Below are 57,671 nucleotides of genomic sequence, written 5' to 3' on the forward strand. Positions count from 1 at the left end.
TGATTTATTACAATTACTATAGATATCAGTGGAACTTAAAAAAGATGACCCCTGTTCAATACAGAGATCATCTTCTTAAAACTGCCTAGGCTTTTTTTAAATGTCCTTTACAAAGGGTACACTTTATATAGGGTTTAGGCTTTTTTATTAAAATTTAGTCCCTTATTTTCGCACCCCTTCCTACACAGAAAAAATAAACATGGATAATTTGCAAGGAGTACAATCTGGAAAATTAGCGTTTGAGTTAAACAAAATGGCTTTAAATGTCCTTTTTTTGAGGAGATTTTAAAGAATTATAGGTTCATTACAAAATGTCTTTCAATAACTAATTGATAAAATTCAATAATAATTTATTGTAAAACAATAAATTATATGTTAAATTCAGTTTGTAAATTCATTTGGTGAGGTGTTTTAAATGAAACGAGGATCTACGTCCTTTTTAAAATTAGCTGTTTTTCTGTTAGGAATTCCAATTTTAGCTGTAGGGATTTTTGGTTTAACTTGGTTACCCACACATGCTGCAAATCCAGATTATGTGGAAGTTTTATATCCCATTGTTACAATCATGTATGCATCAGCAGCCCCTTATTTCTATGCGTTGTATCAGGCTTACAGACTTTTAAACTATATTGATAAGAACACCGCATTCTCGGAAGACTCTGTGAATGCGTTAAAGTGGATAAAATTAAGTGCAATTGTCATTAGTTGCTTATATGTATTTATGCTTCCATTTGTTTTTGTAGTAGCACAGCTAGACGATGCTCCAGGATTAGTTCTTATTGGCATGGTTCCTGTTTTTGCTTCCATCGTTATTGCGGTGTTTGCTGCTGTCCTTCAAAAGCTTCTGAAGGACGCAATTGAACTAAAAGACGAAAATGAGCATACGATATGAGGTGGAAAATATGGCGATTGTAATTAATATAGATGTGATGCTAGCAAAACGAAAAATGAGTGTGACAGAGCTTTCGGAGCAGGTCGGTATTACTATGGCAAACCTCTCCATTCTAAAAAACGGGAAAGCAAAAGCGGTGCGATTAGCTACATTGGATGCAATTTGCAAGGCATTAGATTGCCAGCCTGGCGACATTTTAGAGTATCGGCAAGATGATAATTAACTTATTTTATAAAGAGGTGATAGTATGAAGGTTTTCGAGAAAACATGTGGGTTTTATAGTAATGATAATCATGCAAATCTTCCGCTAGGTTTGGCCATCATCTTAGATGGATGTAGATACACTATATTTAGTGTGGATGAAGAAAATGATGTAATTACCTGTGTGTCACGAACACATGGATTTACCTATTTGAAGTTTGAGGAGCTAGAAGCGTTTTTAGAGGGAGGCAGAGCATTTCTGGTAATAGATTAATATAGTCCATTGCAATGTAGTGTCTCCAAAAAAATAAGTTGTATAATTATATCAAAAAGTATAGTGTTTTTTTAGGAGTCCGCTTTGTTCATTTACATTCTTTGAATAAGAGGAAGTGAGAGGAAGATATTTTGTATCTGTGTTTAACAAAATGGGGGTTTTTCTGGTGCTCGCTTAGAGATTGGGACCATTTTTGTAGTGATCGAGTTAGCGAAAAAGGTTTTACTTGGGATTATAATCACAAGGGTTATACAACGATTGATATAGATGAAGACTATTATTTTCAACATAGTTATGGCAATTGATTGTGAATGCAGGTGATGCAGTTGATTCATCTGCAGCGTTTATGCAGGGGACAAGTTTGCTTACAATCAATGAAAAAAAGACAGGATTACCTGTCTTAAGATGAATCAATGGGCCGTTTACATAAAGATTCTATGTATTTAATAGCTTTATAACTTGCTCGCAAAAAACCGCTTGCATTTCTTAAATAATCACACCCAACAGCAACACACACAAAAGCCCTGTAACAGAAATTACTGTTGTCAGCACACTCCATGTCTGAAATGTTTCCTTCATGCTTAAACCAAAATACTCTTTTACCATCCAAAATCCTGCATCATTAACATGACAAAATATCACACTGCCTGCTCCTGTTGCTAAAACGACAAGCGCTGGGTTTACTGTGCTTAATGCCAGTAAAGGGGTGACGAGACCTGCTGTTGTCAGTGCAGCCACTGTTGCAGATCCTAAGCAAAGACGCAAAATTGCTGCAATCATCCACGCAACTAAAATAGGGGACATATTCGTTTCACTGAATAATGTTGCCACATAATCACCGACACCACCGTCTACAAGTACTTGTTTAAAGGCACCGCCGCCTCCGATGATTAACAGCATCATGGCGATTTGTGCAATAGATTCAGAGAGTGTACTGCCAATCTCTTTCATTGGAATCTTTCTTGCATATCCCATCGTATAAATGGCGATTAAAAGCGATAACAGCATGGCTGTACCAGGTGCCCCAATTAATTCAATAACTTCCTTCACTTTAGATTCGCCAGGCATTAGCAAGGAGAATATCGTTGCAAGCCCCATAAATATAACAGGAAATAATGATGTTAATACACTGATGCCAAAACCAGGTGTGTCCTTTAATGCAAATTCCTTTTGAGGACCTAATGCAGCTAAGTTGCCGCTCTTATTATAAGCAGTTGGAAATACCTTCATTGCGAACTTATTAAATAGCGGACCTGCGACAATCGTTGTCGGAATTGCAATAAGTGTACCTAATAATAATACTTGACCAATGTCTGCACCATAAGCAGCTGTAATCGCAGTTGGTGCTGGATGAGGAGGCAAGAAGCCGTGTGTAACGTTTAATGCCGCTGCCATTGGTATTCCTAAATATAGAAAAGGCAATTTTACTTCCTTCGCTATTGCATAAATAATTGGAATTAATAGTACAAGTCCAACTTCAAAAAACAAGGCAATCCCGATAATAAAGGAAGCAACAACAACAGCCAGCTGTATTCGCTTCTTGCCGAATTTATTAATAAGGGTAATGGCAATTCTATGTCCGCCACCTGCATCAGATACTAATCTTCCAAGCATTGCGCCAAGTCCAAAAACCAAAGCTAAATGCCCCAATTGGCTGCCGATACCAGCTTCTATTGTCTTTACAATTTCTGTTAATTCCATTTCAAGCCCAACAGCAACTAAAAACGAGACAATCACCAGTGAAACAAAAGTGTTTAGCTTCATTTTCATAATAAGGAATAATAAAATAAGGACACCAATAGCAACTATTAAAATAGGCATAGTATAACCTCCAGGAAATGGGATAGTCAATCATGATAAAACGCTTACATAAATGCGTGATTTTACCCTGCTTAGAAGACAAGCAAGGCATCATTTGATAAATACTATAGGACCCTTTTTAATGGGCTTATTTAGATAAATCATTATCTTTTCCTGCAATTGTTGCTAATTTATCAAAACCGAGAAAGACCTTATTGTAGAAATCTAGCCATAATTTAACGGCCCAACCAGCCTCCATCTACTGCCAATAAATGCCCATGTATATAATTGGAAGCCTCTGATGCCAAAAAGACAATTGTTCCGCTGAAATCTTCGGCAGTTCCCCAGCGGCCAGCAGGTATGCGCTCAAGAATTTGTTTATTGCGTGTTTCATCTCCAATTAACGCTTCATTCATATCTGTAGCAATATAGCCAGGCACAATCGCATTAACATTAATATTTTCCTTTGCCCACTCATTAGCTAATGCTTTAGTCAACTGAGCCACTCCGCCTTTAGCAGCAGCATAGGCAGGAACAGTTAATCCTCCTTGGAAGGATAGTAGGGATGCCATATTAATTATTTTTCCTTGTCTTTGCGGAATCATATATTTACCTGCTTCCTGACATAGCAGCCAAACAGTTTTCAGATTCACATTGATGACATCATCCCAGTCATCTTCAGTAAAGGCTATTGAAGGGGAACGACGTTGAATGCCTGCATTATTGACAAGAATATCAATGCTGCCTAGCAGCTCTACAACTGTTGGTATGGCCCGCTTTACTTGCGCTTGATTTTCTAAATCACAGGGCACAATAACCGCCTTTTGGCCAATTGCTTCAATTTCCTTTTGAACGCTGTCATCCTCGATATTCCTCTGCAGCAACGCAATGGTCGCTCCTGCTTCCGCTAAAGCTAGGGCCATTTGTTTTCCTATGCCTCTTGTCGCACCTGTTATTGCAGCAACTTTTCCATCTAATCGAAACATCGTAGCATTTCCTCCTTCATAAAGTTGATAATCAATGATAAAGAGAAACCGTTATCATTTTGTTGTTAAACACCATTTTTCATTTTCTCAACACCTCTTCATATTAAGATTATATATAACTATTAACATTATATATAATCTTAAAGGGCGTGTCGATATATATTATATATAATTTTAATTTATATATATAATAATCAACACTCTATCTTTATACTATTGAGCACAAAAGACTTACAGAACCATTTTCATAATATGCTGCCTAAATACTTCCTTGGATCTTTGAATATCCTTTTGCTTTAATACTTCTACTAGCTCTAAATGGTATGTATGCACTTCTTCAGGCAGTATTCTGATTTCAGGATTTAGAATGGTAATATAACGCTGAATATGACTATTCAGCATGGACCATATTCTATCGAAAGTTGCTATTTCTGCCCAAGCAATAATGGTGCGGTGAAATTCCATATCCAATTTAGCCTGAAGCAAATAATCCGGCTTTTCATTCTTCATTTGCTCGACAATATCATACAGCGCTCCAAGCTTTTGATTTGTCAGATTTGGCGTGATTATTTCAATTGCCTCTGTCTCAATAGATGCTCGCAATGAAAAAATGTGATACATTTCAGTCTTATTTATCTCTGTTACAAAGGCACCTTTATACTTAACTGTGCGAATAAGTCCTTCTTCCTCTAAGCCTCTTAGGGCCTCCCGAACAGGAACTTGGCTAATCCCAAGTCTTTTGGCAACCTCCGTTTCTACGATCCGTTCACCTGGTTTTAATTTATTCATAATAATTTCGTCACGAATAATTTTCTTCACTTGATCTTTTAACGATATTGACGAATCTTCTTTTAATCTATCCATATTTATACCGTTCCTTTTCAAATAATAGGTTATATTAGTCGTATGTAGCGAGTAAAACATGTTTATTACTTTATTATATATAAACTTAACTGAAATTGTCTTTAATCAGTGGGAGTTTTCATTAAATTATCTATATTTGGAACTGACAGGTTTATTATTAGAAAGAGTATATGAAATGATAAATTTAATGGAGATATACCTCCTTAATATACGAAAAGTGAAGTGGCCTTAATCCTAAGGAGAGCCTTAAGCTTTTTTTTGAAATATAATTGCAGTTAGCTTAATACACACTTATTATAAAATAAGTTTAAAAAATAATGAGTAGAGGTTTCTATCATGAATAAGAAAGAATTGCTGGATTTAATCAATGAAATGGATGGAGAGGACACTATTTATAAGGAAGAGGATGGAACTTACACAAATGAGGGAGCTCCTTCTTGGAATGCCTATGAAAAGGTTTGGGAATTGACAGACACAACCTATATCTCTTATCTAATTGACATGTTGAAAACAAGCAAAAAAGAATCGCTCAAAAGCAATATTTATTTTGCTTTAGGAAAAATTGGAGTAAATACAGGTGATAAACGTGTAGTTGAAATTCTTTTAAAACAGATTGATAAAGAAACAAATAAACATACGTTAGAAAGAATACTCATGAGTATTGAAGAACAAGCGGTTATACCAGACGCTTCTTCCATTATTAAGTGTTTAGATGATGACAGATGGGTAGTAAGACATTCGGCGATTTCAGCACTGGGAAGATGTAAAAGTTCAGACGTAGAAGATGCTCTTATAGAAGTGATTAGAAAATCGCAAGATGAATATGATCTTTTTTATGCACTTGGTTCTCTTAGTAATATTGGTTCCGCAAAATCCATTCCGTATATCCTGCCATTATTCACGAATACAAAAGGAGAAGTAAGACGTTCTGCTGTTTCTGCACTCGATAGTTTAGGAGGGGCAGCATACCTTCCACTATATATAGAGGCTTTAGGTGACCGTTCCCCTCATGTAAAAAGCTATGCTCTGTTAGCAATTAAAAATCATGGTGATAAAACGGCTATAGATGCTGTCTATAAACGAGTAAAAACAGTTTTAAATAAAAAGCGAAAGATAGATAGTGACGAGTTAGTACCAGCTTTTGAATTCCTAAATCAGTAAAAAAATGCTGACCTTAAAGTCCAAAATTTATTAAATTGGGTTAAATTAAAAAAGTGGGATTTTCTTTCAGAGACGGAAAAGGAAGGTTTTAAGAAGGGCGCTAATTAAAGAATTTATTTCTAAGGGTTACAGAAATAAATCATAAAATATTATGTTTGAATATAGAGTAAAATGAATCCAAAAATAATTCCGCTGCTTTTTAGGCAGCGGAATTTTATGCTTCTAAGAAAAGAATAAACCATTTGTTTTTGTTATAATATGGATAAAAAGGGGATGAGATACAATAATTAATAAAAGAAGCTTCATCTTTATTATTTTATTTCTTGTACTTCCGATAACATTTATGCTTAGTTCATTTAGTTGGCGATATGTATTTTTGCATAGAGAATTATTAATAATTGCTACAGATTGCTTTTCAATTTTAGGTATTTATTATGTGATTGTGAGTCTTATCTTTTCTTTTAGTTTAAAAAAAGAGAATTCGCGTATGTGACAGAAATTTAATCGTAATGTAGGTTCTTCGTATATGTTTAAGCGAACCAATTTAACAATAGAGGTGATGTAATGTATTTAAAAATAATAATTGTAGGTATTGTATCTCTAATATGGTTATCGGCGTGCAGTAACGGGGAACGTAATGTGGCTTCAGATTTGAACACCGATAATGATGCAGTGGAGAACCAAGAAACAAAGGCTGAAAATGATGCATTGGAAAATAAAGAACAAGAAACGAACGATAATAACGGTGTTGGAGAAAATCAGGAAACAGCAACAAATGATAAAAATGATGAATCAGAAGGACTTTATAAGGAAAACAGCTTCACTTCAAAACAGTATACTAAAGGCAATATTAAAGTAAGTTATCCGCAATTAGCTAATGAAGATTCGGATAAGGCAAATAAAATCAATAGTGTAATAACAAAGGCTGCGAGTTATTATTTTGAAAACGATTATTATGAAGGCTATACAGGAGAAATCAAGTACTACATTCCATTTGTAAATGATGAGTTTGTTAGTATAGCATATGAAGGGTTACTTACGAGTCCAAGCAACAGCTATCCGATAAACTTATCTTATTCAACACTTGTAAATATGCAAACAGGTGAAAAAGTAAGTTTAAGTGATTTAGTCAATCTTGATGATTCGTTTGTTCAAGCGTTTAAACAGGGGGGAATTGTCACAGATCAATCCTCTGAATATAAACAGGAAATCAAAAAATATATCGCAAGCTTAGATAATCAAGACCTACTTAAGAAATTTTTAGAAGCAGATAAAATGAACTCTCCTGAGGTATTTGTTTATGTAACGGAGGATTCAATTGTTGTCACAATAGCTGTAGTCCATGCATTAGGTGACTTTATAAGTGTGCAAATATCAAAGGACAATGTGAGCTTTCAATAATTTGTTCACTAACCAAGTGAAAGCTAATAGGAATATCCATTCGTTATGGATATTCCTATTTGTACTATATTTAATCCACCTTAAACATTTTAATATTCTCTCGATAATAAGCAATAATAAAGTCTTTAAAGCTTTTTTCTGATGAGGACAGCAATTTATTTCTCATCCATGAAAGACTGACTGAATAGGAGGGAGAAATGTCTGCGATTTTCACATAATTTAGCTTTAATTGCCTACAGACCGAAATGGGAAGTAGTGCAACCCCTTGATTTACTTTAATTATTTCTAAAAGTAAGTAGGAATCTACCTCAAAAATGTTATTCGGAACAAATCCATGTTTTTTACAAAGATTTGTAGTGAATTCGCTGTATTCCTCATTATCTGCCAAAGCAATAAAAGGCTCAGTTGCAACCTCACTTAATGATAGTTCCGTTATGCCTCTATAGTTATCGGTGTGCGGCAAAACAAGCACAATATCTTCTTCTACTAATAAACAACTCTCTAATTCGTCGTCTTCGATCGGGTGACCAGATATCCCTAAATCAACGTCCCCCTTTTTTAAGCTTGAAATAATGTCACTTTTGGCTTTTATTCCTTGATGAATCGTTGATTCAGGAGAGGTATTAATATACTCACTGATTAGTCCTGCAAGAAATCTTGGGTTGGAGATAGCGATTCTTATCGTATGAGACATTTTATCTTCTTCTGCTTGAATTTCCTTTTGTGCATTTTCAAGCTCTATAAAAATCCTATCTACGTGCTTCAAAAAAATTCTTCCGAAGGAATTCAATTGAATATTTCTCCCATTCCTATTAAAAAGCGCAGTTCCTAATTCATCCTCAAGTCGTTTAATAGTCAAGCTTAAAGAGGGCTGGGCAATATTTAACTGGTTAGCTGCATTTGAAATATGCTCTGTATAAGCAACTGTCTGAAAGTATTTAAGTTGAAGTAATTCCATTAATTTAAACTCCTTTATTTACTGTGATAAATATATATATACCTTAATATGTATTAGATTAAATGTAAATGCAGATGTAAGATAATTACATCGTTTAGAAAAAAGTAATAGATAGTACTTAGGAGAGGTGACATATTAAATGAAAATAGACGTAAACAATATAGCAAAAAATCTCAATACACCGTTAACTGCACCAGCTTATCCTATGCCGCCATATAAGTTTGTGAATCGCGAATATCTAAATATTATTTATCGCACAGATGAAAAAGCCTTACGGGCGGCAGTGCCAGAACCTCTTCAAATTACGGAACCATTAGTGAAGTTCGAAGTTATGTGGATGCCCGATGTTTCTGGACTTGGTGCTTATACGGAGGCTGGACAAGTAATTCCTGTCCATTTTAATGGGGAGGAAGGGGATTATGTGCATTCAATGTATGTAGACAACTTCCCAGCAATCGCAAGTGGACGTGAGCTAACTGCCTATCCGAAGAAATTAGGGGCACCTAAGTTATATACAGATTCTGATACGCTAGTTGGAACATTGGATTACGGATCCCTTCGAATAGCAACCGCAACTATGGGGTATAAGCATGCCGAAATGGACAAGGATAAAGCTAAAAGCGAAATTTGCCGTCCTAATTTTATGGTGAAAATTGCAACCGATTATACGGGAGAATGGAGGATTTGTGATTTAATACGAACACAAATAACGGATATAAAAGTAAAAGAGGCATGGACGGGTCCTGCGCGCTTACAATTATTCGAACATGCATTGGCACCTCTGGCAGACTTACCTGTATTAGAAGTCGTTTCAGCATCCCATATTGTTACGGATTTAACTTTAAATGCTGCACAGCCAGTATATAACTATCTAGAGGAAAAATAAGGAGGAATTTATGATGAGAATTGCTGTTTTAGGAGCAGGTTCTTTAGGAACTATTGTGGGAGCATATCTTAGTGCAGGTGGAATGGATGTTGAATTAATTGATACATACGAGGCACATGTTGATGCATTAAATCAAACAGGTGCTAAAGTGATTGGTACACATGAGTTCCAAGCAAAGGTGAAAGCTATTACCCCAGAAAATAAATCTGGCAAATATGACTTAGTTTTACTGCTGACGAAACAATTATATAATGACTCTGTTCTTAGTGAGCTACTGCCGTTTTTAGATAAGGATAGTGTAGTTTGTTCCTTACAGAATGGTATACCGGAGAATAATGTTGCATCCATTGTTGGTGCAGAGCGTGTAATTGCAGGTTCTGTTGAGTTTGGCGCAACGTTTATTGAACCTGGAGTATCCAGCTTAACAACCGAATATACTCAATTTAAAAAGTATGCCTTTCAGATCGGTGAATTAAATGGCGAAACAACAGATAGAATCAAGCAAATTAAAGCTGTTTTAGACCTTGTGGGCGGAACACATATATCAGACAACTTAGTTGGAACGAAATGGTCAAAACTACTTATCAATAATGCGTTCAGTGGTTTATCCGCAGCATTGAATGGCGAATATGGTGACATACTGGATAATGAATATGGCATCATTAGTGCCGTTCATATTGCAGATGAAACGATTAAGGTTGGTCACGCTATTGGGATTTCATTCGCTAAGATGAATGGTTTCGATATCGCTTCATTAGAAGTAACAAACGAACAAGATGTTCCTACACGAGTTCAAACCTTTAGGGCAGTAATGGAGCCTTCAAGGCTTTTAAAGGCAAGTATGCTACAGGATCTTGAAAAAAAGCGCAAAACTGAAATTGATTTTATCAATGGAGTTGTTCCCAAAATGGCAGAAGGCACAAGTATACCAACGCCATTTAATGACATGGTTGTTAAAATGGTTAAGTCTGCGGAAGAATCTCAAACTGTACCTGATTTTAATACCAATATAAAAAGCTTTGAAGAGCTGATAAAAAAACACAAGATGTAACCAGATGAAGGGATTGCTATGGCAATCCTTTTTTTCTGCAAAGCTGTTAAATGCTATAAAGCGTTCCGGTAATTAATTCATTCCACAGCTGTTAGGATTTTTTTAAAAAAACTTTTAAAGTAAGCGCTATAGCTAGTATTACTGTCCTTAATAGTTCAGTGTTTTAACCGATATATATGAAAGATATAAAGAAAGGGGCAAAAATCATTGCATAATTCATTACAAACTTTAGTTGATTTAGGACCTATAATTAAAGAAACAACAGGTAAAACTACTGCGATTATGATTACAGACTTACAAAATATCATTTATTTCTCACCTTCAACAAGTCTTCCCTTAAATATAAAAGTTGGCGATCCTGCTTTTGTACCAGGAAATGAACTATTAATTCGTTCGTTGAAGGAAGCGAAAAAAGTAGAAGAATATGTCCCAAAAGAAAGTCTAGGTATTCCCTTTTTCTCCACTGTAACACCAATTAAAGATAAAGAAACAAAAGAAGTTGTCGGTTTATTCTCTATAAGCAAAACATTAGAAGTGGAAGAAAAAATGGATCGAGAATTAAGTTCATTAAATGCAATAATCAGCACACTTCATGAAAAAATCCAAATTGTCGCTGCACAATCAGAAGAATTATCTGCGACAAGTAATGAAATTACTTCTCAAGCCATTAAAGCAAATGATAATACACAGCAAATCGGAAATTTAGTGAAAATCATTGAAGGAATCTCTACACAAACAAATTTATTAGGTTTAAACGCGGCAATTGAAGCAGCAAGATCTGGAGAGGCTGGAAAAGGCTTCGGAGTGGTTGCAACAGAAATAAGAAAACTTTCAGAGAATACAAAACAAGCAGTTGGAACAATTGGCGGATCTTTAGCTGAAATAAAAAATAGCATTGAAAGTTTAAAAATCAGTATCGAGGAAGTAAGTGCATCATCTGAAGAACAATCCACTGTAATGGTAGATTTCTTAGAGGAAATGCAAAAATTAGAAAAACAAAGCAAAGAGGTTTTTGCTTATATGAAAGAATTAGTTTAATTAAGGTGTAGTTATCTTGTAACCTGCATTCAGAAAAATGGTATGACACTAATTAATATCTTTATTTCAAAATATTGCATGTTAGTGTTAATTTTGTAATTGTTTGGTGATTTGAAATAAACCAACTATAAGTATGAAGAGAGGCTGGGACATAAGTATGTGAACCAGCGTAAAGACCGAACTACTTAATCTATTATTGATTAGATAGTTCGGTTTTTTTTGACCTGAAGTAAAACTTTATGGTTAGAGCTAACGCTTTGAATTCGAAGGGAGTATGCAGTTAGGTGGTAAGAAATTAATCAGTTTCATGTCATTTACTTCTCGATTATTCGCCTATATTTCTTCCAACCTTTTAATGGATAAATAAAAATTATCTTGATAAATAGAAGAAATGCTCTTATCATAAATATAATTAATTAGTTTAGTAAACGAATTAATTATATTTGTGAGAACTTTTTAACAGTAGAATCAATTTACTAGAAAGGGGGAGATAAATGAGGACGCTATCAGTAATGAAGTTAATTAGAAATTTAATCTGAAGCTAACGGATTCAAGAAAACTTCTATCATACTCACGTCATGGGTACTTCCGAATAATCCTTTGTCATTTACTAGACACTTGGATAGTTGAATGAAAAGGAAAGTTTCAAATGACAAGGAGCTACTCTAAAAGACGTGATGAATATTTGTAATTCAACGCAAAACGGTACTTTGATAGTGGAACAAATTATAAAGAAGAGGAGAATCGTTATGTCAAAACAACAAATTGGTGTAGTTGGTTTAGCTGTAATGGGAAAGAATTTAGCTTTAAATATGGAAAGCAGGGGGTATGCTGTTTCTGTATTTAACCGTTCATCAGAAAAAACGGAAGCATTTATGCAGACCGAAGCAAAAGGTAAAAATTTTGTTGGAACTTATAGTATGGAAGAATTTATCAACTCTTTAGAAAAGCCACGCAAAATTTTATTGATGGTTAAAGCGGGTACAGCAACAGATGCCACAATCGAATCATTAAAGCCTCATCTTGAAAAAGGGGATATTTTAATTGATGGAGGAAATACATACTTTAAGGACACAATTCGTCGTAATCAGGAATTAGACGAGAGTGGTATCCACTTTATTGGAACTGGGGTTTCTGGGGGGGAAGAGGGAGCACTAAAAGGACCGTCTATTATGCCTGGTGGTCAAAAGGAGGCATATGATCTTGTTGAGCCTATTTTAAAAGCAATCGCTGCCAAAGTGGGAGATGATGCTTGTACCACTTATATTGGCCCAAATGGTGCAGGGCATTATGTGAAAATGGTCCATAATGGGATAGAATATGGCGACATGCAGTTAATATCAGAAGCGTATTTTCTTCTGAAAAACCTTCTAGGATTAGGTGCTGAAGAACTACACAATATTTTCTCTGAATGGAATAAGGGAGAGTTAGACAGCTATTTAATCGAAATTACAGCAGACATCTTTACAAAAGTTGATGAAGAAACTGGTAAACCGATTATTGACGTTATATTAGACACTGCTGGTCAAAAGGGAACTGGTAAATGGACTAGTCAAGATGCACTTGATTTAGGAGTTCCACTTCCAATCATTACAGAGTCTGTTTTTGCTCGGTTTATTTCCGCAATGAAGGAGGAACGTGTGCAGGCTAGCAAAATTTTAGCTGGTCCAAATGTAAGTGTTTTCGATGGTAACAAAGAAGAGCTTATTGAAGCAGTAAGAAAAGCATTGTATATGAGTAAAATAGTATCTTATGCTCAAGGCTTTGCACAGATGCGTGCAGCCTCTGAAGAGCATGCATGGAACCTGCAGTATGGAGAGATTGCCATGATTTTCCGAGGAGGATGTATCATTCGCGCGCAATTCCTGCAAAAGATTAAAGAAGCCTACGATCGTGAACCAAACCTGGCAAACTTATTGTTAGACAGCTATTTTAAAGGAATTGTAGAAAGCTATCAAGCCTCTTTACGGGAAGTAATCAAAAGGGCGATTGATACTGGTATTCCAGTACCAGCTTTCGCAAGCGCAATTGCTTATTATGATAGCTATCGCACAAAGAGTTTACCAGCAAATTTAATCCAAGCACAGCGTGATTACTTTGGTGCACACACCTATCAACGTGTCGATAAAGAAGGAACCTTTCATACAAACTGGATGGAACAGCTTTGAGTGGTATCTTCCAAACATCACTAGAACAGGTGCAGAGGTTTGCAAATTAATATCAATCAACTTCATTACTAAATTTGGCGGTTTAGAATTTAAGCGTGGTTTGTATGAATAAAAATGAATCCATTAAAAATGAGAAGGCTTTGGCTAGCAACCAAAGCCTTTTCCAAATAATTCATTTCAGATAAGGGGAAGAGTTTATGGAAACAGAGTTGGTCATTGGACTTGATATTGGTACTACAAGTGTAAAAGCAGTTTTGTTTGATAGGAAGGGAAATGTAGTAGCTGAAGCAGAAAAACTAATTACTTCTTATTATCCAGAAAAAAATTGGGTGGAACAAGATCCAATTGAAATTGAACGTCAGTCCATTGCTGCCTTACAAGCCGTTTTAAAGAAAGCACCGCATGAGAATATATTGGCGGTGGGAATATCTGCTGCCATGCATTCTTTAATTTGTGTGAATGAAAAGGATGAACCTCTTTCTAATGTGCTAATTTGGGCTGATGGCAGAAGCAGTGTGCAAGCAAAAAAGCTAAATGATACGATTGGTGCTGAGATTTACAAAAAAACAGGCACACCTATCCATCCGATGTCACCATTGCTGAAATTGTTGTGGATGAAGGAAGTTAATTACGAGCCATATATAAGGGCAAGCTTTTTTATGTCCATGAAAGAATTTTTAATAAATAAATGGTTTGGAAAAAGAGTGACAGACTATTCTATGGCATCTGCTTCAGGATTGATGAATGTGAAAGATCTTGTATGGGAGCCTGCTGCACTTGAGCTAGTCGGAGTTCAAGCAAATCAACTAGCAACAATTGTTCCACCAACAGAAATCCTTACTGGCTTAGATGAACATATTGCCAAAAAGATTGGTTTAAAAACAGATTTACCTTTTGTAATCGGTGCAGCTGACGGACAGTTAGCTAACCTTGGCAATGGTGCAATAAATCCAGGTGAAGTAGCTGTGTCTGTTGGAACAAGTGGAGCAATTCGGCAATTTACAGCAGGTGCACCTATCAGTAATAAGCAGGAAACTTTTACGTATGCCTTTACGGAGAGTAGTTCCATTATTGGTGGACCAACGAATAATGGTGGCATAGTTCTCCAATGGCTGAAAGACTTGTTGGAATTTGAAGGAAGTCATGATGACTTTCTCACTGGTGTTGAAAGCATTGCAGTTGGAGCCGAAGGAATTTTATTTCTGCCATACGTGAATGGTGAACGTGCACCACTATGGAACCAAAATGCAAAAGGTAACTTCTTTGGCTTAGGCATTGGCCATAAAAAAGAACATTTAGCTCGTGCTGTGTTGGAAGGGATTACCTTTAACCTTTACCAGATTGGACAATCATTAGAAGAAATTGCAGGTAAGCCAAAGAAAATAAGTGTAAACGGAGGATTATCTAAATCATCTGTTTGGGTGCAAATCATGGCAGACGTGTTTGGACAAGATATACATCTCTCAGACACGCATCATAATGCAGCATGGGGTGCTGCATGGATTGCATTAGTAGGTCTAGGCAAGGCTGAGTCACTTGAAGCAATCAAGGACAACATTCCTGCAGGTAAAGTGGTTCAAACAAATCTGGCTAATCATAAAAAATATGTAGTTCTTTATCAAAAATATGAAAAATTAGTGAAGGATTTAGCCTTTCATTTCCAAGATTAGCTGATTAAAAGGGAGAAATAGTATGGAAGCTATCAAAAGCCTTTCTGTGATCAGAGTTCTTTTCAATAGAAGGAACTTCATAGCGTGAGAATAGATAATTAAAAGAATCAGACTATATTATGAAAAAAGCTCAGATATTTATCCTGAGCTTTTTTCGGCATTTCTATTAGAATCAAGAGAAAAAATTAGGTAAACTCTGAAAGCTTTAATTATTGTTATTAATTTTTTGGAGGTTTTTAGGAGAGATATTATATTCCTTTTTGAACAGTCGATAAAAACTGGAATAATCCTGAAAACCGCAAATTTTGGCTATTTCTTCAATGGAAATGTTATTTTGCTTAATCATTGTAACCGCAATAGCAAGGCGCTTTATTAATACATATCGATAGAAGGATACCTTCATATTGTTTTTAAAGTAATGCGAAAAGTAATATTTGTTTAAATGAAAGTGGTTTGAAACATTGTCTAGGTTCAAATCTGGATTAGTCAAATTAGTTTCAATATAGTTAATTATTGTCAATAATCTTTGATCATTTTCACTGTTATCCTTGGATGCGGGCACACTGCTAGAAGGGTTTAAAATAACCTGAATTGCTTGAAATAATAAGTATTGCACTGCAAAGGTGTGATGTTCTTTATCCTTTAATTTTCGTGCACTTACATCTTTAAGAAGAGAGCTGATTTCATGCAATTGATCGAAATGTATATGAATTATATGGGAGCTTGTAGCTTTATGCTGATTGAGACTTTCCTGCATAGCAGGTGATACGGATAAATAGTCAGCCAATAGTTGCTCGCTTATGTTCAATACTATACGCTCGTATGTTTCAAAGTCTTTGACATTAGCTTTATGAATCGCATAAGGAGGTATAAATACTACATCACCAGGAATAAGATTATAGGTTTTTCCCTCACATATATACTCACATTCTCCACCTAAAAATATAAGAAACTCCGTCGCGTCGTGGCTATGTAATCGAAACAGCGGCTCTATTTCAGAGTAATTTTCTGCTGATTCATCAGGCTTTAGACCAGCTTTGCTTGATTGATACGTTTTAGTCCAATAATGAATTTCGAAATTCTCATTCATTACTGGCATAAAGATAGATTCCTTCATAATCATCCCTCATTACAGCAAGATATACAATATAGATAGCAAAAATTACAATTTATTTTATGTTTCTCTTTGCTATTATACTACTATGGTTAGTGAAAATCACAAAATTTAAAAATGTAAGCCTTATCTTTGAAGTGGTGTTTTTAGTTTAAGTGGTCAACTTAATGTGTTCAATGAATAGTCTTTTAGTCTATTCAACTAATAATTAGTACTTGGAGGATATCGTATGCAGCAGACGGAGAGGATAGAGAACTCAATCAAAGACGAATCAATAGTAAATAAAATTTTAGGTGCAATTAGTGGAAGCTTTATCCCAATATTAGGAGTACTTGCAGGATCTGGATTAATTTCTGCCTTATTATCTGTATTAAAAACGGTTGGGTGGATATCGCCTGATAGTGGAACATATGCGATTCTTTCCGCAGCAGGACATGCGATTTTTTACTTCTTTCCGATTTTCCTTGGCATAACAATGGCAAACAAATTGGGTGCGAATGGATTTGTCGGTGGAGCGATAGGTGCCGCACTTTTAGAGCCACATTATACAGGGTTAATATCAGGGCAGGCTCAGGATATAACTTTTTTAGGGATACCAGTAGTATTAGCAACCTATTCCTCTACAGTGTTTCCAATATTAATGGCTGCAAGCATTTATGCCATATTAGACAAAGCTTTAAGAAAAGTGATTTATAAAGAATTGCAAATGTTCATTAATCCAATGCTTTCCATATTAGTAATTGTTCCACTAACCATCTTAATTTTTGGACCATTTGGTACATATGTTGGTGAAGGACTTTCCACTGTCATTCAGTTATTAAGCGACAAAAGTGGTGTATTAACAGGAATAGTTATGGGGGGCGCTTGGTCCTTTCTTACAATCTTAGGCCTGCATTGGGCAGTTATTCCATTATTTCTGGCTAATCTCGCTGCAACGGGAGCAGACCCGATAAGTGCGATGGTAGCTGCAGCTCCTTTTGCGCAAATTGGAATGGGGCTTGGTGTTTTCTTAAAGACAACAGATCGTAAATTAAAAACACTTGCTGGTTCAGGACTCCTGCCAAGTGCTTTAGCAGGTACAACAGAAATTATTACGTATGGTCTCCTAGTGCGCTATAAACGAACGATGCTCATTGTCGGTATATCAGGTGCGATTGGGGGTGGCATTAATGGAGCTATTGGTGTAACAGGCACTGCCTTTGCACTGCCGAGTTTCTTATCAATTCCAGTATTTGCTCCAACCGGCCTGTATATAATCGGTGTGTTTACTTCCTTACTCCTGGCAATGATTTTGATCCTTGTTTTTGGATATGAAGGAAAAAAAGACTTATCAAATATTGAAAGCGCAAACAAGGAGTTTGGCTTTGCTACAGTCAAAGCTGAAACAATTGTCAGTCCATTATCTGGGAAAATTGTTTCATTAAACGAAATTGCTGATCCGCTGTTTTCAAAGGAGATGGTGGGAAAAGGAATTGCGATTGAACCGACGAGTGGAGATATTATCTCGCCAGTAGATGGTGTTGTTACAACGTTATTTCCTAGTAAGCATGCGATTGGCATTACCTCTGATGATGGTGCTGAAATTCTAATTTATATCGGAAATGAAACAATTAAATTAAATGGTGAATTTATCAATGCTTATGTTAAAGAATGGGAAAGAGTCAATAAAGGTGATTTGCTGATACATGTAGATTTAGAAAATATTAAAGCTGCAGGCTATGACATTAAAACGCCAATTGTTATTACAAATACCGAAAAATATGGACAGATAAAACCTATAAAAGCTGGTGAAATTATAGCAAGCCAAGCGTTACTTCATCTAACAGTATAGAAATTCATTTGAGAAGCAAATTTCAAAATTTACATAAGGAGTGAGGTTCATGCAAAAGCAACCTGAATTACAAGTTAGAAAGAAGAATATCATTGAAAAAGATGGATTGAAGTTTAAAGATTTAAATAATAATGGGCAGCTTGATCCGTATGAGGACTGGCGTTTAAGTCCTAAAGAACGTGCGGAGAATCTTGTTTCTTTAATGAATATCAATGAGAAAATCGGCATGATGCTAATTAATTCGAGAAGAATGGGTCTTTCACAAGCTGACAAAAGCAAAACGAGTCATGATGGAATATTGGACGAAGGAATTATGGAAAAAGGAGAAAATATTTTTGCCACGAGCAAGGTGTATGGAACAACACATACGATTGAAAATAGGCATTTAAGACATTTCATTCTAAGAGATAACTATAGTCCAGCTGAAATAGCAGAGTGGATTAATAAGTTAAATGAAGTAGCAGAGGGAACCCGGCTTGGTATTCCGGTTCTAATCACCTCAAATTCACGTAATGAAAATGCAGAATCTGTTTTCGGAATGAATGATGCAGCCGGTATTTTCTCCACCTGGCCAGGAACACTAGGCCTTGCTGCTGCTGCAAAAGGCGATATTAAAAATGGTAAAGATGCATCTTTAATAAGTGAGTTTGCGAGAATTGCAAGGAAAGAATGGGATGCAACAGGTATAAGAAAAGGCTATATGTATATGGCAGACATTGTTACAGATCCAAGATGGCAGCGCGCCTATGGGACGTTTGGTGAGGACCCGGCATTTGTCGCGGATGCAATTGGCCGTATTATTGATGAGTTTCAAGGTGAGCAATTAGGAGCACATAGTATTGCCCTGACAACAAAGCACTTCCCTGGGGGTGGAGCAAGAGAAAACGGTTTTGACCCACATTATAAGGAAGGGAAATGGAATTTATACCCAACACCAGGCAGCTTAGAAAAATATCATCTGCCACCATTTAGAGCAGCTGTTGAACATGGAACTTCTTCCATCATGCCATATTACTCGATTCCAAGTATCAAGAAAAGTGTTATTCAGGAATTTGAAGGAGAAGAAATTCCATTTGAAGAGGTTGGTTATACATTTAATCATTATTTTTTACATCATATACTACGTGAAAAACTTGGGTTTAAAGGCTACGTAAATAGTGACAGTGGAATTATAAATAATATGTGCTGGGGCATGGAGGATAGTAGTGAAGCAGAGCGTTTTGCGAAAGCCATTAATGCTGGTACAGATATGGTTGCAGATACCAATGATATAGAAAATCTTAAAATGGCTATAAGCAAAGGATGGATTAGTGAGAAACGAATCGATGAAGCAAACATACGACTTTTAACAGAAATGTTTACATTAGGGTTATTTGATGACCGTACGTACAATTCACCAGAACAAGCTGAAGAGGTTGTTAGCACAAAGGAGCATTGGGATGCGGCAGCTGAGGCACATAAAAAGTCAGTTACTATCCTGAAAAATACACAGTCTACACTACCATTAACAAAGCATAAGCTCAAAGGTAAGAAGGTATATGTGCAGGTTTTTCATAAAGATCTTCAAAAAGCTGCTTCCTACACAGAAAAAGCAAATAATGAAGCGAGTAAACTTGGCTTATTTACATTGACAGATAACTATAAGGAAGCAGATACTGCCATTCTATTCTTACATCCAAAGTCAGGCTCGTATTTTAATGCAACACTTGGTTTACTAGAATTAGAAATTTGCGAAAATAAAGTAGTGTCAGGCTTGAATGGCTCTTTGTATAATGAAACAACATTAACAGGTATGGAAAAGCTAAAGGAAATAGCAGAAGATATTCAGAAACGTGGCGGTAAAGTTGTAATAAGTGTAAATATTATTCTCCCATGGATTTTAGGGAATGTGGAGCCATTGGCAGATGCTCTAGTCGCTGGCTACGATACATTCTTTAATGCACAGTTTGAGGTTATGACAGGAAATCATCAAGCAACTGGGGTGTTACCATTAACATTACCAGCAAGTGAAGAAGTTATTGGCGTTTATCAAAATGGTGAGTGCATATCAAGAAATGACGTCCCTGGCTTCGATAAAGATAAATACATGCCAAAGGGAATGAGTTATGCCTATAAAGATAGTGATGGTAATATTTATAAGCTTGGGCATGGGTTAACTTATTAATATAAAGGTTACTTGTTTTGCAAGCTAACTAATAAACTATTAAATGGTGCTTTTCTCGAATAGAGGAAAGCTCTTTGATTTCAAAGGGATAAAATAGGCGTCTGTTCGTTAAGGGCTTGATAAGGAATAGGTGTATTTGGTTAAAAGCATATAAAGTTTAACAAACCAGTCATTTTTGCTAAATTATTAATGTTAAAATGATAGTAATGCAGCAACTTTCTTCAGAGGTGATTTCATGCTAGGGATAAAAAGCTACAATCCTAAACTTTACACAGAACTATCTCAAATAATAAAGGACCAGAAAATTAGACTACAGGGGCTTAAAGGTAAAAAGATAAAGGATATCTGGGTTGCATGGGAAAAAAATAGTGATGAGTGGTTTAATGATTTACCCGTGATAATTAGGTTTGAAGATTGCCAGTTGGAATTATGTGCATATAAGAGTGGCGAATACGCTATAACATTTAATCAAATCGATTTAACGGAGGAAATTGATTACTATGGTACCGATTTCTTGCTTAGTTGGGAACAGAATAAGTTAATGCAACTTGCTGAATCTATTAACAAACGAATAGATAAGGTAGAAATGATTGAATACTTAGAACAATTAAATGGAGTCAGTTTACACCTAGGAGAAGGCTATTTGGCTGTTTGTAATGGGTTGGATGAAAATGTGATATATAATAATAGAGTCGAAGGAGCACAATATAAATTTACGGACTTGTGAAGTAATATTTAAATCAATTAGCCTTTCATTATGAAGGTGATCCTGTTTTATTTTTAATCCTTAAAGATATTCTAGAAAAGTATGAAGGAACTAGCTTGTTTTTTGTTTGAGAACTATTATTTGGGGTAAAGTAAAAGGTCAATCTATTATAAGAGAGGGAGTTCGTATGAATAAAAGCCTTATCCTCCTTGATATACAAACATTAAATAATGAATTATCTAATAATAGAAAACGTAGTATAAAAATCATAAAAAGGCTGCAGCAGGAACCAACAAATCTTATGCTCAAAAGAAGACTGAAGAAAATAAAGTTAGATAATGAAAATATAAGCAAAAAACAGCATGAATTGTGGAAGCTTTATAAAGAAAAATGATTGTTATATACATAAGCAATGATTGCATTTTGCAGAAAACCTTCGTATTTTTGTAGATTTGGGGAGATATTCTAATCTTCAAACATAATTTAAATATAGTAAAACATAAAACTGCCTATGGGGAGTTTTTTTTTGTTTGAAATACAACTATATAGTGCCTCTAATTCCTTTTTTAAAAATACATATTTATCCATATGGTAATTTGTAGTAAACTCATAATATATTTCCTTTTATAAAATGGAGGACGAGATGAACGAAAAAACTCATACAAAAACGAAAAAACAACAAAAGGTACAAGGGATATATAGAGAAATAAAAAGACAGCAGCAAGAGAAAGTGGCAGAAGCAGATAGTACATATGGAAAAATTATTGTAAACATTTGTATGGTTATCATTCTATTTTTTTTTGTTATGAGTACACTATTTGATTTTGGTGTTCAGGTTCCAAGATTTTTTGGATATTAAATTTTATCGAGAGTCATTACAGGTTCTCTACTTAAGAATATCTTTAAACAAGCCCTATTAATAAGTATTTTCATGAGCCATGTATAATAGGCTCTTTTTTATTTAAAAAAAATCGAACGAAATTTCAAATTGTTACCAATATATAGTGTAAGAGATAAGGGAGGTGAATAAGGTTGAGTGTTGATAATGAATTTATTAAATTAATTAACCTTATTGGAGCTGGAAACAGAGAGGCATGCGGTGAACTTTACGAAAAAACAATCCAAGATGTATTTAAAACAGTTCACTTTTTAGTGGAGGAAAAAACAGATGTAGATGATTTGGTACAAGACATTTACATACAGGTGTTTAAGTCTATAAAAAAATTCGATTTTGAACGGAAGTTTAATCCTTGGTTAATGGGAATTACGTTAAAACAAATTAAAGCTTATCGAAGAAAAAAGTGGATGATTTTTAGAACTGTTAAGAAGGTTGAAGAATTTAAAGAGGAAAAAGAATTAGATTTCTCAACCGAAGTTATTGAAAAAATAACAAATAAACAGCTAGTCAAATTAGTGGATGAATTACCATACAAACTGAAACAGGTAGTTATTCTTCGTTATTTAAACGATTATACCCAAGACGAGATTTCAGCGATTTTAAAGGTTCCTATTGGAACTGTTAAGTCAAGAATAAATGCAGCTTTAACAAAATTACGTACAAAAGGAAAAAATAAAAAAATTCTTGAAGAAGTGAGGAAGGTTTATGAATATTGAGACTAAACTTAGAGAGTCCTTACAAGAGATTGGAAAAGAAATTACTCCTCCGCCAGGACTAAGAATGAATGTTATGACTAGTATCCATCTCGGAAAGTCAAAAACGAAAAAAAGAATTATTACAGGTGTTTTAGCTGCTGCATTGCTAATACCGACAGGGGCATTTGCCACAAAATCTCTCATAGCTGATGGACTATACGGCTCTTTTGATAATTTGAAAAAGCATATTACAAGTGCAACAATGGAAGGTTATCTACGGTTGGATGCAAAAATTGCCCAAGCACAAGGCCAGATAGAACCCGCAGAATATAAAGAGTTTATCGGACTTGTGAAAATAATGACTGATGCTAAGCTTGAATTTGGTGACAAATATGGAGGGATTAACTATGCTGCACTCACACAAGAAAAACAAACAGAGCTTGCAAAAGTATATTTAGAAATACAGCCATACTATGATCAATTAAATGGTCTGGAATCTAGTAAGGAGTTGTTAACGGAAGAGGAATACAAGCAGTATATTAAATCTCTTATGGTTTATGAAGAAATCATTTCAAAGAGTCAGATAAATCCGGACCATTATATAGAAACAAAGGAAATACCAACAGATTTGCAAGGTCCATTTGAAGAAGCAAGGGTATTTATTGACTATGTTAATGAAAAACAAATGGAGTAAAAGAACTAATTTAAGGAGGATTTCTGTCCCTTATTGCAGAAATAGTTGCTATTATAAAAACATTCTATTAAATGCAGGTGATAAAATGCTGCCAACTAAAAGTATTCTAGCCACTTGGGGCAAGTTTAACGACTTTCCTATGGAGACGTTAACTAAAATATGGCAATATCACAATGGACATGGGAAAAAGCAGCGTGATGTTTCTATCATGCGTGAGCATAGGGAGCAATTTGGAATAACCGGTAACTGTTTTGACCTTGCGATATGGCTGTTAGATGAATTTAAAAAGGATGGGATTAAGGCATATCCTATCGGTCATAGTTTAAAAACAGAAAATGCCCATGTAGCTGTAGTGGCAATAAGTGAAAATGGAAACCGATTTTTGTGTGATTTAGGAGATCAATGGTTAACACCAATACTAATAGATTCACACAGCGAGGATTTTGTTCATGAACAATTGAGTGGATTTTTTCCAGCCGCAAATGTACAAGTAAAAGAGAATGAAAATAGTACAGAAATACTTTATTACAGACCGAATGGAAAGATATCGAGACAAAATTATTGTAAACAACCAATCGAGATGGAAGCTTTAATGGATGCGGCAGAGCATTCACAAAACTTAATTAAAAAAGTACCTTTATTAGAATGTAGAACACCTTACAAAAATGAGATTGCTCATTGGGAATTTGGTAATTGGGAATGCACATTAAGTACAAGTGAAGGCATTCTCACACAACCAAAATACAATGGTTTAGAAGAATTGGCAGAGTTAATCTACCAAAAAACAAAATATAATAAAGATTTGTTGTTAAGTATATTAGAAAAATACAAATCTCTACAAAAATAACTATAAGAGAATAGCTGGAATTTCTAAAATGGATAGGTAACATATATATCTGAATAGAAATTTATACTGGGGTCATTTTATATAATAAAAAACCGACTATAAAATAAAAAATGAGGCTGGGACAAAACAAAAGATAAGCTTACTAAACACGAATAATAGAATTACAACTAAATTAGAAAAAGAAGGTTGTGTCTAAATAGAATGTTGAGTTAAAGTTAGTTCGTTTCATTGCGCGCTCGTCCTCGCGCTTTCCGCGGGGTCTCATCCTTTCCTCTATTTCCCGCAGGAGTCGAGTGACCTCCGCTCCATTCCACTAAAATTTCTAATTTTTTGTATTTAAACTAAAAACAAAAAACCGAACTATTTAATCAATTGTTGATTAAGTAGTTCGGTTCTTACGCTGGTTCACATACTTATGTCCCAGCCTCTTTAGGATATTAAGTTATAATCGCACTAATAAATAAGATTTAAAACAAATGCATTATCGAAACGACAACAATAGCAACTACTAACGCAGGTAGAAGGTTAGCTATTTTAATTTTTGTAATTCCAACTAAATTTAATCCTATAGCAATAATCATAATACCGCCAGTTGCTGACATCTCTATAACAAACTGATCCATTAAAGCATCTGGAACCAATCGAACAATTTGGGTAGCAAAAATCGCTATTAACCCTTCATATAAAATTACAGGAATTGCAGAGAATAACACGCCAATCCCCAATGTGGTCGTTAAGATGATGGCGATGAATCCATCAATAACGGCTTTCGTGTATAGCACATCATTATTTCCTCGAATACCACTATCTAAGGCACCGATTATGCCCATTGCTCCAACTACGAATATCAATGTTCCAGTTATAAATCCTTGTGATATGCTTCCTTGTTTATTTGAGCCGACATGTTTTTCTAACCAATCCCCTAGTTTGGTAATTTTATCTTCTAAGGCAAGTAACTCACCAATAACTGCCCCTATAGCAAGACTTAAAATCACGATAAGAAAATTTTCGGTTTTAAGTCCCATTTGCATTCCCAAAACGACAATGGCTAAGCCCATTATTTTCATAACAGTGTCCTTCATGCTTTCTGGAATACGACGAAGTAGACTCCCTAATAATGTACCAACGCTTACACCGATTGCATTTGCTAAAGCCCCCATTAAAATCACTGTAGTTCACCGACTCTTTCCCTATTGTTGTGTTTTCTTGTATTATAGGGGTAAATTATATATAAATAAAATCAAAGTTTTAGATAGTATGTATGAATAAAATTCATAGATAGGAATGATAGGGATGAGCCTGGCAAGATATGAAATTTTTAACACAGTTGTAGAATTGGGAAGCTTAACAAAAGCGGCAGAAGCATTAAACATAACGCAGTCTGCGGTTAGTTATTCAATCGCAAACCTTGAGGCGGAATTTGGATTTCCACTATTAATAAGAAGTCGGTCTGGAATTACTTTAACAAGTAATGGGCAAAGAATGTTAAAGTCTGTTCGAACTGTCCTGCATTGGGACGAAAAACTGAAGCAAGAAGCAGCGTCAATCAAGGGACTCGAAGTGGGAACAGTACGTATTGGGGCTTTTACAAGTGTTTGTATTCAATGGCTGCCAAGATTACTTAAAAACTTTAAACAAGAACATCCTTTCATTGAAATAAAAATTTTTCAAGGGGGATACCAGGATGTGGAAGAGTGGATTACAAACGGTGTTATAGACTTTGGGTTTACAACTTTACCAACTACAGAGAATTTCGAAACAATTCCATTAAAAAAAGATCGGATATTATGTATCCTTCCACAAAAACACCCTCTGAGTATTCTTGATAAAGTACGTATTGATCAATTAAAGAATGAAGCCTTTATTACTCTGAAATCGGGTTATAACCACGACATAAAACGCATATTAAAGGATACTGGTGTTACACTCCAAAACAGTTTTGAAATGGCTGATGACCAAGCGATTTTAGCGATGGTGGAAAATGAATTAGGCGTCAGCATTATGCCTGAACTAGTCCTGCAAAGCATGCCATACAAAGTGACAGCACTTCGTCTTGAGCCAGAGCAGCATCGAATTATTGGTATTGCGGCATTATCACTAAAAGAAATCGCTCCAGCTTCGCAAAGATTTATTGAATTTATCAAAAAGTTGCTAGAGTCAAATTAATATATGAAGGTAAGGAGTAATCAAGGCATGTTCGCATGCTTTTTTTATTTGCAAATAGGAAGCAAGCTTTTTCATACAAAGGCTGATTTTGAATATATGAATAGGGTTCACCATTTTTAATGTAAATTTTGTTACAATAATTTGTAAATATTGTAACATTTGAAATATAAATGACAAAAAACACCTTAAATGTGTTAAAGTGACATTGTAAGTTATAACACAGAGAAGGCAGGGAGGAAGCGTTGAAAAAGAAGCTGGTCATCATTATCACAACAGTATTAATTGTAATACTGGCGCTATTGGTATTATGGAAGCTAGAAGTGTTTAAGATCAATGATTCATCAGAAGCAGTTAAAGAGGAAAATGTAGAAGAGGATGTACTTTCGATACTTTTAAATTTACAATATCCTCAGCTTGGAGATAACATCGAAGAAGCACAATCTCTATACGGAGAGCCAACGTCTGAAGCTGATGGACAAAAGGCCTTCCAGCTTTCAGGAAAAGCAGAAAATGAGATAGCTCTATACTATGATCAAGCTGATGCAATTACCTCCCTTAAATTCAACGTAGCCGGAGATAAAGAAAAAATTCACTCTTTAGCTGAAAAATTACTTCCATCTGGGTTTACTCTCGTTAAAGGTAATGGAGAAGAAGCAGATAATCAAAACAGCTATTATTATCGTTTGGCAGACGGATTTGCAGAAATCCTGATAAACAAAGCTAATGATTCAAGCGCTGGAAATAACACGGACTATACGATTGAAGTCACGTATTTAACAGAAACTGAGTTCAATAGCGCAACAAACCAGGAAGAAAAAGAGGCAGAGGAAGAAAAAACCACGCAAGGCAATCCAGAAACGCAGGAAGATAATGAGTCTCAAGAAGCAATCACCACACCAAAACCAACAGAATCTGATTCTGAAGAGGTTAAAGAAACAGAACCATCTCCAACGAAGAACACTGGAGAATTTGATGCAGCTTCAGCTCAAATAAACAATCAGAAAGTCAAGGATCCAGACTTTCTAGCGAATGCCAAAAAAGGAATTGTTCAAGAAATAGATGTAGCTCTTAAGTCAACAGTTGGCGCGATGATGGAAAGCCATGGCCAACCTGATTGGGTAGTAGCGGTAGAAGGTGGATATCAGCTAATGTATAAAAACTACCACATCGGATTCGGAACACCCCATGAGTACGTTCAAGATCCAAAAACACCAATTTCATCCTATTACTTACCAATTAACCTATCAGAAAAGGAAGTAATCCAATCATTAGGAGAACCAATTGCTAAAGAATATAGTGAACAAGATGGTAGCTATCTTCTATATTACGATTTAGGAAATTACAAATTATACTTCTATAAGAATACAGACGACCCGGCAGAAACGTATAAATCAGTAAAATTAATTGCAAGCTTGGCTGCATGAGGATATTTCTCATGCTTTTTTTATGGATTTTGAGCGCTTTTTACCCCAATTGCCCCTTAACATGGAGGTTATTTGAAGTGAATAATTGTTTGAGTATATGTAGAGAAATCAACTAAATGATGATCTAAAATTTTCTGCAAAATCACTAAGTTTAACTCTTGATAATCATGAAATGCAATATTGCGAAACCCGACCATTGCTTTCATCCTGTTGGAAAGAGAAGCAGGGATAATGTTCTCTGCTTCCAATAATGAAAAGGCATCTCGACTATTTTGAGGAAGCCCCAGCCTTTTATCTGCAACAATATGCATTGCAAGGTCAATACTTGCCTCACATGCCCTCTGCAAATTAAGGATGATGGAATCCTGTTTAGTATTATTCTCTAAGTTTTGAGGATTTTGTTGATATTCCTCATTAATACGTCTAATACAACGTTCAATAATAGCTACTTTATTTAGAATTACATCACTTTTCATAAAATAAACCCGCTCTCATTAATCTTTTTAAGAATCTCATGGCATGCTTCATTTAGCTTTGTAAACATTTTTAAAGCTTTTATTTGAAATTCAGTTTTTTTTCGCTCATTAGTAAAGTAAATGATTTTACCAGTATGCATTGTTTGTGCCTGAAATACTGTATTAGCACATTAATTCAGACTGCTATGTTATCGCCTCAACAGATCGGACAGGCATTTTAGAAAAAAAACTCGACCACCTAAAAGCAGTTAAAAATATTATGCCGGGAGGGGTGTAAGAGGATTTACTATTGAAGACAATCAAATATATGCTTACTGCTTAACAGAAGGCTATAACGCATACAAAGGAAAGGGCTGGTCTGTGATAGTGGTCGAATCGATTATTTAGCTCAATTCCATTACTAACTTAATGTTTTTATCATCTCAAGAATGAAATATTCAAATTCAAGTTTGAAACAAAATGAGTCGGTCTTTCTAGTAACATAATTGTATCAATCAAACTGTAAATACTACCAATATTAAATCCCACCTTCCATAAGGTGGGATTTTTATTGCGATATATCTTTTATTCTACCTCATTCTACTAAATCAAAATACTAAGTCATAAACTAATTCAAGATCAGACCAAGTTTTGCACATAAAAATGGGGGGATATTTGGTCTCCACATCTGGAAGGGATGGAGTTATAGTGAAGTCAAGCAATTGCGAAGCTTTCCTACTTTTTTGTACGGTGTGCAAGGGAGGTATTATCTAATGGCATTAGATGAGCGTAGTACAGCTATACTTGAATACTTACGGAGGGCAAAAACTTATGTGAAGCCAAATGAATTAATGGAGAAATTTCATATTTCCAGAAGAACTGTCTATTACGATGTAGACAAGATAAACGATTGGTTGGCAGATCAAAAAATGAATCCGATTAAGGCTGTTCGGTCTGCTGGCTTTTTGCTGGAGGGAAATGTAGCCAAATCACTCCCTGAAAGCTTAACAATGGTAAATTCTTGGCATTATGAGTATTCTGCCAAGGAAAGAAAAGCTTGGCTGGCAATTTTCTTAATGGAAAATGACATCCCTGTATATCTTAATAGTCTGATGGAGAGAAATCGGGTAAGCAGAAATACTACTATGGAGGATATAAAGTGTCTCAAACGAGATTTAGTGAGGTTCGAGCTTTCTTTAGTCTTTGAACGTAAGAAAGGATACACGATTAATGGGAGGGAAGAGGATAAACGTAAAGCTTTAATGCATTACCTGCATCATATTTCACCTCTCAGTAAAGCAAAATCTATTTTCGATGAATCCATATACTCTTACTGGTTAACAGTTGAGATAAATAGGGAGAAATGGCAAGAAATTCGCAGGACTTTGGGAGACTGTGAACAGTATCTGAATGTCCAATTCACAGATGATATGATGGATAATCTTTCATTGCGTTTACTGCTATTTTGTAACCGTGTTTTTAAAGGGATGATAATTTCAATTGATGAAGTAGAAATTGAGATCCTGCGTAGTACCACAGAATATAAGGCTGCAAGAAGCATTAGTGCTAACCTTTCTAGGCTTTTTCAGATGAATATTCCAGAAGAAGAGATACTTTATATTACAAGGCATCTTTTAAGCGCTCGTGTGCAATCCGTAGAAAAGAGTGGGTTCGCTAGCAGTAATGCGGATGAAGAAATTCTCTTAAGAGTAGTGAACAGAATGGTGACAGACTTTCAAAAACATGCCTGTGTTGTATTTAAGAACCGTAATGAAATGGAACAAAGCTTGTTGCTCCATGTTAAACCAGCCTTTTATCGCATTCGTTATGGATTGGAAATGGAAAGTGAATTAACTGCTTCTATTAAGGAAAGATACAGCGATATTTATTTAATAACGAAAAAGGTGATTACACATTTAGAGCAGGCTGTTGGCTGTGAGGTTAATGAGGATGAGATTGCATTAATAGCAACCCATTTCGGTGGCTGGATGAACAGGGTAGGAGCCAAATTAGATAACAGATTGAAAGCATTGGTTGTTTGCAGCAACGGCGTCGGCACCTCTAAATTACTGATGTATCAATTGGAATTGTATTTCTCCTATGTTGAAATAATGGGCTGTGTTTCTTATAGAGATTATGTAGCTAAACAATTCGACGTAGATTTTATCTTTTCCACCATTCCGTTCGAAAGCGGCGAAAAGCCTGTTTTTATTGTCAATCCAATTTTGACAGAGACGGAAATTGATGGCTTAACAAAAAAAGTACATGGTGTATTTGGAGGTAACGATAGAAAAAACCGCTCGCTAAACGGGCTAATGGAAATTATCCAGAAGCATGCTCAGGTGTTGGATATTGAAGGACTGCAGCAAGATCTGAAACAGTACTTGTATCGGCCAGAAAAATTGGTAAAGGATACAAAAAGTCCATCTTTAGCATGTTTACTGCCTGTTGAACATATTCAATTGCTGGAGGCGGCAACAGACTGGAAGGATACCATTAAATTAGCCGCAGAACCGCTTTTAGCAGGTGGTTTCATAAAGAAGGATTATATTAAGATGATGGTTCGGAATATTGAGAAAACGGGACCGTATATCGTCATTTCTCCAAAAGTGGCAATCCCGCATGCACGTCCTGAGGATGGTGTTAACAAGCTAAGCATGAGCTTATTGAAGTTGACAAAGGAGGTTCCATTTTCCGAAGAAAACAAGCATCAAATTCAACTAATTATTATTTTAGCTGCAATTGATGGTGAAACCCACTTGAAAGCAATTTCACAGTTAAGCAGAATGTTTTCGGATAGTGATAATGTTAGAAAAATACTTGCCGCCAATACTTCTAAAGAAATTTTTGAGCTTATCAATATCCATTCCCAATAAAAGTATTTAAGGCAAAAAGGTGAGGGTGTAACTCAATGAAGTTTTTGGAAAAGAGTCTTGTGAAAATAGATGTTAATGTGTCTACTCCTGATGACGCCATCCGAGCAGCGGGGAAAATGCTGGTTGACGGTGACTTAGTAGAAGGCGAATACGTGGAAGCAATGGTTGCATCCTACCATAAAAATGGAGCATATTTTGTGCTTGCCCCACAAATTGCCCTTCCACATGCAAGACCTGAGGATGGTGTGAAGGAGGCTTCCGTTTCGTTAGTTAGGTTAATGAAACCTGTCGTATTTGGAAATGAAGCAAATGATCCAGTTCAACTGGTTTTTGCCCTTGGAGCATCCTCAAACATGGAGCATCTCAAAATTTTACAGAAATTATTGAAGCTGCTTAACAATCAAAACAATGTAAAACGGATACTGGAAATGAAAACCTATTTAGAATTAGAAGAATTATTAGGAGGCATAAATCTATGAAAATACTATGTGTATGTGGTTTAGGACAAGGCACAAGTTTGATTTTGCGAATGAACGTTGAAACGGTGTTAAGTGAAATGGGAATAGTAGCTGATGTCGACAATACAGATGTTTCAAGTGCCACAAGTGAGCGTGCAGATTATATTATTACCTCAAATGAACTTGCACAGTCATTGGAGGATCATGCTGGCAAAATATTAATTGTGAATAATTACTTTGATTTAAATGAAATCAAACAAGTGTTAAGTGCCTGTATTAACTAATCAAGTGATAGGGGGAGCTGCAAATGGAGGTTTTGACTTGGATTGCTAATAATATTTTCGGGGTTCCAGCATTTTTACTTGGCATTATTGTATTAATGGGGTTAATGCTGCAGAAAAAAACAGTAAGTCAAACAGTATCAGGCGTATTTAAGGCAATGATTGGTTTTCTCATCATAGATGCTGGTGCAGGAATCATTACAGGGGCGTTAAATATTTTTCAGCCTTTATGGGCAGAGGTGTTTGGATTAAAGGCAGCCGATCTAGGTGAATTTATGGGGCAAACAGCCTTTAATGTGAAATTTGGATCTGCCGTAACTTTAGCGATGTTTTTAGGATTTTTGATAAATGTGTTATTGGCTCGTTTTACTAGATTTAAATATATTTATTTGACAGGTCATATGATGTTTTGGACTACAACGATATTTGCAGGAATCATCGTGGAGGCTGTTGGTGCAGAAAATGTTTCTAATGTGAAATTAATAGCGTTTCTCGCCATATTTATGGGATTGTATTGGACATTCCAGCCAGCCCTAGTTCAACCTTTTATGAGAAAAGTGACAGGCGGTAATACGATTGCATTAGGTCATACTTCCGCAATTGTTGCCATTCTTGCAGCATTGCTAGGCAAAATCTTCGGAAATAAAGCAAATGATACGGAAAAGATTAAATTGCCAAAGGGTCTTGAATTTTTACGAGACTCCAATGTTATTACGGCGTTAACAATGGGTGTCTTGTTTTTTGTAGGTGCTGTAATCATCTCCTTTAAAGGGACTGCTGGATCAGAAGAATTAATAGCACAGGCGGCCGGTCAGAACTTTCCGATGTATTCTATCATTCAATCCTTTACCTTTGCCGGCGGAATTGCCGTAGTGCTCTTAGGAGTGAAGATGTTTATAAGTGAAATAGTGCCAGCATTTAATGGGATTGCGAAAAAAGTAGTTCCCGGTGCAATTCCAGCACTTGATGCACCTGTCGTCTTTACCTTTGCTCCTAATGCCGTAATTATTGGGTTTCTAGGCGCATTCGCAGGTGCTTTAATCTGGCTTGTTGTAATAGGAAATACAGTTGCATATGTATTTGTGCCGACAATGATTGTGTTGTTTTTCCACGGTGCGACAGCAGGCGTATTTGGAAACTCTACAGGCGGTGTTCGAGGTGCCTTAATAGGCGGATTTGTCACTGCGACGATTGTAGCTTGGGGACAATATATTATGGTTCACTTCTTAAATGCCACTACCATTCCAGATACAGCAATGTGGGCAGCTGATAGTGATATGTTCGTGTTAGGTCCAATCGTAAAGGCACTGGCTCACCTGTTATTTTAGATGAATTCCTGATTTTGAAAGGATGTTTTATTCATGACTTTTATTCGTACTTTAAGAGGGGATATTAAGCCCCAGGATTTAGGATTTACCTATGCTCATGAGCATATTGTTTGCCGGCCACCTTATTGGGTTGAAAAACAAGAAAGTGACCTTTTGCTTGATGATAAAGAAAAATCAATGCTCGATGTCGAAGACTTTAAACGACATGGGGGCAAGGCCATTGTTGATGCATCAGCCGTTGATTATGGCCGTGACGTTCAAGCAGTTCATGCAATCTCGGAAGAGTTAAATATTCATATTGTCGGGACTGCTGGTTTTAATAAAAGCTTTTTATGGGAAGCTTCTATTAAAGAAGAGTTGAAGCCGTTAATCGGAAACTATCAAACTTATACAGAATGGATTGATACGGCGAGCATTAATGACTTAGCTGCATTTGTTGTCAGGGAAGTGGAAGAAGGCCTAGAAGGAACAAGGTATAAAGCAGGGCAGGTGAAATTCGGCACAGGCTATAACAGGATTACTCCACTTGAAGTAAAGACCCTACAAGCTGTTGCAAGAGCACATCATGAAACGAAGGCTCCCTTACATTCGCACACAGAAGCAGGAACGATGGCATTGGAACAAATTGAATTACTAAAAAAGGAAAACGTGGACTTATCCTTTATGAGCTTTGGTCATATGGATCGTAACCCAGACCCTTATTATCATGGGCAGATTGCTAAAACAGGCGCTTACCTCTGTTTTGATGGGATAGCAAAAATCAAATATGCACCTGAAAGCACTAGAATTCAATGTATACTCGAACTTGTAAAAAAAGGCTATGAAAATCAAATTCTAGTAAGTGGAGATACAGCACGTAAAACGTATTTCAAGCACTATGATTATGGTCTCGGATTAGAATACATTATTGCCAAGTGGGTCCCAAGATTTATCGACGATGCCACAAAGCAGGGCTTTGACGGGGAAGGTTTAATCCGGAAGTTTTTTATCGATAATCCTGCTCGTTGCTTTGCATTTAAATAGTGGGGGGAACGAATATGATTTTCCAGTATGAGAATTCCTTTGATATTAAAGAGAAAATCCAAAAAAGCTCTGTAGCGATTTTACCTATTGGTGCTGTAGAAGCACATGGCCCCCATTTGCCGCTGGGAACAGATAATTTACTGGCAGATAACATGGCAACACTAGTAGCAGAGCAAACGAATGCATTTGTACTGCCGACATTACCGTACGGGCAGGTTTGGAGCTTAAAAAACTTTCCAGGCAGTATTCATATTAGCAACGAAGTGCTGATTCCCTTTATTTATGACATCGGAGACAGCTTATACAGGCAAGGATTTAAGGTTTTTGCGATTATTAATGGTCATCTTGGCAATTCGACTGCTATAAAAGAAGCTGCACGTAAACTATTTTCAGACCGCCCGGATATGGTTGTTCTAAATCTCTTCTATCCTGGAGTAAAAAAAGTAATCGAGGAAGTTAGAGATTCAAAACAAGTGCATGCTGAATATTTTCATGCTTGTGAACTAGAAACATCATATATGCTGTATTTGGCAGAGAATTATGTTGATATGACAAAGGCTCTTTCTGAAAATCCACAAATTCCTGAATATGCAGATGTTACCCCAACGCCTTGGGAAGAGTTCACTGCCACTGCAGTGCTTGGCAATGCGACTCTTGCAACGAAAGAAAAAGGAAAACTCATTGTAGAGGAAGCAATTAAAAATATGGTTAATCTCATCGAAGCAGCTAAAGGGAGAGGACGAAGTAACTAAATATTGGCAAGGAGTGGGGTTTAGTGCTAGAAATGTACTTTGATAAAGCAACCGAAAAAATTGAATTAGTCAGAAAAAACGAAATGAAGCAAATGAAGGAAGCTGCAAACAGGGTAGCTGCGGCCATTCAAAACGAAGGTATCATTCAGCTTTTTGGCTGTGGACACTCGCATATCCTAACAGAAGAAGTATGCTATCGTGCAGGAGGTCTTGTACCGATAAACCCTATTCTTTATGAACCGCTTATGCTCCATGAAGGGGCACTGCGATCATCAGAGTTAGAGAGGCAGAATGGCCTTGCCGAGAAATTTATGAGCGAGCAAGACATCAGGAAAGAAGATATAATGGTTGTTATTTCCACATCTGGCCGCAATCCAGTCCCTGTTGACGTTGCTCAAATAGCGAAAGATAAAGGGGCGTTTGTAATAGGAATTACCTCAAAGGAATATTCTAAAAGTCAGCCTTCAAGGCATATAAGTGGAAAGCATTTATATAATGCTGTGGATTTAGTAATTGATAACTTTGCAACAAAAGGAGATGCAGCCCTTACCTACAACAAGGTAAATGTACCGTTTGGACCTACCTCAACAGTTGTTGGTGCGGTTATTATAAATGCTATTTTAGCAGAAGCAGTTAAAATCCTCGCTGATAAAGGGATTGAACCGCCTGTCTTTTTAAGTGGGAATATGGACGGTGCAGATGAGCATAACACTAGACTTGTTGAGAAGTATAAAAAAAGGATTCAATTGTTGAATTAATTGCAATTAAGAAATAGTTGAGTCTATAGAGTTATCTTGTGACATAATTAATTGTTTTTCCAGCTGTTAGGAAAAAAGGACTTAAGGACAATTGTCTTTCTAAATCATACAATATATAATAAAACATGTTTTCATGTTATTTATCTATTAATCTAGAAAGAAGTTTTTACATTGAAAAACCTGTTTGTTTTCCTTTCGATTTTGTTTATTATTTTCTCCAATGGGGACCATCCAAAGGGAGGATATAAGGAAGAACGAAAGCCTCGGTCTAAAGAGGAAACAATTCAATCATGAGAGAAAGGGAAGAGCAAGTGTTTTGCTCCTCCCTTTCTTTTTTACTGAACTATTGTTAGCACAAATCCGTCATATCCCTTTTCGCCAACTGTTTGGATACCGACAGAATCTGCCCGTTCATCTTTTGTAAGAATGTCTATGAATTTCCTGATTCCGAGCACCTTTTCATCACAGGTGTTCTTATTTATGACTTCGCCATCCCGGACAACATTATCAGAAACAATCACTGCACCTTTTGCGGCCAATTGAAGTGCCCATTTAATATAATGGGGATTATTTGGCTTATCTGCATCTATGAAGATAAAGTCAAAATTGGAGAATCCTTGTGCCTGTAATGTGGGCAAGGTGCTTAATGCAGGTCCTTCTATTATCGTAACTTTATTCGCTAGTTTAACTGAGTTTATATTTGCTTGTGCTGTTTTTACGTGAATGGGGTCTACCTCTAATGTGACTATTTTTCCGTCTTCTGGGAGGGTGCGAGCGAGCCATATGGTGCTGTAGCCGCCAAGTGTGCCGATCTCTAAGATGTTTTTTGCGCCTTTTAGCTGTGCAAGCATTGCGAGGAATTTTCCTTGTATTGGAGTAACATCAATTTCTGGTAAGCCATGCTTTTGATTATTGTCTCTTACATATTGCAAATCTTTGCTTTCTGGCTGAAACTGTTCCGTAAAATAGTGGTCAACTGAATTCCAAGTTTTATCGTTTTTCATAATAACCAACTCCTTTTGGATTATATATCCATTGTAAGTTATAATTGTATATAAATAAAATACATGTTTCTTATATTTATATAAATAAAAGTTATAAGGAGGAGTTAGATGAACCTTCATGGACTTCGCTTGTTTCATCATGTAGCAAGTTTGGGGAGCTTTACGAAAGCTGCGGAAATTCTGCTGATAAGTCAGCCTGCTGTATCGAGCCAAATCAAGCAATTTGAGAAAGAGCTGGGAATCGCCTTGTTTCATAAGAATGGCAAAAGGTTTACTTTAACACCGTTTGGAGAAGCACTTGCGCAAAAAGCAGAGCTGTTTTTTGCTCATGAAATACAACTAGAACAGTTTGTACAAGATTATAAAACAGCGAAAAAGGGGCGGCTTCATATTACTGCAACCTATCTTCCTGCGAACTTTCTTATCCCGCAATGGGCAGCTGCCTTTAAAGCAGCCAATGAGGAGGTTGAAATAAGCATTACAACGAGAAATTCAACAGAAGCCTTTCGTGAATTGATTCATTATAAAGCCGATATGGCCATGTATGCAGGCGGACTGGAAGAGCAGATGGAGGAAGTAGAGTGGAGACAGCTTTTTCAGGATGAGATATGGTTTGTCGTTTCCCCGCAGCATAGGCTTGCGAACAGTACCGTATCACTTGACGATGTTATGAAAGAGCCTTTTATCATGAGAGAAGCAGGCAGTTCCACAAGAGAAAGGCTGTTCTCCTTATGTCACACACATCAGGTAAAACCGCCAAAGATTGCTTTGCAGTTTACCGGTTTAAATGAGGCTGTCCGTTCTGTCATGACAGGTTATGGCGTCAACTTCGTGTCCTCGCTAGTTGTTAAGGAGTATGTGAAAACAGGACAGCTTGCAAGGGTTTTTGTTGATATAGCACCAGTAAAGAATATTATTGCCATTTGTACACGCAAGGGCGAAAATCTACCCCCAGTAGTTAAGGAATTTATTCATTTATGTATGGAAAGCAGCAAACACAGTAATGCAGGAGAATAGATGTAGGTAGTAAGAGGCGCGAAGAAAGCCTCAATTTAAAATAGGGACAAGCAGTAGTGAATAGGCAGGGAAGAGTGCTGGCAATACTATAACCAAAGCTAATAACCCCTCCAAATAACAATTCCCAATAATATTTGCAGCACTCCTAAAAAGCCTAATAAAGTTTAAATAGAATAGGAATATTTTCGCCAATTACTTAATATATTTAATTCTGATAAGGTTATTATGTGATTTTTCCTTTTTGTGGTATTGAAAGGGGGGATGCTGCCAAAAAAAATAAGCTTTGCCCGAGTCGTCTATCGGAAGATTTTAAGGACATTCTTCGTTATCACGGAGGTGAGAGTAAAAATGAAGAAAGTACTTCTGTTCATTTCAAATTTTCTCTACGGTGGTTTTGTATTAACCGCCTTGTTCGAAAATTTCAAACGGATCCGCGACGGTTTTGCCAGTGGGACTGTGTCATTCTCCAAAACGCCAATTTTGGAGATGGTTCAATTCTTGATGGACGACTGGGCTTATAAGTGGGTTGCAATCTGGGCTATTGTTGGGCTTATCCTTTATCTTCTGCACGCCAATGCAGAACGGAAGAAAAAAGCCGAAGCCGCAGATAAGGAACGCTTATTTCGATGGTTAGACGAATACCGAAATAAACAAAATAGAAAAAGCAAATAGTAGATTATTTCTTTAACGCACATTCGCGCCAACGAATGTGCTTTGCTTTTTATATAGTATGACGCACTTTATAAAAAATGACTGATTAAAGTCAATAAGTGCAAGCATGAATATAGCTTGTCTTAAGTAAAGCATAACTTATTGAAAGTGCTATAGACAAGTGATATTGTCAGCTTTCCCAAAGGATTTGCAGGATATTCACCGACGAAAAGAACTTAAAAAATAATAAAGTCTGTGAAAATATGAAACAATAAATTTTTTATAATTTTTTTCATATCCAGAATTTGGTTAGTAATGATAAAATGATACATACAGTATATACAGAATGTGAAAGGTAGATACTTGGATACCTCCGTATCGGTAAATAAGCTGAGCTACTTAAAATTCCGGTGGTCTGAATTTTTATGTTAGCAGGTTGGTAATCCGCAGATAACATGGATAAAGAAGCAATTGGGAAAGCATAGAATAATAGATTGTTTGGAGGGAACGAATGTGAATAAACAGGAGTATAAAAAGCAGGCAGCAGAACAAGAGGATTGGGCACCAGGCTGGGATGCTATTGATGATGTTTTTGCGGGACTTTATGCAGAGCAAGAGCCGGCTCATTTCGCAACAGACCTCCATGCAAGAGCGATATTCGGAGGCGACCAATATTTAGATGGCTATAGCATTTATCAGTCAGCAAATGGCTATATGCATATTCTAACATATGGAATGACTGAGCTTTACTCTGAAGAAGAAGCCTTTGGTGGTGAGTGGAGCAAATGGGGCTATGAGATGACCATAAAATTAAAGGGAAAATCTTATGATGACTGTATGTGGGTCCTTGACATGTTGTCTAATTTGGCTAGTTATACCTTTACACAAAAAAGATTTTTAGAACCACTCCAATATATAGCAGGAAATGGCACATCCATACATATCGGAGCAGAATCGCAAATCACAGCATTATTGGTGGTGAATGATACGGAAGCGGCAGGTGTGGACACAGTCCACGGCAGGGTCGATTTTCTTCAGTTAGTAGGAATTACGGAAAGGGAATCGGAGTTAATAAAAGAAGATCATACAAAAGCGACTGAGCTTGTTGGAAAAATGAAACAAGACAATCCTTATTTGGTAACAGATATGAAAAGGAACTACTCTTACCTCTAATTTATGTCGTTTTAGCTGTCAGAAGGGCAGCTTTTTTTAACTAAAAAAGGAAAAAAAAGCAAGTTTTACTAGAAATCAGATGGAAAGCTGATATAATGCTAGTATGTATTAGTTTTTGAAGAAGTCTTATTTTATTAATTGTGAAAATATTCACAAGGTAAAGAGGTTGATTTATGAAAAACAATGCTATTTATGTAGAAACCCTCATTAAAGCAAATATAGAAGAGGTGTGGGAAAGCACGCAAACACCAGAGCTGCATGAGCAATGGGATATAAGGTTTTCTTCTATTTCCTACCTATTGAAAAAGACAGAAGCAGAGCCACAGTCCTTTCGATATGAAAGAAAACTTTGCTTTGGCTTAAAGGTAACAGGCTGGGGAAAAAGTGTTGGTACACATAATAAGCAGGATGGGACCAAAACCTCTTCGCTTCATTTTGGGACAGAGCAAGCAATTTCACCAATTAAGGAAGGAAGGGGCTATTGGCAATACATCCCTGCTGAAGAAGGGACAATATTTATTACACAATATGACTATGATTTCCAAAAAAAAGGGGTGTATGGTCAGTTTATTGATATTTTCTTTCGTCCGCTCATCGGCTGGGGAACAGCATTAAGCTTTGATGTATTGAAAAGGTGGCTTGAGAAAGGTGAGTTGCCAAGATGGCAGTATTTACGCTTTTGCTGCAATATACTTATTTCTTTGTTGTTTTGCTTTGTTTGGGTATATCAAGGGGTGTTTCCTAAAATACTGGCACATCATCCTTTAGAAATATCCATGCTATCAAGCTTAACATCTTTAACTGGGACTAAAGCTGAGGCAGCAGTGGCCATTATTGGCATTGCTGAAATTGTATTTGGCGTTGTTTGGCTTTTATACCGTAACAAGAGGCAGCTATATACACTGCAGTTAATTGTTTTTCCTGTATTAACATTGTCAGCAGTGATTGCAGAGCCGTCCATTTGGGCACATCCCTTTAGTCCTGTCCCATTTAATATGAGTCTTTGGATTCTTTCTGTAGTAGGATTTGTACTTGCAAAAGATGTCCCAACTGCGACTAACTGTATACGAAAGAAAAGGATGGGATGAGAAGATGATATATAAAGAAATACTTGGTGATGACTTCAATAAGCTTCATCCAAAGCTGCAGGAACGCTATTCAATCACAATGGATTGTCCATTTCACGGAAAGGGAATAATGCTTCATATTAGCAACGGAAAAAGATGGTTAAAGTCCTTTTTGAGATTAGCTGTTCGCTGGAAGTTTCTGTTTCCAGAAGAAGGCAGCAATATCCCCTTTACAATAAGAAATACATCTAAGCAGCTTGCGAATGGGGACCAAGAAATATATTGGGAACGCAGTTTTCATTTTCAGCATGTAACCAGACATTTCAATGCTTTTATGACAATTGATCCAGAACAAAGGATTGTAAAAGATTATTTAGGAGAACCGAATTTGTTTTATTCTGATTTAACCTTTCTTGTTGCATCGAACGGAGAATTGCATATCCAATCTGGAGCACAGCGCATCCTTCTTGGAAAATGGGAGGTTCCTATCCCGCGTTTATTAGAAGGTAAAGTAATGGTTAAGGAGGGCTATGATGACGTAAATGGACTATACACTATTCACGTGGATATCAGAAACCCGATGTTAGGAAGGTTGATGGCTTATGATGGCAGATTCAAGCAAGAGGATAGATAAGTTTACGATGATAAGTGGACTGGTATTATTTCTGGCAAGCTGGTTTTATACAACAGAGCTTCATTTCTTGTTATTAACGGCTGCACAACTGATTCTGGTTCCAATGACACTCCATTTAGTAATGGAAATAAACAAGAAACAGGCGTTTATTATTGGAGCAGGACAAGTGTCTGTATTTTTATTGCATGTTATCACTATTCATACAGGACAAATGTTTTTATCAGTAATTTATCTATTGTTTACACTGTATGTGGCATTATGCGGCCTTGGCCGATTTTTTAGGCGTGGTTTTGTCAACTGGGCGGAGATATCTATTGATATAGGTATGATGTATTTATTTATGGGAGGAATTTGGTTTTTTATTCATATTAATGGGATAAATACAGGTTTCAGTCCAATGCTTAATTGGCTGACAGCCATACACTTTCATTATTCCGCCTTCTTATTGCCAATATCAATTGGTTTCTTTGGTCGTATTCATAAGTCAGCTCTTTACAATGTGATTGTGCCATTCATTTTAGCTGCACCAATGCTTGTCGCGATAGGCATAACATTTTGGCCACTACTCGAATTTATTGCTGTTATTTTTTATATCTTTGCAATTTATAGCTTAATATATCTTGCACTTAAGACTAAATTTTCCTATTTCCTACAAGGGCTGTTTATTCGTTTATCTTTTAGTGCCCTTGGTATCACAATCCTGTTTTCTCTCGTCTATTCGGTTGGACGTGCCTACGGAAAATGGTATGTAACATTAGACTTTATGCTGTTATTCCATGGGTTAGTGAACTGTATATTCTTCGGACTAATAGGTGTACTTGGATGGTCACTTCATCTGCCTGAATCGAAGCAGGCTGTCTGGAGCTTTCCCGTCAGTAGGATAAGAGGGAAATTAACTACAGATAATAGCTATAAATCAGGGCTAGTTGATGATCTTAGTGAATTTGCTGAAATTAAAGAATTACCTAAAACAATCGTAAATTTCTACGAGCAAACGAATAAATATCGTTTATTTGCAACAACTTATTGGGCAGCTTGGTTTAAACCACTGCTTATTATATATAAACCTGTTAGTATTTGGCTTAATCAATTGAATTTGCCTGTTTCAAAGAAACGGGTGGAAATGCACGGGCAAATTCTTGGGGTCAATCCATTGCTTGATGGCCGAAAAAGCCCGCGAGCTTGGGTGCGAGACGTGAATGGAAGTACCGTTTTCACCGCCATTTATTCTAGTCATGAAAATAATGGCACGACATATATGAATATCGCCTTACCGCTTCCTTTTTCTACAATGATCGGAATCCTGCGTCTTGAAATGAGAAATAAATCTCTCGTGTTGTCTAGTCGAGGAGATGGGGATCAGGGTATATACCTGGCAACAGGAAAACTGCTATTTAAGCTGCCATTATCTGAAGACTTTTTGATTGAGGAAAAACAAGCTGGAGAACTTACCGCTATACATAAAATGAAGCTATTTGGCCTTCCTTTTCTGCAGATTAACTATCATATAGTTGAAAAAAACATCCCTAAACGTAAACTTCCTATTTGAACTATTCCAGAGGCTAAAAGAAACTTTTAGCCTCTTTTTATTGACTTACTGAAGGGAATTTATTAGTTGACAGGACAGGAATTATAAAATAAAATAATGAAATACTTTATAAAAAGTACTTTAATTTGAGTACTTTAATTTTATTAAGGGGATGTAAAAAACATGAAGTTTAAACAGTTCTTAAAAACAAGAGGTGCAATTGCTGCCATCTTTATGGGGATTTTCTATGCGATTGCTATGCTCGGCATCTTCTTGCCAGGATACTCTGCAATTCCAGGAAATGTAGATAAATTGCCAATTGCCATTGTTAACGATGATGCAGGGGAATATGGTGCACAGATTGCGAGTCAGTTAGAGGAGAACTTGCCTTTTAAAAATATCGAAACAGACCTGTCCAACAGCCAAGCGTTAAAAGATTTAGATAAAAACGATTTAGCGTTAGTTGTTCATATTCCAGAAACATTCTCTGCAGATATGCAAAAAGGAGAGGTTTCATCAAGTATTGATTTCACTATTAATGAAGCAGGTGCAACTACTGTTTCCTCAACAATGAACTCAGTTGTCACACAAATAAACAATCAACTGAGCACACAGTTTTCCCAGCAAACAGCTCAAGGTGTGTTAATGAACTTTAATGTACCCGAAGATCAGGCTGCAGAATTAGCGAATAAAATTGAGACAGCCTACACAGGAAATGTCGTATCCATTAATGAAATACCAGATGGCATGAATAATAATATGCTGCCGATGTTTTTGACAATGGCAGGTTATGTTGGTGCGATGATTGGTGCAATGCAACTAGTAGCTGCATTTAAAGCTAGCCGCGGTAAAGCAAGCAAAACAAAACTATTCCTTTATGTACAATCAACAGCATTATTGATTGCCGTAACATCATCATTGATTGCTTTAGGTATTACTTATTTAGTAAACCAGCCAAGCGGTGAATTATTCTTTGGAATTCTTGGCCAGCAAATTTTGAACTACCTAGTTTGCTTTAACTTTACAGCAATTTTGCTTTTCTTAGTGGGAGAAGGCGGCATGATATTGAACCTCCCAATTCTTTTATTCCAAACATTAGCAAATGGTGCAACAATTCCAAGAGATATGATGTACTTGCCATATGAATGGATGAGTCATATTTCACCAATGTATTATTCTGTTCAAGCTTACTTTGCAAACATGTATGGAGGCATTAGCCCAAGTCCATATATTTGGTCAATGGTCGCAATTGGTGCTGTTGCGATGTTAATTAATATCGTCATCGTTACATTTGTTCACAAGCATGTGCCAGTGGAAGACAAAGAAGCAGAGGTAAATGTGAAGAATGGTGCTGAAATTACTGCTTAATTTTGCTAGAATAAGGATAATTCTCTGTGAAGGAGTACAATCGTTATGTCCACTCAAATTCAAATCTTCATCTTAAGCAGGCTAATGGAGGAAAACAATTATCCTTATAAAATTAAAAAACAGCTTTCAGAGCCAATTCCACTTGATCAGCTTGTTGGTTTAACAGAAAGCAAGCTTTACTATCACTTTGATTCACTAGTAAAGCAAGGTTTGATCGAAATTGTTGAAGTAATAAAAGAAGAACACAGACCAGATAAACAAGTATTTGGCATTACTGAAAAAGGCAAGCAAGAATTGCCGAAGAAAATATATAAGCTGTTTGAGAATGCTGATGCTATCACAGATATGCTCGTAGGTTTATCTAACTTGGATTATGTTGACCGCAACAAAATCATAGATATACTCGAAAAAAAGCTGGAAAGCTTTACTGCACGGTGGGAGCAAGTGAAGACATTTGATAAAGTGGAATTTTACCCAGATAAAGAAAAGCTGCTTAATTTTATAAGTGGGTATTATTCAACAAGAACAGACCATACAATACGTTGGATGGAAGAGCTAATCAACAGATTGAAAAATGAGGAAATATAAGGAGACAAGCCGGAATTAGATTTCGGCTTGTTTTTTTTGTCACCATATAAAATGATGTAAAAACGCTGTTAAAGCTAAAAATAGTCAAATTGATACAACAAATGACGCAAATTTTGGATAATCGATTATAATAATAGATAACTTAAAAAGAATAAGATGGTGATTTTTTTGAAACAAAAAAAACGGAGGATTACGCTTCAAGATGTTGCTAAGCATGCCGGTGTCTCGACTTCGACGGCTTCATTAGTTATTCGCAATCATCCTCGGATTTCAGATGCAACGAAGCAAAAGGTGTTAAATTCCATTGAAGAGCTGGGATATGTATACGACCGAGTTGCAGCTAAATTAAGGTCACAAAGCTCTAAAATTATTGGAGTTATTGTGACGGATATCTCTAATAAATTTATTTCGGAGTTTTTAATAGGTGTTCAACAAACACTCGAGAAAATGGATTATACCGTATTATTGGGAACAACTTTCGATTCTGTCTCAAAACAAGAGCGGTTAATTTCAACGATGGTCGAGCATAGAGTGGATGGATTAATTATAAATGCTGCTTCAAAAACCAATAAAAGTACAATAAGTCAATTGAATCACCTTGAACTGCCGGTCGTGCTCGCAAACAGAGAAGTGGAGCATGTGAATTGTGATTATGTAGGAATTGATTACATAAAAGGTACTTATCTTGCTGTAAGTCATTTATTAAAAAAAGGCCATACAAGAATTGCCTTTCTTGGCGGCATAAAGATGTCCTCTACATGGAAGGACCGTATGAAGGGATTTCAAAAAGCCCATGATAATGCTGGAGTAGCGGTGGATAAATCACTTATTATTGATGGCTTGCCAACAAGTGAAGGTGGTGTACAAACCGTTTTAGAGGTGCTTAAAAACCCCAATCCTCCAACAGCTATTTTTTGTTTCAGTGATCTTGTGGCATTTGGTGTTCTGCAGGGGTTAGGCATGCAGGGAATTATACCTGGACAAGACATAGATATTGTAGGCTTTGACAATATTCCTGAAGCAGAAATATATCATCCGCCATTAACTACGGTCTCTTCTTTCCCAAGAACGATAGGGATAAAGGCAGCGACGATTTTATATAATAAATTGGAACAAGATGATTCCATCCAACAAAGAATCATACTAAATCCAGAGCTAGTAATAAGAGAAACCTCAACATAATTTAAAGCTGGAGATAATAAAGCAAAAATCTTCATATAAAGATTTTTTTTATGCTTTGTTATCTTCTATTTCCCTTTCTAATGCATGTTTTCCCCGTTTTGTCAGTTTATCATCTTGTTAATATGAAATTTAATTCTTGACTCTAAGTAAATTTAGGATTATTATAGGTACGTAAAGTAACCGAGGTTACTAAAAATAACTAATTTATTTTGGATAGATTCTTCATTATCTATAATTAAATATTTTTAGTAGAACGATGTACTAAAAAGTTTAACTTGATAGAGACGGAGATATATTTTTTTAAAATTTAGTAGAACGATATACTAAAGAGGAGGAGTTGGTTAGTTATATTATTAGGAGAAGATTATATATCCTATGATTATTTAGTAGAACGATGTACCAAATAGGATAAAATCTAATGAATATGTCAGCTTGTAAAACAGTGGTTTATGTATAAAAACAAGTTGAAAACAAATAGTAATGGTTGTTAGCGTTTAAGCCTTGAAAATTAGGAGCATTCCATGAAACATAAATATTTAAACATGGCGCTAGGTTTATATATGAGTTATTTCTTGCTAGGAATGATTAATATTATCTTAGCTTCAAATATGAGTTTTTTATCTGAGCAACTGAATGTAGAAAAAACCGATATTAGCTTATTAATTTCTGTCGTAGGGGTAGGGCACTTACTATCCATTAATATTGCAGGACGATTTTCTGATCGTTACGGCAGAAAACCATTAGTTGTGGCAGCAACCATATTGTATATGGTTTTCTTAATTGGAATTCCGCTGACATCCCATTACCAAATTGCAATGGGGTTGGCATTTATTGCAGGTATCTGTAATTCCTTACTCGATTCAGGGACATACCCTGCACTTAATGAAGCTTTTGATGAAGCTTCTGGAACAGCAACAGTACTTTTAAAAGCATTTATATCCTTTGGGGCATCCTTGCTACCAATGATGATTAACTTTTTTGTTGTAGAAAAACTGTTTTATGGACTAGTATTTTTTGTTCCAGCGTTGCTGTTTCTATTCAATGGGTTGTTTTTAATGAAGGTCAGCTTTCCAAAGTTTAAGGAAGAAAAGGCATCACAAGACGCCATCATTACAGAGAGTGCAGCCTCGATTGGTCCGAAGCTTTGGAGAGAAGGTGCTGCCCTTATATTATTAGGCTTTAGCTCTGTCTCCTTATTTACGGTCGTACAAACGTGGCTGCCAACATATGGACAAGAGGTTCTTCATTTAGACAAGCTGAAATCAATTGGATTGCTGAGCTTTTACAGTACAGGCGGGCTTATCTCCATTTTATTGCTGGCAGTTTTGTTAAAGAGAACGATAAAACCGATAACGGCCATAGTGATCCTGCCAGCTTTTGCGTTCCTTGCATTATTGCTGTTAATCATTAATAATAATCCGACGTTACTTCCTATAATTTCCTTTTGTCTTGGGTTATTTATGTCAGGGATATTTCAATTAACCGTTACAGTTATGATAGAACTGTTTCCTCATAAAAAGGGAGTAAGTGTTTCATATGTAAGCGCGGCGGCCAGCATCGCTTTTATTGTAATCCCTTTCATTACAGGACTGTTTATCAAGTATATCGGCGTTTCCTCCGTATTTATGCTAGACCTGGTTATTGCCTTTATAAGCACAATTCTTGCTTTGTTTATATCAGTAACTCAAAGGAATAAGCGAAGTGACTTTATTTTAAAGAAATAATTACTTATCAGAAAATAAGCTTTTGTATTTAGGAGTGTAAAAATGAAAAATCCTTATATTAAGTCATCATTTGGAATGTATATGAATTACTTCATGCTTGGCATGATCAATATTATCATCGCCTCCAATATGGATAATCTTTCAGAAAGATACGCCGTTACTGTTGGACAAATAAGTCTGCTCGTTTCAGCGATCGGAATCGGAAAATTGATTGCCTTGTTTTTTGTTGGGCGTCTTTCCGACAAATTAGGGAGAAAGCCAGTCATTATAACAGCTAATTTCCTTTATCTTGTCTTTTTAATTGGTGTCCCAACGACAACCAATTATGTCGTAGCATTTATCTTTGCGATATCTGCTGGTATTGCCAATTCGCTGCTTGACTCTGGAACATATCCGGCCTTAACCGAATCATTCCCGAAAAAAGCAAGCTCTGCTTCTGTATTAGTGAAAGCATCTGTATCAATCGGTGCAACATTGCTGCCATTTATTATGGCAATCCTAGTAGCTAATCATATTTTCTGGGGCTGGACATTCTTTGGACTTGGCGTTTTATATTTACTAACTGGCATTTACTTGATATTTATGCCTTTCCCAAATCATAAAAATATAACAAAAGCAGACGGTGTCGCTGAAACGGTGTTTAAGGTTCAGCCAAAGTTTGCAGGGGAAGGGATTGCCGTTATTTTATTAGGATTTACATCAACAGCACTATTCGTAGTTTGGCAAACATGGCTGCCGCAGCTAGGTAAACAATTTATTGGTCTTGATTCAAGTCAATCGGTGCAATTGCTTTCTTACTTCAGTATTGGTGCACTTGTATCTGTATTGTTACTAGCTGTTGTATTAGACAAATTCATCTCACCAATTATGGTGGCGATCGTTTATCCAATCGGCGCATTTATCTCCATGCTTGGGCTGTTCATGGTGAATTCTTATGGAATTGTTCTGGTTTGTACATTCTTAATGGGTCTGTTTACATCAGGAATTCTGCAATTAGCATTAAGTATTATGATGAAGCTGTTCCCAAAAAACAAAGCAACTGCATCCTCATATGTAAATATTGCTTCAAGTGCATCTTTTATACTTGTTCCAATTATTACAAGTAGTTTAGTAGGTTCTGCTGGCATATCAATGACTTTAGTATTTGATATGGTTATCGCGGTAATCAGTGTTCTTCTTGCTGTATATGTATTAAGCAGATTTAAAAAGATTTTCGCTTAATAGTTAATTATAAAAATACAAATTTATGAAATAGGGAGATTGTTTATATGTCTAACGTACATGAAAAAAATATCGATGGAAAAACAAAATTAGTAGGATTGCTTGCAACACCTATCGGTCATAGCTTATCACCACGCATGCATAATCTTGCCTACACTTTAACAGGGCTAAACTATGCTTATCTTGCATTTGAAGTTGGCAATGATGAGCTAGAAGCAACAGTTAAAGGCTTAAAAGCAGCAGGAGCAGCAGGCTTCAATGTTTCTATGCCAAACAAAATGAAGGTGTTAGAGTACTTGGATGAACTAGATGATTCTGCAAAATATGCTCGTGCCAGCAACACAGTAGTGAACCGCGACGGTAAATTAATAGGCTACAATACAGATGGACAAGGATATGTGAAGAACTTATTGGAACATGGAGTAACACTTGAAGGCAAAAAAGTAACACTTGTTGGATCTGGCGGTGCTGCGACACCAATCGCAATCCAGTTAGTGCAATCAGGTATAAAAGAAATCAGCATTTTCGCTCGAAATGATGCGTTCTTCGTTCAAGCTGAGGAAAACGTAGATTATATTAATAAGGAAATGAAGCAATTCGGTGTAAAAGCTAATCTGTTTCCATTAGAAGATAAAGAAGCGTTCCGTCGTGAAGTAGCAGAAAGTGCAATACTTGCTAATGGTACAAGCCTAGGAATGAAGCCGCTCGATCATTTAAGTATTATTGACGATGCGTTGGACGTGCTTCGTAAGGACTTAGTCGTAACAGATGTTGTTTACAACCCGCAAAAATCTAAATTGTTGGCACAGGCAGAAGAGGCTGGTGCAACAGCAATTAACGGTTTAGGAATGATGTTATGGCAAGGAGCTTTAGGATTTAAGCTGTTTACAGGTGTTGATATGCCTGTTGAGCGAGTTAAGGAAATATTATTCGGCGACAATCAATAAAATATTTAGATGGGAGAGAGAAGCAATGAGCAAAAAATTCCTTATGTTACATGGTGTCAATCATAATATGTTCGGTAAACGTGATCCGAAGCAATATGGAACAATTACTTTGGAAGAAATCAACAGTAATATTCAAGCTTTAGCAAACGAACTGCAAATCGAAGTGGAAGCATATCAAACAAACCATGAAGGGGAAATGGTCGAAAAGATTCACGAAGCATTCCTAAATGGCATAGATGGTGTAGTCTTAAACGCAGGAGCATGGACACATTACAGCTATGCGATTAGAGATGCATTAGCTATCTTGACTGTACCTGTAGTGGAAATTCACATGTCTAACATTCATTCACGTGAAGAATTCCGTCATACATCCGTGTTTGCAGACATTGCAACAGGTCAAATTTCTGGATTCGGTGAAGAAAGCTACTTGCTTGGCATTCGTGCAGCAGTCGCAGCAAGTCAAAAATAAAATATATAGAGGAAAGGCCAGATATTTGATGTCTGGCCTTTTATCATGCTTATTAAAATTTAGCAGCTGCCTCTTGTGCCTGGAAAAGCGCCTTTGCTTTAATTTCCTCCGCTTTTTCTGGAAATCTTTGTTGGCCTTCAATAATAATACTTTCAAATGAAGACACTTCGAAGAAATTCATCATAACCTCTAAATATCGATTGCTCATTTCATTTTTAGCTTCAGATCCATATGAATAAATATCACCGCTTGATTGAATATGGAAGGCTTTTTTCCCTTTTAATAGCCCAACGGAACCTTCCTTTGTGTATTTAAATGTTTTTCCAGAGACAGTCACGGCATCAATATATGTCTTCATGACAGCAGGAATTGAGAAGTTCCACATAGGATTTACAAATACATATTTGTCTGCCAATAAGAACTGTCCTCCTAATTCTGCAAGCCGTCCTGTTTTTAATCTTTCAGAATGCGACAGCTTTTCAAAAGGGGTGCCTGCTTTAAGCTTTTCCCAGCCGTTAAATACATCTCTATCTAAATAAGGTATTTCTGCCTCATACAAGTCAAGATGAACAATATTATCCTCGGGATTTAATTTTTTATATGTTTCAATAAATTCTCGTCCCACTGCCATACTATATGATGTTGTCTCATCATAGGGGTTTGCTGTGATATATAGTATATTAGCCATTAATAGCTCCTTTGTCGTCTTTTAGATACGGTTACTTAACGTGCAGCAGAGATTTCAACTAGTCACTCATCCAGCTTTCACCCCATTGGCTTAGCGGACCAAGTATTTTCCCTAATTCCATTCCTTTTTCTGTCAATAAGTATTCGGCGCGAACGGGTCTTTCTTTGACAATTTGCCGGATTACGATCCCGTGATCCTCTAACTCTTTCATTCGTTCTGTAAGCATTCGTTTGCTTAAATCAGGAATGATTTTGTGTATCTCACTAAAGCGCTTTGGTCCGCTTAACAAAACATAAATAATTAAGCCCGTCCATCTTTTCCCAATAAGCTCAAAGCTTCTTTCCACTTTAGGACCTAATTGATGCTGATCGTTCATTCATAAATCTCCTTCAAGACAAATTATAAATTTATTCGTTCTTTTATTATTCGTTATTATAGGTATATTATAAATTAAATTTGTGAGAAGTTTAACAAATTAGCATTATAGTAATTAATAAAAGTAAAAATAGCAGGGAAAAAGGGGGATTTCAACCTATTTCATGGAGACCAGTTCCCAGTGATACTAAAAAAGAAGCAGCCTTTTCATTACTATAAAAGCGGATCTTGTACAATTCCTCATAATCTTTGTTTGGTTATGAAAATCAAAAATCAATAATGATATTTAGCTGAAAGTAAAATAACCGTTATATAAAGAAATCCTTAGTGAAAAAGTTGAATTTTTCCATTCTATCCAGTAAGATATTAATGAGAATGAAAATTATTATCAATTAGGGAGATGATTCCTTTGTCTATATGGAGTAATGCAGTAGAAGTAAGAAAAGCGTTTATAATAGATCAGCTGTTAAGCATCGGTATATATAAAAAAGAAAATGTCCAGTTATATGAGCTAAGTATTAGTGAATTAGAAAGTGAGTATTACTTACATATTAGGGGGAAAAGGCTGTGAGGAAAAAGACCTTTAAAGAATTAGTTAGTGAGAACAAGAAAATTATTTTAGATGACCAAAAGTCTGTTGAACAAATATATAAGAAGATAGACGATAAACATTTGCAGCCGCAAAAATGATAAAAGCCGATAATTGATTTCTCAATTATCGGCTTTCATTCATCTTATTTTGGAAGGATGATGGTGAACTTACTGCCTTCATCCTTTGCACTTTCTACATAAATGGTCCCACTGCACAGCTGGACAATTCGTTTGACAAGGGGAAGTCCTAACCCGTTTCCTTGTTTTGCATGAGAGATATCTCCTTGATAAAATTTATCAAAAAGACGAGCTTTTGTCTGGCTGTCCATCCCGATGCCGTCATCTTGAATGGCGAATTCAATTTGCTCAGTCTTATTACTAAGACTGATATGAATTGCGCTGCCGTTATGGGAAAATTTAATGGCATTATCAATCAAATTAACCCATATTTGTTGTGTTAAATCTTCATTGCCGCTGAAGGTGACATTGTCCAATTCCACATTTACAGTGATATCTTTTGCTGACCACTTTGGCTCCATGAGAACAATTGTTTTTCTGATTTGTTCATCTAGTCTAAACGGCATCTTATCAGAAATGATTTCTAAGTGCTCATATTTTGATAAGGCAAGTACATTTGTAGACAGAGCAGCAAGACGCTCTGATTCTGTCATGATGATATGAAGATACTCTTGCCGTTCTTCCTCTGTCAAATTATTTTCCTTTAAGAGCTTAGCAAATCCCCGGATTGAAACGATCGGTGTTTTAAATTCATGAGAGAAATTATTAACGAAATCACTTCTTAATGTCTCAATACTGGAAAGCTCATAGGTCATCTTATTAAAGCTTTGCGACAGCTCCTCCAATTCGCCAATGCCCTTTATATTAACCTTTACTGAAAAATCGCCATCTGCAACCTTATGTGTTGCATCAATAACGGTTCGTATCGGATTTAAAGCTTTTTTACTGAGAAAAGCCGTCAGCGAAGTACCAAGCAATATGCAAAAGCCGACAAAGCCAAAGAAGGGGAGGGCTTTTGTCATATCACTATGTTTTACATAACCTATATAGTTTAAAAATATAGTAATAGCTAGTGCAATAATAAATGTTGCCACAAACACAAAAAATACAAAAATAACTAATGTTATGGCAAGGCTTAACCTTTTTTGGAAGAACTCCCTCATGCTCTTTTCACAGCCTTGTAGCCAAGACCTCTGACAGTCACGATGTCAAAGTCAGACCAATCTTTAAACCTGTCCCGTAATCGATTAATATGGACATTTAATGTACGGTCATTTGTTTCTGATTCGAGTCCCCAAATTTCGTCCATCAGCTGCATGCGTGTAAAAATCATGTTCGGATAGGAAAGCAGCTTAAACAAAAGATAAAATTCCTTTGGAGGCAATGCAATCACAGTATCTTTGTTTGAAACAGTCAATGCATCATAATCTAAGACAGATTTACCAACTGTCAGTTTATGCTCACTTGCAATTTGAGCTCTGCGAAGCAACGCTTTAATACGCAGTACCATTTCCTCTTCATCTACAGGCTTTGTCATATAATCATCTGTACCAGCAAGGAACCCTTGTTTTTTATCGTTTGGTTCCTGCTTTGCTGTTACCATTAAAATAGGCAGATGCTCCCATGAGGACCGGAGCTGTCTTGTTAATTCATAACCGTCCATATTTGGCATCATCAAATCAAGCACTACTAAATCAACATGCTGACTATCCATAAAGTGAAGTGCAGAGATGCCATCCTCTGCAGCATAAGCATCGAAGCCATACTGCTTTAATACAGCACACATTAGCTTTCTAGTATTCACATCATCTTCAACCACTAATATTTTAAACATAAATGAGCTCCTCCATATAACTATTATGACATAAAAAATTTTAGCGTTGAAATGTAAACTGAAAATCAATTATTTCCTACACAATGTTTATATTGAGTTTACTTTGCAAGGCTATATTGGAGTCACAGTAAAAGAAAATAACTTATTGTTTATATTACAGGGGGAAATTTGAGTGTCTTATACTATATTATTCACCAATTACGAAATAAGGGGAGAACAGGAGCGGTTAATTGAAGAATATAAGCTTAGCCTATCAGAATCAAAAGCAGGGACAGAAGAGCTATTAAAGAAGCTGAATTATCATTTTATTGGCAATGATGATGTTTGGGGATTTCGCAGCGGTTATTTCATGAGTATTGCTGAAATTATTCCATTAACATTAAGGGAGTGATTCTTATTGATGTAACAACAATAAGAATGCTCCTTTTTCTTTTTTCTTATTTGTTATTGACATTCATATGCTTATCAATTATTATTATTATCTTGTATTCAAGATATTTTAATTAATAGTAATAAAATTTTTTTTTGGATAAATATCTCGAATTCGAGATATTGATAAAGAAGATGTCTGTTCAAAACACGGAAAGAAGGGAAAGAAATGACGAAAACATTAGGTATTCATCACATTACAGCAATGGTTAATGATGCACAGCGCAATATTGATTTTTATGCAGGCGTACTTGGGTTAAGGCTGATAAAAAAGACGGTTAATTTTGACCGACCTGAGGTTTACCATTTATATTTCGGCAATGAAACAGGAGATCCTGGCACTGTCATTACCTTTTTTCCGTGGGAAAAGCAGCTGAAGGGAAGAGTCGGCACAGGGCAAGTCGGAGTAACTAAATATGTTATTCCAATCGGTTCAGCCGCATTTTGGGAAAGTCGATTAAGGAAATACGGAATAGAGTTAACATCATTCGTGCGTTTCGGTGAGAAGACAATCAAGTTCAGTGATCCAGATGGACTGCAATTAGAGCTTGTAGAAAGAAGTGAAGGTCCTATAAACACATGGAGCACAGCCGAAATAACGGCAGAGCATGCAATAAAAGGCTTTGGCGGAGCCGTATTGTATTCTGCACGGCCACATAAAACAAAGGAAGTGCTCGAAGAAATATTAGGGCTGGATTTTGTCGGGCAACAGGATGAAATTATCCGCTTCAGATCTAGAGGGGACCTAGGAAATATCATTGATATTCAGCTTAACCCATCCAACCGCGGCTTGATGGGTGCTGGCACAGTCCATCATATTGCATGGAGAGCTGAAGATGAGGAAGAATTGCATAAATGGCGCGCATTGCTGCAGGAGAAAGGCTATTATCCAACAGAGATACGTGACCGCAATTACTTTAAGGCCGTGTATTTTCACGAGGAAGGCGGAATCCTGTTTGAAATAGCAACAAACCCGCCAGGCTTTACTGCTGATGAGCCTTTAGAAGAGCTTGGAAACAAGCTTATGCTCCCAGACTGGTTGGAGTCAAAAAGAGAAGAATTAGAAGAAGCATTACCGAAAGTAGAAGTGCGTTCAATAGGAGGAGAAAAATAATGAAACATATATTTAATAAAGGTACAGATTCTCAAAGACCAACATTATTGCTGCTTCATGGTACGGGCGGAACAGAATTAGATTTACTGCCGCTTGCAGGCATAATAGATGATCAGGCTTCTGTTTTAAGTGTTCGTGGTAATGTGTTAGAAAACGGTATGCCAAGATTTTTCCGCAGATTAGCAGAGGGTGTTTTTGATGAGGAGGATTTGGTTGCTAGAACAAGTGAATTGAACAGCTTTTTAGATGAAGCTGCAGCAAAATATGAATTCGACCGCCATAATATAGTAGCAATTGGCTACTCAAATGGAGCGAATATTGCCGCAAGCTTATTATTTCATAATAAAGATGCATTAAAAGGCGCTATCCTGCACCATCCGATGGTTCCAAGAAGAGGAATAGACCTGCCTGACTTAGCAGGAAAATCTGTATTCATAACTGCGGGCACAAATGATCCAATCTGCTCGCCGCTGGAATCTGGAGAGCTTGAATCATTATTGCAAAATGCAAATGCGAATGTTGAAATCCACTGGGAAAACCGCGGACATTCCCTTACCCCAACAGAAGTAGAAGCAGCATCGGAGTGGTATAAGAAAGTATTTTAAGAAGTAGAATGTTGAAACCGAACTATCTAATCATTTTGATTGATAGTTCTTTTTTTTATTTTGCTGTTTTGGGTTTTGATACAATATTCAGGAAATATTAGTGGAATGGAGCGGAGGCTCATCTTCCTCCCCGCGGAAAGCGAGTGGGTGCAGCGCAATGAAACGGACTCAAATTACAAGCCATACTCTCTATTAATGAAGTGAATATATTACTTACCCGGTTATACATAAAACATAGTTTTCTGCTATAATATTTCTAAAATTCAATAAATAGAATAGGTGACATATATGAACTCAGTAGGAATAACAATCAATGAGTTGCTTCGTCTGCCGGTCTTAAAGGATGCGAAGGTAATAAGCGGTGAAAAGGGCTTAAACAGAATGGTTCGTTATCTCGACATTATGGAAGTGCCTGATATAAAGGGTTGGTTGAGAGAGGGAGAGCTCTTGCTGACCACTGCTTATGCTATACGTCACGACACAAAGCTGCTGTCAAACTTAGTGCAGCATTTAGCTCAAGCGGATGCTGCTGCATTAGCGATAAAACGAGAAAGATATTTGCGGGATTTGCCGGAGGAGATGCTGCAGATAAGCAATGACTTCAACCTACCTATCATTGAGCTTCCAACAGAGATACCATATATTGATATTACGAATGCTGTAATGGAGCTGTTAATTGATAAACAAACCTACTTGCTGAGAAGGTCAGAAGAATTATATAAGAAACTAACAACGTTAGTACTAGAAAACAGTGGGATACAAACTGTAGCAGATAATGTGTCCGGATTATTAAAATCGCCGATTTGGCTGCTAGACAGAAAAGGGAATACGATTGTGTCTGCCCCGCAAGGAGATAGCAGCTCTCCTTTCGCTGACATTAGGTGCTGGGAAATTACTGTGGATAAACAAATTGTCGGTAAGCTTTATATTGAAAGAGACAATCTCGACGACTTAGATATGGTATGTGTAGAACAAGCTAGATTGGTGTTTGCGTTAGAACTAATGCGAAGAAAAACAGCGATTGATACAGAAAGAAAGCTCAGAGGAAGTTTTATTGAAGAGCTGCTAACTGGGCTGCCGCTTACCAAGCAAGAAGTAATGAACAAAGGAAGGCAACTAGGCTTAAACCCTGATATTTCGTGGAGAATTATAGTTTTGGAAAATAAAGCAGAATTGGAAGAAAATCATGCTTTGTTTCAGAAAATGGAGACTGTGTTAAAGCGGCATTTTTCCTTGTATTTCAAAAAGTCGTGCATGCATATTCATATGCAAGCAAACAGAATAGTGCTGTTGTTTTCTTTTCAAGCGAAAGATGGGACTGCGGAAAAGTGGAAGGAATTATTTACTCCGATTCTTACTGAGTTTAAAGAGATAAGGATTGGTGTTGGAACCGAAGCAGCCTTGTGGGAGGTACAGCACAGCTTCATTCAAGCTCGAAAAGCTATACTACTTGGTTCCAGCTTAGATTTAAAACAGCATCTCTTCACATATGAAGAAATGGAAGCTTTTAATTTATTGCTGGATGCCTCTGATTATGTAAATATGGATGAAGTAGTAGAAAAGAACATTGGCAAGCTTTGTCAATATGATAAGGAAAATGATACAGATCTAGTTAAAACCTTAT

Annotated in this window: 59 protein-coding genes and 1 pseudogene (1 of these 60 running past the window's edge); 48 read left to right on the plus strand and 12 right to left on the minus strand. The window is 36.4% G+C overall.

All coding sequences use genetic code 11. The annotated features are described in order from the left end of the window. The 4 genes from EM808_RS17975 to EM808_RS17990 all read left to right on the plus strand — a co-directional run. On the plus strand, positions 1-89 hold an 89-nt coding region (locus EM808_RS17975), incomplete at its 5' end, for an IS3 family transposase (RefSeq protein ID WP_164849711.1). A gap of 326 nt (positions 90-415) precedes the next feature. Then, positions 416-892, plus strand: coding sequence for a DUF2975 domain-containing protein (locus EM808_RS17980; RefSeq protein ID WP_127739590.1), 477 nt, complete (start codon positions 416-418; stop codon positions 890-892). Positions 893-902: 10 nt separating this feature from the next. After that, positions 903-1,115 carry a helix-turn-helix domain-containing protein gene (locus tag EM808_RS17985; RefSeq protein WP_127739591.1) on the plus strand — a complete coding sequence of 71 codons (213 nt, stop codon included), beginning with the start codon at positions 903-905 and terminating at the stop codon, positions 1,113-1,115. 24 nt (positions 1,116-1,139) lie between these two features. Beyond that, on the plus strand, positions 1,140-1,367 hold the full coding sequence (locus EM808_RS17990; RefSeq protein WP_127739592.1) for a hypothetical protein: 228 nt from the start codon (positions 1,140-1,142) through the stop codon (positions 1,365-1,367). Between the two features lie 486 nt (positions 1,368-1,853). Here EM808_RS17990 and EM808_RS17995 read toward each other — a convergent pair whose 3' ends face one another. The 3 genes from EM808_RS17995 to EM808_RS18005 form a co-directional block, all read right to left on the minus strand. After that, on the minus strand, positions 1,854-3,188 hold the full coding sequence (locus tag EM808_RS17995) for a gluconate:H+ symporter (RefSeq protein ID WP_127739593.1): 1,335 nt from the start codon (positions 3,186-3,188) through the stop codon (positions 1,854-1,856). A 215-nt stretch (positions 3,189-3,403) separates the two neighbouring features. After that, positions 3,404-4,153, minus strand: coding sequence for an SDR family oxidoreductase (locus EM808_RS18000; protein ID WP_127739594.1), 750 nt, complete (start codon positions 4,151-4,153; stop codon positions 3,404-3,406). Positions 4,154-4,384: 231 nt separating this feature from the next. Next, positions 4,385-5,017, minus strand: a complete 633-nt coding sequence (locus EM808_RS18005) for a GntR family transcriptional regulator (protein ID WP_164849705.1) — start codon at positions 5,015-5,017, stop codon at positions 4,385-4,387. 336 nt (positions 5,018-5,353) lie between these two features. Here EM808_RS18005 and EM808_RS18010 point away from each other — a divergent pair, with 336 nt between their 5' ends. Further along, a complete protein-coding gene (locus EM808_RS18010) occupies positions 5,354-6,178 on the plus strand; it encodes a HEAT repeat domain-containing protein (RefSeq protein WP_127739596.1) in 825 nt (274 codons plus the stop codon). A gap of 564 nt (positions 6,179-6,742) precedes the next feature. Then, positions 6,743-7,579 (plus strand): hypothetical protein, encoded by an 837-nt coding sequence (locus EM808_RS18015; RefSeq protein ID WP_127739597.1) that lies wholly within the window; start codon positions 6,743-6,745, stop codon positions 7,577-7,579. Between the two features lie 70 nt (positions 7,580-7,649). On the opposite strand, the gene EM808_RS18020 is transcribed toward EM808_RS18015, so the two are convergent. Then, the gene (locus tag EM808_RS18020) at positions 7,650-8,537 is read right to left on the minus strand and encodes a LysR family transcriptional regulator (RefSeq protein WP_127739598.1); all 888 of its coding nucleotides are present in this window, start codon (positions 8,535-8,537) and stop codon (positions 7,650-7,652) included. Positions 8,538-8,676: 139 nt separating this feature from the next. On the opposite strand from EM808_RS18020, the gene EM808_RS18025 reads away from it, so the two are divergent. The 6 genes and pseudogenes from EM808_RS18025 to EM808_RS18050 all read left to right on the plus strand — a co-directional run bounded on the left by EM808_RS18025 (position 8,677) and on the right by EM808_RS18050 (position 15,350). Then, positions 8,677-9,423, plus strand: coding sequence for an acetoacetate decarboxylase (locus EM808_RS18025; protein ID WP_127739599.1), 747 nt, complete (start codon positions 8,677-8,679; stop codon positions 9,421-9,423). Positions 9,424-9,436: 13 nt separating this feature from the next. Further along, the gene (locus tag EM808_RS18030) at positions 9,437-10,474 is read left to right on the plus strand and encodes a ketopantoate reductase family protein (protein ID WP_127739768.1); all 1,038 of its coding nucleotides are present in this window, start codon (positions 9,437-9,439) and stop codon (positions 10,472-10,474) included. A 723-nt stretch (positions 10,475-11,197) separates the two neighbouring features. Then, a pseudogene (locus EM808_RS29805) lies at positions 11,198-11,512 on the plus strand (methyl-accepting chemotaxis protein); the annotation flags it as partial. Positions 11,513-12,047: 535 nt separating this feature from the next. Beyond that, positions 12,048-12,146 carry a glucuronate isomerase gene (locus EM808_RS18040; RefSeq protein ID WP_127739770.1) on the plus strand — a complete coding sequence of 33 codons (99 nt, stop codon included), beginning with the start codon at positions 12,048-12,050 and terminating at the stop codon, positions 12,144-12,146. Between the two features lie 115 nt (positions 12,147-12,261). Next, complete coding sequence (gndA, locus tag EM808_RS18045) at positions 12,262-13,680, plus strand: NADP-dependent phosphogluconate dehydrogenase (protein ID WP_127739600.1); 1,419 nt, start codon at positions 12,262-12,264, stop codon at positions 13,678-13,680. 197 nt (positions 13,681-13,877) lie between these two features. Further along, positions 13,878-15,350, plus strand: a complete 1,473-nt coding sequence (locus EM808_RS18050; protein ID WP_127739601.1) for a gluconokinase — start codon at positions 13,878-13,880, stop codon at positions 15,348-15,350. A gap of 205 nt (positions 15,351-15,555) precedes the next feature. Here EM808_RS18050 and EM808_RS18055 read toward each other — a convergent pair whose 3' ends face one another. Continuing rightward, positions 15,556-16,467: a helix-turn-helix domain-containing protein gene (locus tag EM808_RS18055; protein WP_127739602.1), complete on the minus strand. Its 912-nt coding sequence runs from the start codon at positions 16,465-16,467 to the stop codon at positions 15,556-15,558. Between the two features lie 226 nt (positions 16,468-16,693). Between EM808_RS18055 and EM808_RS18060 the strand changes: the two genes are divergently transcribed. From EM808_RS18060 to EM808_RS18095, 8 genes are all read left to right on the plus strand, one after another. Further along, positions 16,694-18,295: a glucose PTS transporter subunit IIA gene (locus EM808_RS18060; RefSeq protein ID WP_127739603.1), complete on the plus strand. Its 1,602-nt coding sequence runs from the start codon at positions 16,694-16,696 to the stop codon at positions 18,293-18,295. Positions 18,296-18,344: 49 nt separating this feature from the next. Next, positions 18,345-20,459 carry a glycoside hydrolase family 3 protein gene (locus tag EM808_RS18065; protein ID WP_127739604.1) on the plus strand — a complete coding sequence of 705 codons (2,115 nt, stop codon included), beginning with the start codon at positions 18,345-18,347 and terminating at the stop codon, positions 20,457-20,459. Positions 20,460-20,694: 235 nt separating this feature from the next. Further along, positions 20,695-21,186: a hypothetical protein gene (locus EM808_RS18070; RefSeq protein WP_127739605.1), complete on the plus strand. Its 492-nt coding sequence runs from the start codon at positions 20,695-20,697 to the stop codon at positions 21,184-21,186. 166 nt (positions 21,187-21,352) lie between these two features. Then, the gene (locus EM808_RS18075) at positions 21,353-21,559 is read left to right on the plus strand and encodes a hypothetical protein (protein ID WP_127739606.1); all 207 of its coding nucleotides are present in this window, start codon (positions 21,353-21,355) and stop codon (positions 21,557-21,559) included. Between the two features lie 249 nt (positions 21,560-21,808). Continuing rightward, positions 21,809-22,024 (plus strand): hypothetical protein, encoded by a 216-nt coding sequence (locus EM808_RS18080; protein WP_127739607.1) that lies wholly within the window; start codon positions 21,809-21,811, stop codon positions 22,022-22,024. Positions 22,025-22,197: 173 nt separating this feature from the next. Further along, the gene (locus EM808_RS18085) at positions 22,198-22,779 is read left to right on the plus strand and encodes a sigma-70 family RNA polymerase sigma factor (protein WP_127739608.1); all 582 of its coding nucleotides are present in this window, start codon (positions 22,198-22,200) and stop codon (positions 22,777-22,779) included. Continuing rightward, positions 22,769-23,452 (plus strand): DUF3600 domain-containing protein, encoded by a 684-nt coding sequence (locus EM808_RS18090; protein ID WP_127739609.1) that lies wholly within the window; start codon positions 22,769-22,771, stop codon positions 23,450-23,452. The genes EM808_RS18085 and EM808_RS18090 overlap by 11 nt, the downstream gene beginning before the upstream one ends. A gap of 85 nt (positions 23,453-23,537) precedes the next feature. Beyond that, positions 23,538-24,299 carry a hypothetical protein gene (locus EM808_RS18095; RefSeq protein WP_127739610.1) on the plus strand — a complete coding sequence of 254 codons (762 nt, stop codon included), beginning with the start codon at positions 23,538-23,540 and terminating at the stop codon, positions 24,297-24,299. A 467-nt stretch (positions 24,300-24,766) separates the two neighbouring features. On the opposite strand, the gene EM808_RS18100 is transcribed toward EM808_RS18095, so the two are convergent. Then, the gene (locus EM808_RS18100) at positions 24,767-25,459 is read right to left on the minus strand and encodes a DUF554 domain-containing protein (RefSeq protein ID WP_412973752.1); all 693 of its coding nucleotides are present in this window, start codon (positions 25,457-25,459) and stop codon (positions 24,767-24,769) included. Between the two features lie 133 nt (positions 25,460-25,592). Between EM808_RS18100 and EM808_RS18105 the strand changes: the two genes are divergently transcribed. Next, positions 25,593-26,465, plus strand: coding sequence for a LysR family transcriptional regulator (locus EM808_RS18105; protein ID WP_127739612.1), 873 nt, complete (start codon positions 25,593-25,595; stop codon positions 26,463-26,465). 242 nt (positions 26,466-26,707) lie between these two features. Beyond that, a complete protein-coding gene (locus tag EM808_RS18110; RefSeq protein ID WP_127739613.1) occupies positions 26,708-27,889 on the plus strand; it encodes a hypothetical protein in 1,182 nt (393 codons plus the stop codon). 68 nt (positions 27,890-27,957) lie between these two features. Here the strand turns inward: EM808_RS18110 and hepT are convergent, their stop codons facing one another. Then, positions 27,958-28,365 carry a type VII toxin-antitoxin system HepT family RNase toxin gene (hepT, locus tag EM808_RS18115; protein ID WP_127739614.1) on the minus strand — a complete coding sequence of 136 codons (408 nt, stop codon included), beginning with the start codon at positions 28,363-28,365 and terminating at the stop codon, positions 27,958-27,960. Positions 28,366-29,117: 752 nt separating this feature from the next. Between hepT and EM808_RS18120 the strand changes: the two genes are divergently transcribed. The 7 genes from EM808_RS18120 to EM808_RS18150 are packed head-to-tail and all read left to right on the plus strand — an operon-like array spanning position 29,118 to position 35,820. Then, positions 29,118-31,220: a BglG family transcription antiterminator gene (locus tag EM808_RS18120; protein ID WP_127739615.1), complete on the plus strand. Its 2,103-nt coding sequence runs from the start codon at positions 29,118-29,120 to the stop codon at positions 31,218-31,220. Between the two features lie 35 nt (positions 31,221-31,255). Further along, on the plus strand, positions 31,256-31,699 hold the full coding sequence (locus EM808_RS18125; protein WP_127739616.1) for a PTS sugar transporter subunit IIA: 444 nt from the start codon (positions 31,256-31,258) through the stop codon (positions 31,697-31,699). Beyond that, entirely contained in the window at positions 31,696-31,962 is a 267-nt protein-coding gene (locus EM808_RS18130; RefSeq protein ID WP_127739617.1) for a PTS sugar transporter subunit IIB, read from the plus strand. The genes EM808_RS18125 and EM808_RS18130 overlap by 4 nt, the downstream gene beginning before the upstream one ends. 23 nt (positions 31,963-31,985) lie before the next feature. Next, a complete protein-coding gene (locus EM808_RS18135) occupies positions 31,986-33,287 on the plus strand; it encodes a PTS ascorbate transporter subunit IIC (protein WP_127739618.1) in 1,302 nt (433 codons plus the stop codon). A 33-nt stretch (positions 33,288-33,320) separates the two neighbouring features. Then, positions 33,321-34,310 carry a phosphotriesterase family protein gene (locus EM808_RS18140; protein ID WP_127739619.1) on the plus strand — a complete coding sequence of 330 codons (990 nt, stop codon included), beginning with the start codon at positions 33,321-33,323 and terminating at the stop codon, positions 34,308-34,310. A gap of 14 nt (positions 34,311-34,324) precedes the next feature. Then, complete coding sequence (locus EM808_RS18145; protein WP_127739620.1) at positions 34,325-35,062, plus strand: creatininase family protein; 738 nt, start codon at positions 34,325-34,327, stop codon at positions 35,060-35,062. Between the two features lie 23 nt (positions 35,063-35,085). After that, positions 35,086-35,820 carry an SIS domain-containing protein gene (locus EM808_RS18150; protein WP_127739621.1) on the plus strand — a complete coding sequence of 245 codons (735 nt, stop codon included), beginning with the start codon at positions 35,086-35,088 and terminating at the stop codon, positions 35,818-35,820. A gap of 335 nt (positions 35,821-36,155) precedes the next feature. Here the strand turns inward: EM808_RS18150 and EM808_RS18155 are convergent, their stop codons facing one another. Beyond that, on the minus strand, positions 36,156-36,824 hold the full coding sequence (locus EM808_RS18155; RefSeq protein WP_127739622.1) for an O-methyltransferase: 669 nt from the start codon (positions 36,822-36,824) through the stop codon (positions 36,156-36,158). A 108-nt stretch (positions 36,825-36,932) separates the two neighbouring features. Here EM808_RS18155 and EM808_RS18160 point away from each other — a divergent pair, with 108 nt between their 5' ends. From EM808_RS18160 to aroQ, 13 genes are all read left to right on the plus strand, one after another. Continuing rightward, a complete protein-coding gene (locus EM808_RS18160; RefSeq protein WP_127739623.1) occupies positions 36,933-37,841 on the plus strand; it encodes a LysR family transcriptional regulator in 909 nt (302 codons plus the stop codon). Between the two features lie 348 nt (positions 37,842-38,189). Beyond that, complete coding sequence (locus tag EM808_RS18165; RefSeq protein ID WP_127739624.1) at positions 38,190-38,513, plus strand: hypothetical protein; 324 nt, start codon at positions 38,190-38,192, stop codon at positions 38,511-38,513. A 492-nt stretch (positions 38,514-39,005) separates the two neighbouring features. Continuing rightward, positions 39,006-39,665 (plus strand): suppressor of fused domain protein, encoded by a 660-nt coding sequence (locus EM808_RS18170; RefSeq protein ID WP_127739625.1) that lies wholly within the window; start codon positions 39,006-39,008, stop codon positions 39,663-39,665. A 173-nt stretch (positions 39,666-39,838) separates the two neighbouring features. Beyond that, positions 39,839-40,753, plus strand: a complete 915-nt coding sequence (locus tag EM808_RS18175) for a DoxX-like family protein (protein ID WP_127739626.1) — start codon at positions 39,839-39,841, stop codon at positions 40,751-40,753. Positions 40,754-40,757: 4 nt separating this feature from the next. Next, positions 40,758-41,366, plus strand: coding sequence for a DUF4166 domain-containing protein (locus EM808_RS18180; protein WP_127739627.1), 609 nt, complete (start codon positions 40,758-40,760; stop codon positions 41,364-41,366). Then, positions 41,335-42,915, plus strand: coding sequence for a YndJ family protein (locus EM808_RS18185; RefSeq protein WP_127739628.1), 1,581 nt, complete (start codon positions 41,335-41,337; stop codon positions 42,913-42,915). Before EM808_RS18180 ends, EM808_RS18185 begins: the two co-directional genes overlap by 32 nt. 162 nt (positions 42,916-43,077) lie before the next feature. Next, positions 43,078-44,262 (plus strand): YhgE/Pip domain-containing protein, encoded by a 1,185-nt coding sequence (locus EM808_RS18190; RefSeq protein WP_127739629.1) that lies wholly within the window; start codon positions 43,078-43,080, stop codon positions 44,260-44,262. A gap of 45 nt (positions 44,263-44,307) precedes the next feature. Continuing rightward, positions 44,308-44,850, plus strand: a complete 543-nt coding sequence (locus tag EM808_RS18195; protein ID WP_127739630.1) for a PadR family transcriptional regulator — start codon at positions 44,308-44,310, stop codon at positions 44,848-44,850. Between the two features lie 156 nt (positions 44,851-45,006). Then, on the plus strand, positions 45,007-46,032 hold the full coding sequence (locus EM808_RS18200; RefSeq protein WP_127739631.1) for a LacI family DNA-binding transcriptional regulator: 1,026 nt from the start codon (positions 45,007-45,009) through the stop codon (positions 46,030-46,032). A gap of 521 nt (positions 46,033-46,553) precedes the next feature. After that, positions 46,554-47,756 (plus strand): MFS transporter, encoded by a 1,203-nt coding sequence (locus EM808_RS18205; protein WP_127739632.1) that lies wholly within the window; start codon positions 46,554-46,556, stop codon positions 47,754-47,756. Positions 47,757-47,798: 42 nt separating this feature from the next. Continuing rightward, complete coding sequence (locus EM808_RS18210) at positions 47,799-48,977, plus strand: MFS transporter (RefSeq protein ID WP_127739633.1); 1,179 nt, start codon at positions 47,799-47,801, stop codon at positions 48,975-48,977. Between the two features lie 47 nt (positions 48,978-49,024). Further along, complete coding sequence (gene aroE, locus EM808_RS18215; RefSeq protein WP_127739634.1) at positions 49,025-49,924, plus strand: shikimate dehydrogenase; 900 nt, start codon at positions 49,025-49,027, stop codon at positions 49,922-49,924. Between the two features lie 25 nt (positions 49,925-49,949). Next, on the plus strand, positions 49,950-50,393 hold the full coding sequence (aroQ, locus tag EM808_RS18220; RefSeq protein WP_127739635.1) for a type II 3-dehydroquinate dehydratase: 444 nt from the start codon (positions 49,950-49,952) through the stop codon (positions 50,391-50,393). Positions 50,394-50,445: 52 nt separating this feature from the next. On the opposite strand, the gene EM808_RS18225 is transcribed toward aroQ, so the two are convergent. Beyond that, positions 50,446-51,081, minus strand: a complete 636-nt coding sequence (locus tag EM808_RS18225) for an FMN-dependent NADH-azoreductase (RefSeq protein ID WP_127739636.1) — start codon at positions 51,079-51,081, stop codon at positions 50,446-50,448. 58 nt (positions 51,082-51,139) lie between these two features. Further along, positions 51,140-51,457, minus strand: a complete 318-nt coding sequence (locus tag EM808_RS18230; RefSeq protein WP_127739637.1) for a winged helix-turn-helix transcriptional regulator — start codon at positions 51,455-51,457, stop codon at positions 51,140-51,142. A 408-nt stretch (positions 51,458-51,865) separates the two neighbouring features. Here EM808_RS18230 and EM808_RS18235 point away from each other — a divergent pair, with 408 nt between their 5' ends. Beyond that, positions 51,866-52,027, plus strand: coding sequence for a Fur-regulated basic protein FbpA (locus tag EM808_RS18235; protein ID WP_285849345.1), 162 nt, complete (start codon positions 51,866-51,868; stop codon positions 52,025-52,027). Beyond that, positions 52,024-52,146, plus strand: coding sequence for an FbpB family small basic protein (locus tag EM808_RS18240; protein WP_127739639.1), 123 nt, complete (start codon positions 52,024-52,026; stop codon positions 52,144-52,146). The genes EM808_RS18235 and EM808_RS18240 overlap by 4 nt, the downstream gene beginning before the upstream one ends. Positions 52,147-52,190: 44 nt before the next feature. Here the strand turns inward: EM808_RS18240 and EM808_RS18245 are convergent, their stop codons facing one another. Then, positions 52,191-53,228, minus strand: coding sequence for a HAMP domain-containing sensor histidine kinase (locus EM808_RS18245; protein WP_127739640.1), 1,038 nt, complete (start codon positions 53,226-53,228; stop codon positions 52,191-52,193). Further along, positions 53,225-53,899, minus strand: coding sequence for a response regulator transcription factor (locus EM808_RS18250; RefSeq protein ID WP_127739641.1), 675 nt, complete (start codon positions 53,897-53,899; stop codon positions 53,225-53,227). The genes EM808_RS18245 and EM808_RS18250 overlap by 4 nt, the downstream gene beginning before the upstream one ends. Before the next feature lie 172 nt (positions 53,900-54,071). On the opposite strand from EM808_RS18250, the gene EM808_RS18255 reads away from it, so the two are divergent. From EM808_RS18255 to EM808_RS18270, 4 genes are all read left to right on the plus strand, one after another. Further along, a complete protein-coding gene (locus EM808_RS18255; RefSeq protein WP_127739642.1) occupies positions 54,072-54,290 on the plus strand; it encodes a hypothetical protein in 219 nt (72 codons plus the stop codon). A 207-nt stretch (positions 54,291-54,497) separates the two neighbouring features. After that, complete coding sequence (locus EM808_RS18260) at positions 54,498-55,442, plus strand: ring-cleaving dioxygenase (protein WP_127739643.1); 945 nt, start codon at positions 54,498-54,500, stop codon at positions 55,440-55,442. Further along, a complete protein-coding gene (locus EM808_RS18265) occupies positions 55,439-56,047 on the plus strand; it encodes an alpha/beta hydrolase (RefSeq protein WP_205685881.1) in 609 nt (202 codons plus the stop codon). Before EM808_RS18260 ends, EM808_RS18265 begins: the two co-directional genes overlap by 4 nt. A gap of 288 nt (positions 56,048-56,335) precedes the next feature. After that, a protein-coding gene (locus EM808_RS18270) for a PucR family transcriptional regulator (RefSeq protein WP_127739645.1) crosses the window boundary here: on the plus strand, positions 56,336-57,671 show its 5' portion. 185 nt of this gene lie beyond the right edge of the window; 1,336 of the gene's 1,521 nt are visible here — the first part of the coding sequence; the start codon lies at positions 56,336-56,338; the stop codon falls past the right edge of the window.

The sequence above is a fragment of the Niallia taxi genome, assembly GCF_004005475.1.
Classification (GTDB): Bacteria; Bacillota; Bacilli; order Bacillales; family Cytobacillaceae; genus Niallia; species Niallia taxi.

Coding starts and splice junctions, on each gene's coding strand:
- EM808_RS18250 (WP_127739641.1), bottom strand. CDS start 53,899: ATGTTTAAAATATTAGTGGTTGAAGATGATGTGAATACTAGAAAGCTA.
- EM808_RS18065 (WP_127739604.1), top strand. CDS start 18,345: ATGCAAAAGCAACCTGAATTACAAGTTAGAAAGAAGAATATCATTGAA.
- EM808_RS18020 (WP_127739598.1), bottom strand. CDS start 8,537: ATGGAATTACTTCAACTTAAATACTTTCAGACAGTTGCTTATACAGAG.
- EM808_RS18015 (WP_127739597.1), top strand. CDS start 6,743: ATGTATTTAAAAATAATAATTGTAGGTATTGTATCTCTAATATGGTTA.
- EM808_RS18210 (WP_127739633.1), top strand. CDS start 47,799: ATGAAAAATCCTTATATTAAGTCATCATTTGGAATGTATATGAATTAC.
- EM808_RS18125 (WP_127739616.1), top strand. CDS start 31,256: ATGAAGTTTTTGGAAAAGAGTCTTGTGAAAATAGATGTTAATGTGTCT.
- EM808_RS18120 (WP_127739615.1), top strand. CDS start 29,118: ATGGCATTAGATGAGCGTAGTACAGCTATACTTGAATACTTACGGAGG.
- EM808_RS18080 (WP_127739607.1), top strand. CDS start 21,809: ATGAACGAAAAAACTCATACAAAAACGAAAAAACAACAAAAGGTACAA.
- EM808_RS18190 (WP_127739629.1), top strand. CDS start 43,078: ATGAAGTTTAAACAGTTCTTAAAAACAAGAGGTGCAATTGCTGCCATC.
- EM808_RS18105 (WP_127739612.1), top strand. CDS start 25,593: ATGAGCCTGGCAAGATATGAAATTTTTAACACAGTTGTAGAATTGGGA.
- EM808_RS18160 (WP_127739623.1), top strand. CDS start 36,933: ATGAACCTTCATGGACTTCGCTTGTTTCATCATGTAGCAAGTTTGGGG.
- EM808_RS18100 (WP_412973752.1), bottom strand. CDS start 25,459: ATGGGGGCTTTAGCAAATGCAATCGGTGTAAGCGTTGGTACATTATTA.
- gndA (WP_127739600.1), top strand. CDS start 12,262: ATGTCAAAACAACAAATTGGTGTAGTTGGTTTAGCTGTAATGGGAAAG.
- EM808_RS18245 (WP_127739640.1), bottom strand. CDS start 53,228: ATGAGGGAGTTCTTCCAAAAAAGGTTAAGCCTTGCCATAACATTAGTT.
- EM808_RS18095 (WP_127739610.1), top strand. CDS start 23,538: ATGCTGCCAACTAAAAGTATTCTAGCCACTTGGGGCAAGTTTAACGAC.
- EM808_RS18140 (WP_127739619.1), top strand. CDS start 33,321: ATGACTTTTATTCGTACTTTAAGAGGGGATATTAAGCCCCAGGATTTA.
- EM808_RS18180 (WP_127739627.1), top strand. CDS start 40,758: ATGATATATAAAGAAATACTTGGTGATGACTTCAATAAGCTTCATCCA.
- EM808_RS18005 (WP_164849705.1), bottom strand. CDS start 5,017: ATGGATAGATTAAAAGAAGATTCGTCAATATCGTTAAAAGATCAAGTG.
- EM808_RS18090 (WP_127739609.1), top strand. CDS start 22,769: ATGAATATTGAGACTAAACTTAGAGAGTCCTTACAAGAGATTGGAAAA.
- EM808_RS18200 (WP_127739631.1), top strand. CDS start 45,007: ATGGTGATTTTTTTGAAACAAAAAAAACGGAGGATTACGCTTCAAGAT.
- EM808_RS18060 (WP_127739603.1), top strand. CDS start 16,694: ATGCAGCAGACGGAGAGGATAGAGAACTCAATCAAAGACGAATCAATA.
- EM808_RS18070 (WP_127739605.1), top strand. CDS start 20,695: ATGCTAGGGATAAAAAGCTACAATCCTAAACTTTACACAGAACTATCT.
- EM808_RS18155 (WP_127739622.1), bottom strand. CDS start 36,824: ATGAAAAACGATAAAACTTGGAATTCAGTTGACCACTATTTTACGGAA.
- EM808_RS18075 (WP_127739606.1), top strand. CDS start 21,353: ATGAATAAAAGCCTTATCCTCCTTGATATACAAACATTAAATAATGAA.
- EM808_RS18165 (WP_127739624.1), top strand. CDS start 38,190: ATGAAGAAAGTACTTCTGTTCATTTCAAATTTTCTCTACGGTGGTTTT.
- EM808_RS18145 (WP_127739620.1), top strand. CDS start 34,325: ATGATTTTCCAGTATGAGAATTCCTTTGATATTAAAGAGAAAATCCAA.
- hepT (WP_127739614.1), bottom strand. CDS start 28,365: ATGAAAAGTGATGTAATTCTAAATAAAGTAGCTATTATTGAACGTTGT.
- aroQ (WP_127739635.1), top strand. CDS start 49,950: ATGAGCAAAAAATTCCTTATGTTACATGGTGTCAATCATAATATGTTC.
- EM808_RS18010 (WP_127739596.1), top strand. CDS start 5,354: ATGAATAAGAAAGAATTGCTGGATTTAATCAATGAAATGGATGGAGAG.
- EM808_RS17995 (WP_127739593.1), bottom strand. CDS start 3,188: ATGCCTATTTTAATAGTTGCTATTGGTGTCCTTATTTTATTATTCCTT.
- EM808_RS18135 (WP_127739618.1), top strand. CDS start 31,986: ATGGAGGTTTTGACTTGGATTGCTAATAATATTTTCGGGGTTCCAGCA.
- EM808_RS18055 (WP_127739602.1), bottom strand. CDS start 16,467: ATGAAGGAATCTATCTTTATGCCAGTAATGAATGAGAATTTCGAAATT.
- EM808_RS18230 (WP_127739637.1), bottom strand. CDS start 51,457: ATGAACGATCAGCATCAATTAGGTCCTAAAGTGGAAAGAAGCTTTGAG.
- aroE (WP_127739634.1), top strand. CDS start 49,025: ATGTCTAACGTACATGAAAAAAATATCGATGGAAAAACAAAATTAGTA.
- EM808_RS18205 (WP_127739632.1), top strand. CDS start 46,554: ATGAAACATAAATATTTAAACATGGCGCTAGGTTTATATATGAGTTAT.
- EM808_RS18050 (WP_127739601.1), top strand. CDS start 13,878: ATGGAAACAGAGTTGGTCATTGGACTTGATATTGGTACTACAAGTGTA.
- EM808_RS18025 (WP_127739599.1), top strand. CDS start 8,677: ATGAAAATAGACGTAAACAATATAGCAAAAAATCTCAATACACCGTTA.
- EM808_RS17980 (WP_127739590.1), top strand. CDS start 416: ATGAAACGAGGATCTACGTCCTTTTTAAAATTAGCTGTTTTTCTGTTA.
- EM808_RS17985 (WP_127739591.1), top strand. CDS start 903: ATGGCGATTGTAATTAATATAGATGTGATGCTAGCAAAACGAAAAATG.
- EM808_RS18175 (WP_127739626.1), top strand. CDS start 39,839: ATGAAAAACAATGCTATTTATGTAGAAACCCTCATTAAAGCAAATATA.
- EM808_RS18195 (WP_127739630.1), top strand. CDS start 44,308: ATGTCCACTCAAATTCAAATCTTCATCTTAAGCAGGCTAATGGAGGAA.
- EM808_RS18185 (WP_127739628.1), top strand. CDS start 41,335: ATGATGGCAGATTCAAGCAAGAGGATAGATAAGTTTACGATGATAAGT.
- EM808_RS18030 (WP_127739768.1), top strand. CDS start 9,437: ATGAGAATTGCTGTTTTAGGAGCAGGTTCTTTAGGAACTATTGTGGGA.
- EM808_RS18130 (WP_127739617.1), top strand. CDS start 31,696: ATGAAAATACTATGTGTATGTGGTTTAGGACAAGGCACAAGTTTGATT.
- EM808_RS18000 (WP_127739594.1), bottom strand. CDS start 4,153: ATGTTTCGATTAGATGGAAAAGTTGCTGCAATAACAGGTGCGACAAGA.
- EM808_RS17990 (WP_127739592.1), top strand. CDS start 1,140: ATGAAGGTTTTCGAGAAAACATGTGGGTTTTATAGTAATGATAATCAT.
- EM808_RS18260 (WP_127739643.1), top strand. CDS start 54,498: ATGACGAAAACATTAGGTATTCATCACATTACAGCAATGGTTAATGAT.
- EM808_RS18225 (WP_127739636.1), bottom strand. CDS start 51,081: ATGGCTAATATACTATATATCACAGCAAACCCCTATGATGAGACAACA.